Consider the following 53,307-nt stretch of genomic DNA (forward strand, 5'->3'; position numbering starts at 1 on the left):
CCGTCCGCCGAAGGCTCCGGAGCTGCGGGCGCCGTGTGGCGACTTCCACGCCGAGAACGACGGCCGGGCGCCGTGCACCCAGGAAGGCGGCTGGCAGGAACCGGACGCGGAGTTCATGGCCGAACTGCCGCGGGACCAGGAGGAGCTGTACCACCGGCTCCGCGACGACACCGACGGCCGGGGGCCGGACCCGGACCTGGAGATGCTGGTGTACGTCGCCGACCTGCTGCGCAGCGGGCTGGTGCCGGCCGACCTGCGGGCCGCGCTGTACCGCACGCTCGGCCTGGTGCCCGGCCTCGAGGTCACCGAGAAGGTCGCCAACCTGGACGGCCACGAGGGCGTCGCCTACGGGATCAGCGCGGCGGGTGTCCGGCACGACATCATCATCGACCCGGCGACCGGGCGGTTCCTCGGTGAACGGGAGATCACCGAGGAGGGCTACCAGGGCGTGCCGGCCGGGACCGTCGTGTCGTACACCTCGGTGACCACGGCCGTGGTCGAGGACCTGGGGGACGTGCCGGCCGGCTGACGCCTCAGCCCCGCCCGCGCCGTTCGCGTTTGCCGCGGGCGATCTCGGTGGCCAGCGCGTCCAGGTGCGGGGTCCAGAAGCGGCGGAAGTTCGCGAGCCACTGGTCGGCCTCCCGCAGCGGGGCCGGGTCGACGGCGTAGAGCCTGCGGGTGCCCTCGGCCCGGACCCGCGCGAACCCGTGTTCGCGGAGTACCTTGAGGTGCTGGGACACGGCGGGCTGAGTGATCCCGAACTCCTCCCGCACCACCGACGTGACCTCCCCGGCGGCCAGCTCGCCGTCGGCGAGCAGCTCGAGGATGCGGCGGCGGACCGGGTCGCCGAGCACGTCGAAGGCATGCATGACAGCCACGGTAATGACCGGTGCTTTTATAAGTCAAAGGTGAAACATTGCGCGTAGTGGTCCTGTCCGACACCCACGCCCCCCGGCACTGGAAGGCCCTTCCGTCCTCGGTGGCCAGGGTGCTCGACGGCGCGGACACGATCCTGCACGCCGGCGACGTGTGCGTGCCGTTCGTACTCGACGAGCTGGCCGGGTTCGCGCCCGTGCACGTCGTGCTCGGCAACAACGACGGCCGGGACGTCGCCGCCTGGGGCGCGCCGGAGACCCTCGACCTCGACCTGGCCGGGTTGCGGGTGTCGATGATCCACGACAGCGGGCGCAAGGAGGGCCGGGCCGCGCGGCTGCGCCGCCGCTTCCCGGACGCCGACCTGGTCGTGTTCGGCCACTCGCACATCCCGCTCGACGAGACCGGCGCCGGCTTGCGGATCTTCAACCCCGGCTCGCCCACCGACAAACGCCGCCAGCCGCACGGCACCGTCGGTGTGCTGCACATCACCGACGGCACCCTGGTCGACGCGAAGATCGTCAACGTGTCCTGAGCGCCTCTCGAGCCCGGTTCGAGGCCTCCCCGATGTCATGGTCGAGCGGAACACGACCCGAGACGGGAGGGGTGGCATGGCCTCGACGTTCGTCGACGTGCTGGGAGAGCGGGCGGCCGCGTCGGCGGGGCTCGCCTTCGAGTTCGTCGACCGGTCCGGCACCTCGGCCGTCGGCTATTCCGAGCTGGAGAGCAGGGCCCGCACGATCGGCGCGACCCTGGCCGACCGGGGGCTCACCGGCCGCCGCGTCCTGGTCCTGCTCCCGCCCGGCCTGGACTACGTCGCGGTACTGCTCGGCTGCCTGTACGCGGGCGCGGTCGCCGTCCCGCTGGCCCCGCTCCCGGACACCGGCCCGCTGCCCGCCCGGCAGCGCGCCGTACTCGCCGACGCCGCGCCGGACGCCGCGATCGTGCCGCCCGGCGCCGACCCGCGTGCGCTCGGCGACGTCACCGTACTGTCCACTCCGGACCTGTTCGCGTTCCCGGCGAGCGCGTGGCGGCGCCCCGAGGTCGGCCCGGACACCCTCGCGCTGCTGCAGTACCCGTCCGGCCCGGCCGATCCGCACGGCGTGATGGTCTCGCACGCCAACCTGCTCGCGAGCTGCCGCCAGCTCACCCGCCACTTCGGGGCCGACCCCGATGCCGGCGTGGTCAGCTGGCAGCCGCCGTACCAGGACATGGGTCTGCTGGCCGGCGTGCTGCACCCGATCGTCGCCGGCCGCCGGGTCACGCTGCTCGACCCGCGGGAGTTCCGCGCCGACCCGGCGCGCTGGCTGCGCCTGGTGTCCGACCGGCACGCCAGGATCAGCGGCGGCCCGGGTGTCGCCTTCGACCTGTGCGGCGGCCTCGCCGACGAGGAACTGGCCGGCATCGATCTATCCACATGGGACATCGCGTTCACCGACGCCGCGTCGTCCACCATGGACCGGTTCACCGACCGGTTGCGGCGCAACGGGTTCCGCCGCAGCGCGTTCTTCCCGTGCTACTGGCTCGCCGAGGCCACGTCGCTGGTCGCCGGCCGGCGGGCGCCCTCGGTCACGTCGTTCGACGCGGACAGCCTGGCCCCCGGCCGGCTGACCAAGCCGCGGTCGCCCGGCACGCCGGTGCTCGACCGGGGCGGCCCGGCCGACGAGGTGGACGTCGCGATCGTCGACCCGCTGACCGCCACCCGGTGCCCGGACGGCACCGCGGGGGAGATCTGGGTGTCCGGGCCGACGGTGGCGGTCGGCTACCTGGGCAAGCCGGAGGCCAGCGAGCGCACCTTCTGCGCGCGCCTGCGCGGCTCCACCGACAACTACCTGCGCACCGGCGACCTCGGCTTCCTGCACGACGGCGGCCTGCACGTCACGGACCTTGCCGCGTAAAACCAGGTGCTCCCGCGCGGCCGGGGTGAGTATGGTCCGGGCCGTGTCGAGCCCGGAGGCATCCAGGGTGGGGCTGTCGGTCACCCCGTCAGCCCCCTGAACCCAGTTCCGCTGACCGGCGGTGACGAGAAGACCCAGTCGATCTTCCGCACCCCCGGAGTCCTCGCATGCCGTTGTCCCTGTACCTGCTCGCCGTGGCCGTGTTCGCCATGGGCACCTCCGAGTTCATGCTCGCCGGCCTGTTGCCGGACATCGCCGCGAGCCTCGACGTTCCGGTCGGCACGGCCGGCCTGCTGACCTCGGCGTTCGCGGCCGGCATGGCCGCCGGAGCCCCGCTGGTGGCGGCGCTGGCCCGCCGCTGGCCGCGCCGGACCGCACTGGTGGGCTTTCTCGGCGTGTTCCTGGCCGCGCACGTCGCCGGCGCGCTGACCGGCGACTTCGCCGTGCTGTTCGCCACCCGGGTCGTCGCGGCCCTGGCCAACGCCGGGTTCCTGGCCGTCGCCCTCACCGCCGCCGCCGACCTCGTGCCCGCCGACAGGAAGGGACGGGCACTGGCCGTCCTGCTGTCGGGCACCACGGTCGCCACCGTCGTCGGCGTGCCCGGCGGAGCCCTCCTCGGCACGTTGCTCGGCTGGCGCGCCACGTTCTGGGCGGTCGCCCTGCTGTGCCTGCCGGCCGCGCTCGGCGTGCTGCGCGGTGTCCCGGCCGGACCGACCGACACCGGGGGCGGCCGACAGGTGCGCCGGGAGCTGGCGCAACTGCGACGGCCGCGGCTGATCCTGGTGCTGCTGCTCGGCGCACTGGTGAACGCGGCGACGTTCGGCGCGTTCACCTTCCTCGCGCCGGTCGTCACCGACGTCGCCGGGCTCGGTCCACTGTGGATCCCGGTGGTGCTGGTGCTGTTCGGCCTGGGATCCTTCGCCGGGGTCACCGTCGCCGGGCGGCTGTCCGACCGCCGTCCCGGTGTGGTCGTCGCGGTCGGTGGGCCGCTGCTGCTCGCCGGCTGGATCGCGTTCGGCCTCACTGCGGACGCACCGGCTGCGCTGGTGGTGCTGGCGTTCACCCAGGGCGCGCTGTCGTTCGCGGTGGGCAGCACGCTGATCGCGCTGGTGCTGTACGAGGCGGCGGAGGCGCCGACGATGGCCGGCGCGTACGCGACCGCGGCCCTCAACGTGGGCGCGGTCGCCGGCCCGGCCGTCGGTGCCGTCGCGCTTGGCACGGGGCTCGGCGAGCTGGGACCGGTATGGGTCGGCGCGGTCCTCGTCGCGGCCGCGCTCGTGCTCGCGCTGCCGTTCCGACGGGTGTTCGCCTAGAAGTCGAACACCGAACCGGTCGCGGCGATCAGCACGCACGGGTTGCTGAACTCCTGCTGCCAGTCGATCGTCTCGCCGTCCCAGACGCCGTTCGCGCGTGCGGTGACCGGGTTCAGCTCCATGGTGCACATCGTCTGCTGGCCCTCGAGTTCGGCGAAGTCGCCGTTCGCCGCGATCAGCTCGGCGCACGCGGTGTCCGGGTCGGGGTGGGAGCCGCCGGCGGGCTCGCACTGGAGGCGGGCCACGTCGGTGGTGCCGGCCTTCGCGTGGACGACGAGCGTCACCGACGAGGTGCCGGGTTCGGCGGCGGCGGTGGCGGTGGCGGTGGAGAGCAGGGCGGCGGCGGCCAGCAGGACGCCACCGAGCCGAAGGGATGTCATGGTCTCCACAGTGGACGTGCCGGCGCGCGAGCGGCAGAGCGACTGACCGGTAACGCCCGATCGTGTCCGTCACAACCCGTTTGACTACGCAGCGACAGCGGCGTCACCCTGGCGGGTATGGAGATCAGGGCGGCGACGGCCGCGGACTGGGCGCGGATCTGGCCGTTCCTGCGCGAGATCGTCGCCGCGGGCGACACCTACACCTGGCCGACGGACGTCACCGAGGAACGCGCCCGCGAGATGTGGATGTCCACCCCGCCGGCCCGCACCGTGGTCGCGGTCGACGGCGAGGTGGTGCTCGGCACCGCCAAGCTGGGGCCGAACCACCAGGGCCCGGCGGCGCACATCGCGAACGCGAGCTTCATGGTCCACCCGGACCACGGCGGCCGGGGCGTCGGCCGTGCGCTCGGCGAGCACGTGCTGGAGCAGGCGCGGGCCGACGGCTACCGGGCGATGCAGTTCAACGCGGTGGTGGAGACCAACACGCACGCGGTCGCGCTGTGGCGCTCGCTCGGCTTCGAGGTGGTCGCCACCCTGCCGGAGGGCTTCGAACACCCGACGAAGGGCTTCGTCGGCCTGCACATCATGTACCGGCGGCTGTGAGGAACGGCTGGGAGAATGGACGCATGAGGATCGCTGTCGCCGCCGACGAGCGGGTCGGGGTAGCCGAGGCCATCATCGAGGAACTGCGCGCCCGCGGCCACGAGCCGCTCCCGCACGGCGCCCTCGACGACGACGAGCGCGACGACTGGGCCTGGGCCAGCGAGACCGCCGCCCGGGACGTCGCCGAGGGCCGCGCGGACCAGGCGATCGTCGCGTGCTGGACCGGCACCGGCGCGTCCATCGCGGCGAACAAGGTCACCGGCGTGCGCGCCGCCCTGTGCGTGGACGCCGAGACCGCCCGCGGCGCCCGCCGCTGGAACGACGCGAACGTGCTGGCCCTGTCGCTGCGCCTGACCAGCACCCCGCAACTGACCGAGATCCTCGACGCCTGGTTCGCCGGCACCCCCTCCGACGACGCCGCCGACCAGGCCAACATCGCCCACCTGGCCGACATCTAGGTGCCCTTGTCGGTCTCCGGTCGGTCGAGGACGCGGTGCGCGAGCTCGGCCAACGCCGCCTTGACCCGCTCGGCGGTGTGGTGCAGGGCTTCCCGCTGATGGCGGTGCACCTCGGGTGCCACCGGGGCCAGCAACAGCTCCACCATGACCTCCGGCCGTTCGACGTGCGCGTCCCGCAGCAGCGTCAGCACGTGGGTGCGCCAGAACTGGTAGGCCCCGACGTCGAACCGGCGGTGGCCGACCTCCGCGCCCAGGACCAGGTGGCCGTGCTGCTCGAGCAGGTCGACCATCGCCGCGTAGAACGCGGCGAGGCGCTCGGCGGGGGCCGCGCCGGGTCCCAGCGGTGGCGCTCCCGAGATGAGCTCGTCCTGCAGAGCGCGCTCGTGTTCGTCCAGCAGCGCCACCGCGATCGCGGCGCGATCGGGGAAGCGCCGGTACAGCGTCGCCTTGCCGACGCCCGCCTCGGCGGCGATCTGCTCCATCGACACGTTCGCGGCGCCGTGTTCGGCGAACAACGCCGCCGCGGCCGCCAGCACCCGGCGGCGGTTGCGCGCGGCGTCGGCCCGTTCTGCGACCACGAGCCGAGGCTACCGGAACAACCGAGACGACCGTCCGGTTAGAGTGATATGGACGCACCGTCCGTTTCGCCGCAGGAGGCCGACCATGGCACCGCTGAACCTCTTACACCTCGACAGCAGCGCTCGCGCGAACTCGTTCTCCCGGCGTCTCGGCCGCACCTTCGCCGACGCCTGGGCGTCGGCGCACCCGAACGGCCACTACGTCCACCGCGACCTCGCCGCCACCCCGGTGCCGCCGATCGGCCAGGGCTGGACCGAGATCTGCGACGAACTGCTCCGCCGGCGGATCACCGACCCGACGCGCTACCCGGATGCCGTGCGCACCGCCGCGCAGCGGGAGGCCTGGGCGGTCGTACGGCCGTTGCTCGACGAACTGCTGGCCGCCGACGTCGTGCTGATCGGCGCTCCGATGTACAACTTCTCGATCCCGGCGTCGCTGAAGGCGTGGATCGACCAGGTCACCTTTCCCAGGATGTCCCTCGCGCCGCGCACGTTCGTCGTCGCCGGGGCCCGCGGCGGCTCCTATCTGCCCGGTACCCCCAGGTTCCCGTTCGACCACCACGAGAGCTACCTGCGCGACTTCATCGACGGCCACTACGGCGTCGACGACGTGACCTTCGTCAACGCCGAACTGGTCAACGCCCTGGTCGACCCCACGCTCGAACCCCGAACGCGGGAACACGAGGAGTCCGCCGCGACGGCGACCGCGCGCGTACCCGACGTCGTCGCCGACATCACCCGCCGGCGGGCGAGGCCGTGAACTGGCTCGTCCTCATCGCCGCCGGAGTCGTCGAAGTGGGATTCGCGGTCAGCATCAAGCCCACCGAGAACTTCACCCGCCTCCTGCCGACCGTGCTGTGTCTCGGCCTGATGGTCGGCTCCGTCTACCTGCTCTCGCGGGCCATGGACACCATCCCCGTCGGCACCGCCTACGTGGTGTTCACCGGCATCGGTGCCATCGGTGCGGTCACCGTCGGCATCGTGATCGACGACGACCCGGTCACGTTCACCCGGCTCGGCGCGCTCGCCCTGATCGTCGGCGGCATCGCACTCACCCGACTGACCACCACGCCGTGAGGCCGGGGGCTAGTTCTTCGGCATGACCTCGTGCGGGCGGTACGGGGCCTCCAGCCGCGCGCGTTCCTCGGCGGTCAGCGTGAGGTCCGCCGAGGCGACCGCGTCGTCGATGTGGTGGAGCTTGGTCGCGCCGATGATCGGTGCCGCCACCGCCGGGTGTCCGCGCAGCCAGGCCAGCGCGACCCGCGCCGGCGGCACGTCCCGCTCCGCGGCCACCGCGCGCACCGCGTCCACCACGTCGAAGTCGTCCTCGGTGTAGAGCTGGTCGGCGAACGCGTCGTTGCCCGCCCGGGTCGTGTTCCGCACGCCGGCGCGCTCGCGGGTGCCGGCGAGCATCCCGCGCGCCAGCGGGCTCCACGGGACCACCCCGACGCCCTGGTCGACGCACAGCGGCAGCATCTCCCGCTCCTCCTCGCGGTAGAGCAGGTTGTAGTACGGCTGCATCGACACGAACCGCGTCCAGCCGTGCGCGGACGCGGTGTACTGCGCCTTCGAGAACTTCCACGCCGGCATCGTCGACGCGCCGAGGTACCGGACCTTGCCGGCCTTGACCACGTCGTGCAGTGCCTCGAGGGTCTCCTCGATCGGGGTCTCGTCGTCGAACCGGTGGATCTGGTACAGGTCGACGTGGTCGGTGCCGAGCCGGCGCAGCGATCCGTCGATCGCGGACAGCACGTGCTTGCGGGACAGTCCCCGGTCGTTCGGGCCGGGGCCGGTGGGGAAGTACAGCTTCGTCGCCAGGACGTAGTCGTCCCGGTCGGCGAACAGCCGGGAGAGCAGGCTGCCGGTGATCTCCTCGGTCAGGCCGTCGGAGTACATGTCGGCGGTGTCGAAGAAGTTCACCCCGGCGTCCACCGCTCTGGCGACGATCGGTGCCGCGGCCTCCTCGTCCAGGTACCAGGCGCGCCGTTGGGGGTCGCCGTAGCTCATCATCCCGAGGCAGACCGGCGAGACCTTGAGCCCCGACGATCCCAGTCGCACGTAGTCCACGGTTCGGTTTATACCGGTTCGTCAGACCGGCGGCAGCGGGTCGTACTGGATCCCGCGCCGAACGGTCCTGGCCTGATCGGCCCCGCCGAACCGCGCGACGATGTGCAGGGCCATGTCGATCCCGGCGGAGATGCCGGCCGAGGTGATCACGTCGCCGTCGTCGACGAACCGGTCGTCCGGGCGGACCTCGACGGTCGGGTCCAGCTCGGCGAGCTGGTCGACGGTCGACCAGTGCGAGGTCGCCGGCCGCCCGCTGAGCAGCCCGGCGGCCGCGTAGACCAGCGACCCGGTGCAGACGCTGGTCAGCAGCGGGACCGCCGCGCGCCGCTCGCGCACCCAGGCGAGGTGGTCGTCGTCGGTGAGCAGCGGCCGGGTGCCGCGCCCGCCGGGGTGGACCAGGATCTCGCTCGGCGGGGCGTCGGCGAACGAGTGCTGCGCGACGATGTCCATGCCCTTGGCGCAGCGCACCACGCCGCCGTCCCTGGCGAGCGTGTGCACCGCCCACCCGGCGTCGGGAAACCGCTTGCACCAGTAGGCGAGCACCTCCCACGGGCCGACCGCGTCCAGTTCCTCGACGTTCTCGAACAGCAGGATGCCGATGTTCCGCATGCCGGTCATTCTGCTCGGCGGGTCCACTCCGGGTCACGGCCGAGGAAGGCGAGCAGCCGAATCCACACCGGCGCGTCGTCCCGCACCGGTCGCGGGTGGTCGAAGCCGCGGTCCGGTCCGCGCACGCTGTCCGGAAACCGCGAGGTGACGCGCAGCGCGGCGGCCGCGAGGTCGTCGTCGATGGTGACGTCGAGGCCGGCGGCGCGGCCGATGTCCCAGCCGTGCACCAGGACGTCGGCGAAGTGCACGGCGACCGCGCCACGCCAGTCGACGTCGACGCCGGCGAGCGTGAACGTCCGTTCCCGTACGGCGGGATCGGCGAAGAGGTCGTCGACCGCCTGGCCGGTCTCCGCGAAGTCGTGCCCGATGTCCACAGTGGAGTCCTTGTGCGCGCTCACGAAGGCGCGGTTGTTGTCGACCATGTGCTCGACGATCTGCCGGATCGTCCAGCTGTCGCAGGGGGTCGGCGCGTCCAGCAGCGCGTCCGGCACCCGGTCGATGATCGCGCCGGTGGCCGCGCGCGCCCTGCGGTCGAGCTCCATGACATCCATCCGAACCCCTTTGTGAACGATCGTGCTAAATCCTTGTCGGAAACGTAGCGCCCATCCACAGGTGTTGTCCACACTTGTGGAGAAAACAGGCACGGTCGTCTAGTTTGTTGGGGTGGACGGACGGATGTTGCGCGGGGAACGCACCAGGGCGGCGGTGCTCGAGCACGCCATCGGCATCGCGTCGGTCGAGGGGCTGGACGGGTTGTCGATCGGCCGGCTGGCCGCCGAGCTGGAGGTCAGCAAGAGCGGCGTGTTCGCCCGGTTCGGCTCCAAGGAGGAGCTCCAGCTGGCGACGGTCGCCGCCGCGCGCGAGGTGTTCGTCGACGCGGTGGTCCGACCGGCGTTCGAGGCGCCACCGGGCCTGGCCCGCCTGTGGCGCCTGTGCGCCGGCTGGCTCACGTACTCACGCGAACGGATCTTCCCCGGCGGGTGCTTCTTCGCCTCGGCGGCCGCCGAGTACGACGCGCGTCCGGGTCGGATCCGCGACGCCGTGGCCGCCGCGTTGACGGACTGGTCGAGCACGCTGGCCAGGGCCGCCGAGGACGCCCGCCAGCTGGGCCAGCTGGAGTCCACATGCGACATCCGGCAGCTGACCTTCGAGCTGGCGGCCCTGGTCGACGCCGCCAACGCCCGCTCCGTCCTGCACGGCGACGACAGTGCCTACGACCTGGCCAGAACCGGTGTCCGCACCCGGTTGCTGGCACTGGCCACCGACCAGGACGCGCTGCCGGACTAGGACGCGCGCAACGCCTCCGCCATGGCGGCCGTGTCCTGGTACTGGCCACCACGCAGGGCGCCCTGCCCGGCAACTGGCCCCCCGACCTGCGCCGCCGCACCCTCGACGTGGTGTTCGCCGGCCTCCGGCCCTGACGCACGCGACGGTCTTGACCTTGACGTCGGGTCAACCCTCGATCCTTCCGGCGGGAGCCTCCTCGCGGACCGACCGCGATGGCTCCACGAAGGAGGAAGACGATGACGACACCCGCCGGCGCGGCGATTCGCGTGCGGGGGCTGGAGAAGTCCTACGGCAAGCTCGACGTGCTCCGGGGCGTGGACTTCGACGTCGCCCGGGGCAGCGTCTTCGCCCTGCTCGGCTCGAACGGGGCGGGCAAGACCACGACCGTGCGGATCCTCGCCACGCTGCTGAAGGCCGACGCGGGAACGGCAGGCGTCAACGGCTTCGACGTCGCCACGCAGGCCGCGGACGTGCGGGCGTCGATCAGCCTCACCGGGCAGTTCGCGGCCGTCGACGAGATCCTCAGCGGTCGGGAGAACCTCGTGCTGGTGGCCAGGCTGCGGCATCTCACGAACCCGGGCGCGATCGCGGACGAGCTGCTGGAGCGCTTCTCGCTGAGCGACGCGGCCACCCGCCGGGTGTCGACCTACTCGGGCGGGATGCGCCGCCGGCTGGACATCGCGATGAGCCTGATCGGGAACTCGCCGGTGGTATTCCTGGACGAGCCGACCGCCGGGCTCGATCCGGAGGCGCGCATCGAGGTGTGGCAGACGGTCAAGCAGCTCGCCGGGTCCGGCACGACGGTGCTGCTCACCACGCAGTACCTGGACGAGGCCGAGCAGCTGGCCGACCGGATCGCGATCCTGCACCAGGGCCGGATCATCGCGAACGGCACCCTCGCCGAGCTCAAGCGGCTCCTCCCGCCGGCGAAGGTCGAGTACGTCGAGAAGCAGCCGACCCTGGAGGAGGTCTTCCTCGCGGTGATCGGTGACACGAAAGGCGCAGGGGAACGATGACGACGTACGTCTTCGGTGACACCGCCGTCCTCACGGGACGGACCCTGCGCCATGTCACGCGCAGCGTGGACACCATCATCACCACCGCGATCACGCCGATAGCGATGATGCTGATGTTCGTCTACGTGTTCGGCGGCGCGATCGACATCGGGTCGGACGGGTACGTGAGCTACCTGCTGCCCGGCATCCTGCTCATCACGATCGCGTCCGGCACCGCCTACACCGCGCTGCGGCTCTTCACCGACCTGGCGAGCGGGATCTTCGAACGGTTCCAGTCCATGCCGATCGCCCGGTCGGGCGTGCTGTGGGCGCACGTGCTGACCTCGCTGGTCGCCAACCTGGCCTCGCTCGTGCTGGTCGTGGGCGTCGCCCTGCTCATGGGCTTCCGCTCGGGGGCCGGAGCGCTGGCCTGGCTCGCGGTCGCCGGCATCGTGCTCCTGTTCACGCTGGCGTTGACCTGGATCGCCGTGATCGCCGGCCTCTCCGCGAAGACGGCGGAAGGTGGGGGCGCGTTCGCCTACCCGCTCATCTTCCTGCCGTTCGTCAGCTCGGCGTTCGTGCCCACCGAGACCATGCCCGGCCCGATCCGCTGGTTCGCGGAGAACCAGCCGGTGACCTCCATCGTCGACACGATCCGCGGCCTGTTCGCGCAGCAGCCCGTCGGCGACGACATCTGGACCGCCCTTGCCTGGTGCGCCGGCATCCTCGTCGTGGCCTACCTCTTCGCGATGGCCGCCTACCGCAAGAAGATCGCCTGACTGGGGCAGGCTGGGGACCATGCTCACCATCAGCCGGCTCGCGGCGTACGCCGGGGCGACGGTACGGGCGGTACGCCACTACCACAAGATCGGGCTGCTGCCGGAGCCCGAGCGTGACCGGTCCGGATACCGGACCTACGACGCGGCCGCGGTCGTGCGACTGATCCGGATCCGCACCCTGGCCGATGCCGGTGTGCCGCTGGCCAGGGTGCAGGAACTCCTCGACGCCGACCAGGAGGAGTTCGCCGACGGCATCCAGGAGATCGACAAGGACCTGCGCGCCGAGATCCGGCGCCTGCGGGGCACCCGTGAACGGCTCGCCCGGCTCGCCGCCGGGGAACACCTGGCGCTCCCGCGGAGCGTCGTGGACTACCTCGACCGGCTGCGCGAGCTCGGCGTCCGAGAGCGGTACATCGAGCTGGAGCGGGACGCCTGGATCATGGTCGCCGCCCGGATACCGCACGAGATCGACGCCGTCATGGCCGACAAGCACGAGCAACTGGGCGACCCGGACATGACGAGGCTCTACAGCCTGATCAGCGAGGCCGTCGACTGCCCGGCCGACGACCCACGGGTCGTCGAGATCGCCGACACCCTGGAGCGCTTGATGGTCCGCGCGTCGGCGGCCGGCGAGGTGGATGACATCTCGTTCGACAAACCGTTCGCCGACCTGCTGGACGCCCTGGTCGTGTCCACACCGCCCGGCAGGCGGCTCGTGGCGATCCTGGAGGAGCGCGGCTGGAAGGGCTGGACCCGCATCGAACGCGTGCCCGCCGACAGAATCGGCACCGGGCCGGACTGATCCGCTCCGGCCGCGTCAGTTCTCGGGGCCGTTGACCAGGCGGTAGCCGGTCACGATCTCCGGATAGATGCGGATCGTCCCGACGTCCCTGGCGTTGATCAGGGGCGTCAGGCGGTTCTCGTAGGCGGTGAGTTCGTCCTGGTCCAGGACGCGGCGGGCGACGCCGGTGACGGTGACGCTCCAGCCGGTCCTGGCGTGCACGTCGATGTCGTCGGACTGGTAGGCGACCACGGAACCGGCGCACTCGGCGCCGACGTGGGTCCGCACCACCACCATGCCGTTGTCGACCAGGTGGCTCGCCGGCACGATCGCCGGCAGCGCGCGCACCGTGTACACGATCCGGCCGATCGGCACCTGGTCGAGCAGGCGCAGGGACTCCGGACGCGTCAGCTCCGCCAGCCGGCGTGGCTCGCCGCGCAACCGGTCACCTCCCTCGCCCCACCCCGCCTCCGAGCGAGGAGCATTCGGGAGGCATGTCCACGACGCCAGGGCCCAAGGACCCTGATCGAACGTCACCCGGCTGGGTGAATACCGGTTACCGCGAACCGTTCCACATCCGCGACATGTCCGCCAGTCGCGGCGACGACGGTCAGCGTGGTGTTGCTCGCATCCCGGATCGGCACGGTGGTCGACCAGGGCGTGTTCTGCCCGCCCGCCGGCAGGCAGCACGACTCGCCGACCGGCTTCGGGCGGTCGGGGTCACGCACCTGCACCCGGATGCTCTCGTCCACGCCGGTGATGCGGCCGCTGACCGTCATCGGGGAGTCCACCCGCGCGCCGGGCTCGGGCGCGGTGATCGTGAGCGTGTCGTCGACCGTGCCGACGACCTCCCACGGGGCCTTCGGCCCGTCGCCGTACCGGACCAGGCGGAGCGTGGCCGCGGGTGCCGGCTCGGGCAGGTCGCCCTGGTAGCCGACGGTGACCGTGGCCTCGGTGGCGCCGATCTCGCTGTCGATCACCTTGTCCACCCCGGTGAAGCCGAGGTAGCCGGTGGTGAACGCGAGCGCGGTGGCCTCCGCGTCGGCGTGCCACGGCGAATGGCCGGCGCCTGGCCGCCACTGCCGGGCCTCCGCCAACGTGCTGAACGGCCACAGCGGTGACCTGCCGGCGAGCGGGTCCCCGGCGGCCGTCGAGGGCGGCGCGGGCTCGGTGGTCGTGAGTTCGGATGTCTGGTCGGATGTCTGGTCGGATGTCGTCGTGGGCGCACTCGTCGGGCCGGCCATCGAGGACGTCGGCACGGTCTCCGCGCCGCATCCCGCCAGCAGGCCGACCGCCAGGATCGCGGTCACCATGTGCGCCGGACGCCTGTCGATACCCATGTAAGCCAAGACGGTCCACATCCCCGAACGGTTGCTTTCGCCCCAGGATGACCGGTTCAGGTCGGCTCCGCAGCGCACCGGGGGGAACACGGTGCGTAGTGAGGTAACGCCGCGTGCACGGACACCGATAGCCGATGTGCCGAATTCGGGCGACGTGCGTGCCATGTCGCCTTTCCCCTGGACAGTCGGGGTTGCCATGCCAGACGCGCAGGCGGGCGTGCCGCCGGAGGGCCTCCTGGACGGGCTGCTCGGTGACCTGCGCGGCCGGCTGGCCGACATCGTCCGCACCCGCGACCGGCTGCAGGGCCTGCTCGACGCGGTGGTCGCGGTCGGCGCGGGTCTCGAGCTCGAGGGCACCCTCAACCGGATCGTGCAGACCGCGGTGGAGCTGGTCGACGCCCGCTACGGCGCGCTGGGCGTGCTGAGCCAGGACAAGCAGGAGCGGCTGTCCGAGTTCGTCACCATCGGCGTCGACGACGACACCAAGGCGACCATGGGCGACCTGCCGGAGGGCCGGGGGCTGCTCGGCCTGCTGATCGAGCACCCGCACCCGATCCGCGTCGGCGACCTCACCGAGCACCCGGCGTCGGTCGGCTTCCCGCCCAACCACCCACCGATGCGCAGCTTCCTCGGCGCGCCGATCCTGGTGCGGGACGAGGTCTTCGGCAACCTCTACCTGACCGAGAAGCGCGGTGCGGCCGAGTTCACCGCCGACGACGAGGTCGTGCTGCAGGGTCTGGCCGCGGCGGCCGGCGTCGCGGTGGAGAACGCGCGGCTGTTCGAGCAGTCCCGGATGCGGGAGCGGTGGCTGGAGGCCGCCGGCGAGGTCAACGCCGCGCTGCTCGGCGGCGCGTCCAACCAGGACGCGCTCGCGTTGATCGCGTCCCGGGCGCGCGAGCTGTCCCGGTCGGACTGCGCGCTGATCCTGCTCGCCGACCCGCCGGACCACGTCGTGGTGCGGGCCGGCGCGGAGGAGCGCGGCGAGCGGCTGGTCGGGATGCGGGTGCCGGCGGACACGCGGCTGGTCGAGGCGATGTTCCACGGGACGGGCCCGGCGCTGATCCCGGACGTGTCGGCGCTGCTGCCCGACGGCTGGAGCGCGGCGGGCGGCGACTTCGGCCCGGCGGTCGCGGTGCCGCTCGGCGCGTCGAACGTGGCCGGCGGCGTGCTGCTGGCGTTGCGGGACAAGGGCGAGGCGCGGTACCGGCGGGACCAGGTGCCGCTGCTCGCGTCGTTCGCCGACCAGGCCGCGGTGGCGATGGCGCTGGCCGAGCAGCACCGGGCCCAGCGGATGCTCGACGTGCTGGCCGACCGCGACCGGATCGCCGGTGACCTGCACGACCACGTCATCCAGCGGCTGTTCGCGACCGGGATGAGCCTGCAGGGCACGGTGCCCCGGATCACCGACGACCAGGTGCGGCAGCGGGTCAGCCGCGCGGTGGAGCAACTGGACGAGACGGTCCGCGAGATCCGTACATCGATCTTCGACCTGCAGACCTCGGGCCTCGACGGGTCGGCGAGCCTGCGCCGCCGGATGCTCGACATCGTCGACGAGCTGAGCGGCGACTCGGAGGTGACGCGGTCGGTCCGGATCTCCGGCGCCGTGGACACCCTGGTCCCGGAGGAACTGGCCGTGCACGCCACCGCAGTGCTGCGCGAGGCGTTCAGCAACGCCGTCCGCCACTCCCACGCCGGCACCATCGTGGTCACCGTCGAGGCGGGCACCGACCTGGTCATCGACGTCGTCGACGACGGCGTCGGCTTCCCCCCGGGCGTCGCCCGCAGCGGCCTGCTCGGCATCGAACGCCGCGCCACCCGCTGGAACGGCACCCTCAACGTCACCCCCGGCCCAGAAGGCGGCACCCGCCTCACCTGGCGCGCCCCCCTCCCCACCCCCTGACCGAACGGGAACGTACGACTCGCCGAACGGGAACGTACGACTCGCGAAGGCCGCGAGTCGTACGTTCCGGGTGTGCGAGTCGTACGTTCGGGGCGGGTGGGGGTCAGGGGGTGGGGGGTTTGCGGGGGTTGCGGGACTTGAGTTCGGCGGCGAGGACGGCGGCCTGGGTGCGGCGTTGCATGCCGAGTTTGGCGAGCAGGTGGGAGACGTAGTTCTTGACGGTCTTCTCGGCGAGGTGCAGGCGTTCGGCGATCTGGCGGTTGGTCATGCCCTCGCCGATCAGGTCGAACACCGCGCGTTCCTGGTCGGTCAGGCTCGCCAGCGGGCCGTCGGCGTCGTCGCGGCGGAGGCGTTTCATCAGGGCGTCGGTGGTCGCGGGGTCGAGCAGTGAGCCGCCCGCGCCGACCGTGCGCACCGCGCTCGTCAGGTCGTGGCCGAGAACCTGCTTGAGCACGAAACCGGACGCGCCGGCCATGATGGCGTTGAACAACGCCTCGTCGTCGGAGAACGAGGTGAAGATCAGGCAGCGCAGCTCCGGCAGCCGAGATCGCAGCTCCCGGCACAGCTCAACCCCGTTGCGCCCGTCGTCGGCCTCGCCGAGGCGGACGTCGAGGACGGCGACGTCGACCGCCGCCGACGGGATGCGGTCGACGGCCTCGTCGTAGCTGGACGCCTCACCGACGATCTCCAGCTCGGGGTCGTCCTCGAAGAGGTCGGCGATGCCACGCCGGACGATCTCGTGGTCGTCAACCAGGAAGATCCTGTAGGTCACCCGGCTATATACCATATTCGAACAAATGATCACAACCCTGATGTCATCGTTGTCACAGCAATCTCCGCGAATCCCCAGGTGACCGGGGGGCCGTCACGCGCTCGGGCTGAGCCGCGGAAAATTCTCTGTTACGTTCTGTTGGTATGTCCGGAAAGCACGCAAACCGTGCCAAGGGCGACAAGCGAGGGGCGGCGGATCAGGTGATCGACGAACCGTCTGTTTCGGACGGAGCGGAGATCTGGCGGATCGCGCGCGATTCCGGAAAGCTTGATCTGAACTCCTCTTACGCTTACCTCATGTGGTGTCATGATTTCGCCGACACCTCCGCCGTTGCGCGCGTGGACAACGAAGTGGTCGGGTTCGTCATCGGCTACCGCAGACCGGCCAGACCCGACACCGTCGTGGTCTGGCAGATCGCGGTCGACGCCTCCCAGCGCGGGCGGGGTACCGCCGGGGCGCTGCTCGACTCCCTGATGGAGCGCCTGGTCGAACAGGGCGTGCGTCACATGGAGACCACGATCACACCCGACAACGCCGCGTCCAACGCGTTGTTCGCCGCCCTGGCGAAGCGCTGGGACACGACCATGGCCGAGGCCGGGACGTTCGACGCCGGCGACTTCCCCGACGAGCACGAGTCCGAGATCCGGTTCCGGATCGGGCCGTTCGCCGCACCGGGAGTGCGCGCGGCATCGTAGCTCGTATTCATCCACCGTATGCCGAACGAATCGCAACAATCGCGCTACAGCGCGTGGGGCAAACCCCATTTGAGGAGAATCGTGAACGTTTTCGAGACGGTCGAATCGGAAGTGCGGAGTTACTGCCGTAGTTGGCCGGTGGTGTTCGACCGGGCCACCGGGTCGTGGCTGTACGACGAGGACGGCAACGGATACCTGGACTTCTTCGCGGGCGCGGGGGCGCTCAACTACGGGCACAACAACCCGGTGCTCAAGCAGGCCCTGGTCGACTACATCATGCGCGACGGCGTGACCCACTCGCTGGACATGCAGACCGTCGCCAAGCGTGACTTCCTGGAGACCTTCACCGACACGGTGTTGAGCCCGCGCGGCCTGGACTACAAGATCATGTTCCCCGGCCCGGCCGGCGCGAACGCGGTCGAGGCGGCGCTCAAGCTGGCCCGCAAGATCACCGGCCGCGAGTCGATCATCAACTTCACCAACGCCTTCCACGGCATGACGCTGGGCGCGCTGTCGGTCACCGGCAACTCGATGAAGCGCGGCGGCGCCGGCATCCCGCTGGTGCACGCCACCCCGATGCCCTACGACAACTACCTGGACGGCAAGGTCGAGGACTTCCTGTGGTTCGAGCGGCTGCTCGAGGACAGCGGGTCCGGCCTGAACGAGCCGGCCGCGGTCATCGTGGAGACCGTGCAGGGTGAGGGCGGCATCAACGTCGCCCGCGACGAGTGGCTGCGCGGCCTCGCCGAGCTGTGCAAGCGCCACGACATGCTGCTGATCGTCGACGACGTGCAGATGGGCTGCGGCCGCACCGGCCCGTTCTTCAGCTTCGAGTCCGCCGGCATCACCCCGGACATCGTCTGCCTGTCCAAGTCCATCGGCGGCTACGGCCTGCCGCTCGCGGTCACCCTGCTGCGCCCGGAGCTGGACGTCTGGGAGCCGGGCGAGCACAACGGCACCTTCCGCGGCATCAGCCCGGCGTTCGTCGCCTCCACGGAGGCACTGCGCACCTACTGGCGCGACGACAAGCTGGAGAAGAGCACCCTCGCCAAGGGCGAGCAGGTCGGCCGGGTGATGACCGAGCTGGCCGAGGCGCACCCCGGCACCCCGATGCTCGCCAAGGGCCGCGGGCTCGCGCGCGGGCTGTCCTTCGAGAACGGTGAGATCGCCAGCAAGGTCTGCCGCGCCGCGTTCGACCGGAAGCTGCTGATGGAGACCTCCGGTCCGGACGGCGAGGTCGCGAAGGTCATGCCCCCGCTGACCGTCACCGACGAGGAGCTGGCCGACGGGCTCGACCGGCTCACCGCAGCCGTGCGCGCCGTGTGCGCCTGAGGATCGAAGGAGAGTCAACGTGTTCGTCAGCTCGGTGCATGACCTGGACGACACCGATCGCGACATCAAGACGCCGAACTGGCGCAGCAAGCGGGTCGTGCTGGCCAAGGAGGGCGTCGGCTTCTCCGTGCACGAGACCACGCTCTACGCCGGCACGGTGAACGACTTCTGGTACGCCAACCACATCGAGGCGGTGTTCGTCGTCGAGGGCGAGGGCGAACTGCTCGACAAGGAGACCGGCGCCACGCACGAACTGAAGCCGGGAAGCCTCTACCTGCTCGACAAGCACGACCACCACCAGGTGCGCCCGCGCACCGACATGCGGACCGTGTGCGTGTTCAACCCGCCCGTGACCGGGCGCGAGGTGCACGACGAGAACGGCGTCTACCCACTGGTGGTCGAGGAGGCCGCCGGCGAGCCGTCGACCGTGATGGAGGGGAAGAGCGCATGACGCTCACCGACACCGGGACCGCCGATCCCTATCCCACAAGGATGTCCGGCGATCCCGAGTTGCTCGACCGGTACGAGCCGACGGTGTGGACGACCGGGATGGCGGGTCCGATCGACCCGGCCACCCTCGCCGCCCACGACAGCCGCGGCTACTCGATCCACCACGACCTGCTGAGCGCCCCCGAGGTCGCCGCCTTCCGCGACGAGCTCGACCGCCTGCCGTCCACTATGGAGGGTGACCGGCGGGTGATCGTCGAGGACGGCCAGGTGCGCACGATCTTCCAGGTGCACCGGGTCAGCCCGCTGGTCGCCGAGTTGGTGCGGGACCCGCGCGTGCTCGACCGGGCCAGGCAGATCCTCGGCTCCGAGGTGTACGTGCACCAGAGCCGGGCGACCTACCTGCCCGCGTTCGAGGGCCGGGGCAACTACTGGCACTCGGACTTCGAGACCTGGCACGCCGAGGACGGCATGCCGGCCCCGCGCGCGGTCAGCATGTCGGTCGCGCTGACCGACCACCACCCGTTCAACGGCGGGCTGATGATGATGCCGGGCTCGCACCGCACGTTCGTGCCCTGCTCCGGCGGCACGCCCCCGGAGCACTACCGCACGCCGCTGCGCGACCACGAGATCGGGCTGCCGAGCACCGCGCACCTGACCAGCCTGGCCAGTGCGTACGGGATCGAGCAGTACACCGCGCACGCCGGCGCCGCGGTCATGTTCGACGCGAACCTGATGCACGGCTCCGGCAACAACATCACGCCCTTCCCCAAGGCCAACATCTTCCTGGTGTTCAACAGCGTGGAGAACACCCTGCGGGCCCCGACGCGGCCGGTCTTCGTGGCCGACCGCGACTTCACGCCGCTGCACCGCTAGACCCCGCACTAGATCCACAGCACGAGCGAGGCGACCACCGGCGCCGCGTACATCAGTGGGAACGGGACGTGCGCGTACGAGCGCGCCCGCAACACGGTGACGACGGCGCCGGTGAAGTACAGCACCAGCCCGACGGCGGCCGCCACGCCGATGACCGGCACGAACAGGCCGACGACCAGGCCGATGGCGCCGGCCGCCTTGGCGGTGCCGAGCCACGGCCACCACGAGCGCGGCACGCCGTACTCGGCCAGCGGCTCCACCACCCACTTCGCGTGGAGGAAGACCGAGACGGCCGAGAACCCGACCATGGCGGCGCCGACGATGGTGACGATGGTGTACGCGGTGGACATGATGTGCTCCTCATCGGTTCGTTCGATGCCTTCACCGCTACGACCCGCGCCGGGCGGCAAGTGTGACCGGACGCCGAAAACTGGCCTCTGACCTGCGCGTACCGAGTGGTCGTTAGGCCATCCGGATGACGGATCGGCCGGAAACCGCACGTCCGGGAGCCCGAGCCCGTACCTTGTGCTGAGTCGGCCGGGCGGTACAGAGTGGGCCCGGGTGCAACTGTGGGGGTGGTGACCCGTGGCCGACCGTCGGGACAGCTGGGGCACCGGCCCCCGGTTCTGCCTGCTCGGCCCGGTCCAGGTGCTCGTGGGGGAGCACCCGGTGCCGATGGGCGGGCCAGGCATGCGCGGCGTGCTCGCCATGCTGCTGCTCGAGCCCAACCAGGTGGTGCCGCTGGACCGGATGGTCGACGTGCTGTGGGCGCACGAGCCGCCGGCCAGCGCGCGCACCATGGTCCAGGGCTACGTCTCCGGTCTGCGCCAGCGGCTCGCCGCGCTCGACGGCACCGGAGCCGTCCGCATCGCCACCACCCCGCCCGGGTACCGGCTGGTCCTCGACGAGTCGCTGATCGACGTCACCGTCGCGCGGGACCTGCTCGCCCAGTCCCGCGGCACCTCGGCCACCCGGCGCGCGGAGCTGCTCCGCACCGCGCAGGCGCTCTGGCGCGGCCCGGAGCTCGCCGACGTCAGCAACCGGGTCACCGCGCCGGAGCTGACCGAGCTGCGGCTGGCCGTCCTGGAGGCCCGCTTCGACGCCGACCTCCAACTCGGCCGGCACCACGAGATCATCGGCGAGCTGCAACAACTGGTCGACGAACACCCGTACCGCGAACGGCTCGTCGGCCAGCTCATGCTCGCGCTCTACCGCTCGGGCCGCCGGGCCACCGCGCTCGCCGCCTACCAGCGCTTCGCCAAGCGCGCCGCCGGCGAACTCGGCATGGACCCCGGCCCGCTGCTGCGCGGCCTGCACGTCCGGGTGCTGCGCGACGACACCACGCTGCTGGAGCCGTCGCCGGAGCCGGTGGTGGCGCCGAGGGTCGGCGTGCTCGTGCCGGCCCAGCTGCCCAGGACGCCGTCCGGGTTCGCCGGCCGCGAGGACGAGCTGGCCTGGCTGGACCGGCTGCTCCCCGGCGACCGGCCGCGCGAGGGGGCCACCGCGACCGGCGTGCTCGCCGGGGCGGCCGGTGTCGGCAAGACCGCGCTCGCCGTGCACTGGGCGCACCGGGCGGCCGAGCGGTTCCCGGACGGCCAGCTGTTCGCGCATCTGCGCGGCTTCGACCCCCGGCACGCGCCGATGGCGGCGGCCGACGTGCTCACCCGGTTCCTGCTCGCGCTCGGCGTCGGCGGCGAGGACGTGCCGGTCGGGCTGGACGACCGGGCGGCGCTGTACCGCTCGATCCTGGCCGACCGGCGGGTACTGGTGGTCCTCGACGACGCGCGGGATGCCGAGCAGATCGAGCCGCTGCTGCCGCCGGCGTCGTCGTCGCTGGTGCTGGTCACCACCCGGCTGCGGCTGGACGCGCTGGTCGCCAGGACCGGCGCGCGGCTGCGGGTGCTCGGCACGCTCGCGGCGGACGCGGCCGAGCAGGTGTTGGAGCTGATCGCCGGCTCACCGGCCGAGGGCCGGGACCGTGAGCTGCGCCGGCGCCTCGCCCGGCTGTGCGGGCACCTGCCGCTCGCGCTGCGGATCGCCGGCGCGCGGCTGGCCGGCGGTCCACAGTGGTCGGTGGCGGACCTGGTGGCCGAGCTGGCCGACGAACGCGGCCGGTTGTCCGCGCTGGATCTGGACGACCCGGCGACGAGCGTGCGCGCCGCGTTGGACGTGACCTACCGGAGCCTGGCCCAGGAGTTGGCGGACACGGTGTGCCTGCTCGGGTTGTTCCCCGGTCCCCGGCTCGGCCCGTACCCGGTGGCGGCGCTGTGCGGGATCCCGGTCGAGGTCGCGCGCCGGCGGCTGCGCGCGCTGGCCGCCTCGTTCGTGGTGACCGAGGCGAGCCGGGACGTGTTCCTGATGCACGACCTGGTTCGCCTGCACGCCAACGAACTCGCCGCCAAGCTGTCCGAAGAGGACACATCGGTGGCGCGTCGGCGGCTGCTGCGCTACTACCTGGTAGGCGCGGACGCGGCCCGGCGCGGGCTGCGTGACGAGCCGGACGACGAGCCGGCGCTGGCGGAACGGTTCCCGGACACGGTGCGTGTCCCGATCGACACCCAGCGGGATGCCGCGGAGTGGATCGAGCAGGAGTGGACGAACCTGCTGGCGGTGGTGGAGTCCGGCCTGGAGGCGGGCCAGGACGAGGAGATCGTGCAGCTGGCGCGGATGGCGAGCGAGTTCGCCGAGGGCACCCGCACGCTGGGGCCGCTGGTGCTCAGCCGGTCGGTGCGGCTCGTCGTTTAGCGAACAGTTAGCCGTTCGCCGCCGGTAGGTGAAAGGCTCTCGCCGCGGTACTCGTTGTCCCGGAGCCAGATCGTCGAGTGCCGGGGCGGCACTGCCAACGTGGGGGTGTGCTGCCCGAGCGAACCGGCCGGCACCGTGGGGGACGTGTGCCGGCCGGTTCTCGCTGTGTCCGTCGCGTTGTTCCTCAGGCGGTCGCCTGGTGGTCGTGCGTGATCGGCCGGAGCTCCGGGCGCTTGGGCACCAGCCCGTCGCCCATCGACTCGCCGCGCAGCTGCCGCCGCACCCACGGCAGCAGATGCGTGCGGGTCCAGACGAGATCCGCCTGGCGCGACCGGATCCACGGCGTCGGCTCGGTCGGCGGCCACGGCTCGCGCCAGTCCTCGCCGACCGGGACGCCGAGCACCTCGGCCGTGCGCAACGCGATCCGCCGGTGTCCCTCCGGCGAGAAGTGCAGCCGGTCGTCGCTCCACGCGCGCACGTCGGCGAGCACCGGCATCGCCCACAGGTCCACGACCCGGGCGCCTTGCCGGTCGGCGATCGCGCGCAGGTGCGCGTTGTAGATCGCCACCTTCCCGCGCACCCGCCGCACCACCGGCTGGTTGCGCGGATCCGGCCCGGTGAACACGACCACCTCGCAGCCGGCCGCGCGCAGGGCGGCCACCGCCGCCTCGAACTCGTTCGCGAGCTCGTCCACGTCACTGCCCGGCACGATCAGGTCGTTGCCGCCCGCGCACATCGTGACCAGGTCCGGGCGCACCTGCTCGACGACGGGCACCTGCTCGTCGATGATCTCCCGCAACAGCTTCCCCCGGAGCGCGAGATTCGCGTACCGGAAATCGGGGTCGCGCGCGGCGAGCGTCTCGGCGAGCCGGTCGGCCCATCCGATGTAGCCGCCGTCCGGACCCTCGTCACTCAACCCCTCGGTAAAACTGTCCCCGATGGCCACCCAGCTGGTCACCCCTGGCACGGTCCCTCCCCTCCCTGCGAGCCTGCCCCTTTCCCTAAACCCCCAGGATGCCGTGTCATTCCCACCCGGCGCCACCGCCTTTCAGCGGTGCTCGACTTCGCTATCATGCGGAGCGTCATCAGTTGACCACCGAGGGGATTTCCTCGTGTACATCGACCCGAACGCCGCGCCCCCGGAGGAGCAGACCACCCGCCCCAGCGACGCGAGTCTGGGCGGGGTCGTCGGAGCCGGCATGCGCGATCTGATCAAGGCCGTGACCATCGGCAACCTGCGGGTCGACCCGGTCACCGGCGCCGCCACGATCGACGCGATCCGCTCGGTGCGCGACCAGGTCGACATCCTGCGCCGGCTCGCCCAGGCCGACGGAAACGGTCTCGGCGGCGGCTACGCCCGGCAGGTCGAGGCGTTCAACAAGGAGTGGGCGCTCGAGGGAACCGAGGTCCTGGACCGGTTCAGCGAACAGTTGGACCGGCTCGGTGAGGCCGTGGCGCAGAGCATGTCCACCTACCTGGCGGCCGACGAGAGCGGGGCGGCGCACGTCGCGTCGGTGCGGCCCGACTCCGCTGAGTGACCCCACATTGCGCCCGAATTGGGGATTTGTTGACGCCGGGACACCCGCGAGGATGAACGGATGACCGGTCACGGTGAGCGGCGGGTACCGACGGCGGCGGTGCACCCGGCCGCGTTCGACCACGAACAGCTCAAACAGTGGACCGACCAGGCCGAGCCCGGTGCCGCCCAGGGCGTCGCGGACCACTGGGCCAGCACGGGCGCCGCGCTGGTCGAGGCGGGCGACGCGCTCGGGCGCGCGTGTGCCACGTCCGAGTCGGGCTGGACCGGCGAGGCGGCCGAGGCGATGCGCGCCCGGCTGAACGAGATCGCCGCGTGGAGCCGTACCACCGGCGCTCGGATCACCGAGGCGAGCCAGGCGGTCGCCCGACAGGGGGAGGCCGCCGAGACCGCGCGCCGGGCGATGCCCGAGCCGGTTCCGTACGACCCGGCCGGCATGATCCGGGAGGCGAGCGGCGGCGGGCTGCTGGGCCTGGCCGCGTTGCCCCAGCGGCTGTTCGCCCAGAAGCAGCGGCACGACGCCGCGCACGCGGAGGCCGTCCGGGTGGTGACCGAACGGGACAACGCCATGCACTCGGCCGCCGGGACGGTCGCCGTGTTCGAACTCCCGCCCACGCTCGACGGCTCGGCCGTGCGGGTGTCCCGCGCGACCCCGCCACCCGCGCCGGCGCCGGTGCGGGTGGCCATTCCCGCGCAGCCCGGCGGCCCGGTCGCCGACGCGCCGACCGGGTTCCTGCGGACCGTCGACGGCGTCTTCGACGATGTCTTCGACGACTCCGGCGACGCGGTGCGCACCGCACCCGCGGTCCTCGGCGGGCCGGACGAGGGATGAACGTCGAGCTGTCGCTCGCCGCGCTAGACACGCTCTGGGAGGATCACGGCCTCGGCCGGGTGCCGTTCCCGCTCGAGGTGACCGTGCACGGCGACACGGCCGACGCGCGCGCCGGCATCAAGGCGGCCGTCTACGACGACCTCGCGGGCCGCGGCCTGTCGACCGGCGATCTGGCCGACGCCCTGCGCCTGCTGGCCGAACCGGCGGCGGCCCTCGACCTGGTGGCGCTGCTGGACCTGTCCGACGACGTGCCGGTCCGGGCGGTGGGCGCGTTGCGGGGCCGGCACGGGCTGCTCGCCGTGCAGGGCGCCAGAACGGTGTGCCTGCGCGGAACGCGGGACACGGAGCTGGCGGAGGTGCTCGTCGGTCTGCTGCCGCGCACGCCGGCGGGTCCTGGCTCCTCGATCACCCAGCCGGTGGCGGCGCTCCGAGTGGGCGGCCACGCCCGCGCCCGCCCGGGTGGTGTCCTGCGCACGGTGACGCCCCGGGCGGCGGCGGACAGCAAGCTCCGCGCGATCGCGGCGATCATGGAGCGCCCGGTGCTGCGGGCCGGGCAGCTCGGCGTGACCCTGGTCGACGAGTCGGGTCGCCGCGACCGCGCCCCCGGCATCACCTGGTTCGACACCGACGACGGCCGCTACGCCACCACCACGACCCCCGGCCAGGACGGCGAGGACTGGGTGACGGTGTGGCCGGCCGACAACGCGCGGCTGGCCCACCGCCTCACCGAAGCCGTCACCGGCGGTTCACCGCCATCACCGGCGAGCGTGTCTACGCCGATCAGGCCGAGCTGACCAGGGTTCAGGCGAGTTCCAGGCCGCCGCGGGCCAGGGCGATGGCCTTGGGGGTGATCGACGGGTCGAGCGCGCCGTCCGGGTCGGCCAGCATCACCGAGGACACCAGGGTGCGGCCGTCGGCCGTGCGGGCCAGGTAGTTGACCGTGAGCACTCCTGGCTCCGAACCGCCCTTGAACCAGACGGTCGGGAACTCGTCGCGGTCCAGGCCGATCTGACCGTCCGAAATGGACATCGCGGTCGCCACGGCCGGGTCGTCGAGCGACCGCAGGCCGGCGAGGATCCGGCACATGTCCGTCGGCGACCCGAACCACTCGATCGAACCGATGTCGCGCGGCTCGGTCCACGGCACGATCCGCTCGCGCGGCACCTCGTTCAGCACCGGCAGCAGTGCGGCGCGCAGGCCGCGCGGGAACGACAGGTACGTGTCGGCCAGGGCCGGGTAGCGGAAACCCTTGAGCGTGAACAGTTCCCGGGTCGTGAGCAGCGGCTTGTTCCGATCGCGGTCGTTCCCGTGGGCGGTCATCTCACGCAGCACCGCGCGGCGCCCGAGGAAGTGCACGAGGTGGTCGGTCGCCGTGTTGTCGCTGATCGAGATCATCAGGTTCGCGTGCTCGCGCAACGTCACCGGCGTTCCGGCCGGCCGGTCCTGCAGTACCCCGCTCGGCAGGCTCTTCCATTCGTCGCGGATCGGCAGGTTCTGATCCCAGCTCGCCCGGCCGTCGGCCACGGCCCGGCCGAGCGCGGACAGCACGTACAGCTTGAACGCGGACCCGAGCGGACGCGCGCGGTTCCCGTCGACCTCGTGGATCGGTCGGCACCCGTCGTCGACCGAGGAGGTGGTGAACGACACCTGAGGCGCGAGTGTCCGCAGTCGACTGTCCAGTTCGGACCAGGACTGCGGACTCGGCACGTGCGGTGTGAGCTGCAACGTCGACACCAGACCGGCGTCGTCGACCGCGAGCACGACCAGGAAGTCCGACAGCACCGCCTGCAGCGACGCCGGGGACGAGTCCACGATCCGGTCCAGGGTCAACGGTCCGAGCCCGGTCAGCGTCTCGTTGAACGCCGCCGGCCCACCGATCGCGGCCAGGAACTCGGCCGACAGGTGTGCTCGCTGCTCCGCCTCGGAGACCGGTGCGCGCGCCGACGCGTCGACGAACCACGCCAGCTGTTCCTCGGCGGTGGCCGGCGGGCTCGCCACCGCCGGTGCGCTCGGCACCACCAGGGCGACGAGCACGAGGACTGTCGTTACCAGACGGCGCATGCCGCTCCTTCTCGGTCAGGTCGGCAGCAAGTACAGCCCGCCGACGGATCCGTCCCGGTGGAAGCTGACCCGCCCGAGCACCTCGCCGGCCTCGCAGTGCAGCGTCACGTTGACCACCGTCAACTCGCCGGCGAGGACCGTGTAGGGCTCACCCATCCGCTCGAACCGCCCGATCGTGCCGACGACCGTCGCCCAGACGGTGGCGACCTGCTCGGCCGGGATCTCCGCGCGCATCCGCTCGTCGAAGTCCCGCCGCACGGCCGTCCAGTCGCCCGCCACCAGGTCGCCGAGCAGCGCGATCGCGCGCTCCGCGGCGTCGGGGAGTGCGTCAGCTCCCGGGTGAGGGACGACCGGCCGCCCGAACCGCTGGAACGCCGCCTGGCGGGAGATGCCGAGTGCTTCCCCGACCTCCTGCCAGGTGTGGCCAGCGGCGCGCGCTCGCTCGACCGACCGCCGCAACACCTCCTCGGCGCGACGGGCGTGGTCGCGGGCCCGCGCCACCTCGTCCAGCGGTGGGCCGCCGCCTCCCTCGTTGTCAACGTATCCTTGACGTGCTTCGGTCGTCAACCCTGCTTTGACGCGCGCCCGCCTGCCCGCGCTCCGACAGGTCGCGTCGCAATACCGACGTCGCCGCCCTTTTCCGTGCTGCAGCGGCAGTGCGCGCCCGCACGCCAGGCAGGTGCTCGGCTGGTCTACGTTGGCCATACACTTTTCCGTGTCGATTCCGTGTCCGCACGCAATTCTAAAACGTGCTGTCAGCACGGTGTGCGCACCGGGTGCCAGAACGGATGAGGCACGCTGTACCTCGTGACGGAGCGGCCGACCGACCAACTGGGGCTGCGCGAACTGCTCGGTGGACGCCGCGGCGCGATCGACGCGAGCATCCCACCGGCGGTGTTCGTGGTCGCCTGGCTGTTGTCGGACCGTTCGATCGCCTGGGCCGCCCTCACCGCGATCACCACCGGCGCGGTACTGGGAGCGGTGCGCCTGGCCAGGGGCGGCCGGGTCACGGCGGTACTGGCGAGCGTGGCCGCGGTGGCGGGAGCGGCGCTGCTCGCGCTGTACACGGGTCGGGCGCAGGACTTCTTCCTGGTGCAGGTGCTGGCGAACGTGGCGAGCGCCCTGGCGTGGGCGGTGAGCATCCTGATCCGCTGGCCGCTGCTGGGCGTCGTGGTCGGCACGCTGCTCGGTCAGCGAACCAGGTGGCGTCGCGACCCGGACCTGCTACGCGCGTACGCCCGCGCGAGCTGGGTGTGGGTGTTCGGGCAGTACACGCTGCGGGTGCTGGTGTTCGGTGCGCTGTGGTGGTCGGGCTGGGTGGTGGCGCTCGGCGTGGCCAGACTCGCCCTCAGCTGGCCCCTGGTAGCCCTGACGGTGGCGACGAGCGCGGTGGTGCTGCGCCGAACCCTGCCGTCGGATCACCCGGGACTCCGTCACCCGCGCACCCCGGAGACCCCGGCTCCCGGTCGCCGCCCCGAGGCCGCCGATCGAGAAGCCCCACCTCACCCCACCGACGACTGACGAGGAACCTCGTTCCGTCAAGGTCAGGTGTGGGGGCGTGGTGCGGTTGGGCCGGTGACCGAGAGGGCGGCCAGCCACGCGGCACCCAGCGCGCCGTCCGGGGCGAACAGGACCGGGGCCTCGGTCAGGGATGCCAACCTCGCCCGCAGCGCGGCCCCGACCGGGCTCTCGGGGCCGATCACGGAGCCGGCCAGGACGATGGGGGTGTCCTCGTCGGGTTGGCGGGCCGTTTGCGCGATCGCGGCCAGGTGTTCGGCGGCGCGGGTGACGATGTCGGCGGCGGCGGGGTCGGTCGCGGCGAGGGCGCTGACCGTGGACGCGAAGCGGGCCAGGCGGATCGGCGGCTCGGCGTTCGCGGCGGTGATCAGGTGGTTCACCGTCTTCGTGTCCACATCGGACAACGTCGGCAGGGCCTCGGTCAGGACGGCTCGGGCCAGGGGGCCCGGGGGTTCGGCCAGTTGGAGCGTGCGCAGCGTGACGCGGACGGCCTCGCGGCCGATCCAGTACGCGGAGCCCTCGTCGCCGAGGAGCCAGCCCCAGCCGTCGATCCAGGACGCCTTGCGGTGGTCGACGATCCGCGCCGCGACGGCGCCGGTGCCGCCGATGACCACGGTGCCGGTCGGTTCGGACGTCGCCGACGCGAAGGCCACCTCGGCGTCGCTCACCACGGTGACCGGGCCGGTGACCCCGACCTGGTCGAGGGCGGTCTCGAAGGCCGCCACGACCGCGGGGTCGGTGAACTTGCTCTCGCCGGCCATGCCGAGAACGCACGCCCGCACCCGGGGCGCGCCGGCGAGCGCGTCGCGGACGGCCTCGGCCACGCGTTTCGCGGCCAGGTCGGTGGGGTGGGAGTTGGGGTTGCCGCCGCCGGCCGTGCCGCGGCCGTGCACGGTGCCGTCGGGGCGGACGGCCAGTGCTCGGGTGGACGTGCCGCCTACGTCGACGCCGACATCCACGCTGTGCTCGGTCAACGGTGTCCCTCCACGGTCGCCAGGCCGGGGCCGGGTTCGAACCTCACCCGGTCGGCGGTCAGCTCGACTCCGCAGCGTGCGCAGTTCACCGCCGCCTCGGTGGGGTGGTCGCAGTCGAGGTGGTGCAGCAGGGCCGGCGGGCCGGCGCCACCATCGAGCCACGTGTCACCCCAACGGATGATCGCGGCGAGTGCGGGGAAGAAGTCGCGGCCCATCTCGGTCAGCGGGTACTCGTAGCGCGCCGGCCGGTCCTGGTAGCGGACGCGTGCGAGCAGGCCGGCGCCGGTCAGCCGGTCGAGCCGCTCGGTCAGCGTGTTGCGTGCGATCCCGAGCGCCGCCTGGAACTGGTCGAACCGGCGCACTCCGTGGAACGCCTCGCGCAGCACCAGCAGGGTCCACTGGTCGCCGAGCAGGTCCATCGTTCTGGCGATGGAACACGGCCAGCGGGCGAACGAGGTCCTTCGCACCCCGGGGAGTGTAGGCCGCGCGAACGCGGACCGTAATGCGCCGAACGCATGCATTACCTCGTTCGGGTCACCTTGCTGAGTCCGCGTGGCTGGTCCGGGTCGCCGCCCCGGGCGAGCGCCAGGCCGAGCGCGAGCCGCTGCAGCGGCAGGATCTCCAGGATCGGGGCGACCTCCTCGGCCGTCGCCGGCAGCTCGATGCGGTGGTCGGCCGGCACGTCGCCGGCGGCGGAGCCGACCGCGAGCACGTCGGCGCCCCGGTCGCGCACCGCGGCGAGCACGTCGTGCATCGCCTCCCCGCCGCGGCCCCGGCTGGTCACCGCCACCACGCCGGTCGACGAGTCGATCGCGGCGACCGGGCCGTGCAGCAGGTCCGCGCCGCTGTACGAACGGGCGCCGAGGTAGCTGGTCTCCGCCAGCTTGAGCGCGGCCTCGGCGGCGGTGGCCGAGGAGTAGCCGCGCCCGGTGGTGACCACGCGCTCCACCGAGCGGTACCGCTCCACCGCGGCCGCGACGCCGTCGGCCGAGTCCGCAAGCGTTTGCGCGGCCAGTTCCCCGAGGCCGGCGACCGACTCGCCCGAGCCGCCGCGCGCGGCGTCGACCAGCAGGTACAGCGTCAGCAGGGTGGCCGAGTAGGTCTTGGTAGCCGCGACCGCCAGCTCCTCGCCCGCGCCGATGTGCACCGAGTGCTCGGCGACCGCGGACAGCGGCGAGTCGGGCGTGTTCGTCACCGCGATGGTCAGCGCGCCCCGGCCGCGGGCGGCCTTCGTCGCCTCCACCAGATCGGGTGAACCGCCGCTCTGGCTGACGGTGACGTGCAGCACGCCCTCCAGATCCGGCTCGGCGCCGTAGAGCGTCGTCGTGGACGGCGAGACCAGGCCAGCTGGAAGATTGAGAAGTACCTCGATCAGGTACTTCGCGTACAACGCCGCGTGATCACTCGAACCGCGGGCGGCGAGCAGTGCGAACCGCGGCCGGCGGGCCGCGGCGAGCGCGGCGACCTCGGCCAGCTCCGCTCGTCGTGCCAGCACCGCGTCGAACACCGACGGCTGCTCGGCGATCTCCGCCGACATCCGCGCACCGGCCTCGGACATGCATCCTCCCCGTCCACGATCCCGCTCACGATCGTCCAAGTAGGTCTAGACCAATCATGGTATCGCTGTAGGGTGGTCCGACGCGAGGGGAGTAACGGATGTCCCACATCCGGCGGGTGTGCCTGCGCCGTCGGGGGAGGGGGAGGCATCCTGTAACCGGGACCGTCGTCTGGAGGAGCCATGCTGGAAACGTCGGCAGCGCAGGAGCAGCCCGACACCGCCGCTCGCGCGTTGCGGGAGCCCAAGTACTGGGGGCTCAAGCGGCACCTGCTCGAGCTGCTCAGGTCGCTGCCGCCCGGCTCGCCGATCCCGACCGAGCGCTCGCTGGCCGCCGAGTTCGACGTCTCCCGCACCACGGTCCGCCAGGCGCTCGCCGACCTGACCGTCGAGGGCAGGCTGCTTCGCGTGCAGGGCAAGGGCACGTTCGCGGCGGAACCCAAGGTGGCGCAACGGCTCCAGCTGTCGTCGTACACAGAGGACATGCGCGCGCAGGGCCGCGAGCCGTCCTCCCGGCTGCTCGACATGTCCGAGATCCCGGCCGAGAGCGAGCTGCCGGGCCTGCTCGGCGTGCGCGCCGGGGCGAAGGTGCTGCGCCTGCAACGGCTCCGCCTGGCCGACGGCGAGCCGATGGCGATCGAGACCACGCACCTGCCGCTCGGCCGGTTCCGCGGCCTGCGCAAGTACGTCGCCGCGGGCGGCTCGCTCTACCAGGTGCTCAAGGAGCGCTACGACGTCGAGATGGGCCACGCGGAGGAGACGATCGAGACCGCGCTCGCCGGCCCGCACGAGGCGGAACTGCTGGGCGCGGACGTCGGGATGCCGATGCTGCTGCTGTCCCGGCACGTCTACGACACGACCGAACGGCCGGTGGAGTGGGTCCGTTCGGTGTACCGGGGCGACCGCTACAAGTTCGTCGCCGAGCTGAACAAGCCGTCGTGACGTCCCCGGCCGGGGACCAGGTCCGCTGGGGCAGCCCGGCGGCGCGCGGTGTGTTGACCGCGACGATCCTCGGCTCGGGCATGGCGTTCCTGGACGGCACCGTGGTCAACATCGCGCTGCCGAGGATCGGTGCCGAGTTCGACGCGTCGGTGTCCGGTCTGCAGTGGATCGTCGACGGGTACCTGTTGTCGCTGGCCGCGCTGATCCTGGTCGCGGGCTCGCTCGGCGACCGGTTCGGCCGCCGCCGGGTCTACCTGGTCGGCGTGGTGTGGTTCGGCGCGGCGTCGGTGCTGTGCGGCGTCGCGGCGAACACCGGAATGCTCGTGCTGGCCCGCGTCCTCCAGGGCGTCGGCGGCGCGCTGCTGACACCGGGCGCGCTCGCGATCATCCAGTCGGCGTTCGTGCGCGGTGACCGGGCGCGGGCGATCGGCGCGTGGTCGGGGCTGGGTGGGATCGCCAGCGCACTCGGCCCGCTGGTGGGTGGCCTGCTGGTGCAGGCGTGGTCGTGGCGGCTGGCGTTCCTGGTCAACGTGCCGCTCGCGGTGCTGTGCGTGTGGTTCACCAGGCGGTACGTTCCGGAGTCGTGCGACCGGACGGCCGGCGGTCGACCGGACGTGATCGGCTCGGTACTCGGCGCGCTCGGCCTGGCGGGGTTGACGGCGGCGCTGGTCGAAGGCCCACCGCGCGGTTGGGGTGACCCGCTGGTGGCCGCGTCGCTGGTGGTCGGCGTCGCCGCCCTGGCGGCGTTCGTGGTGGCGCAGCGCCGGCAGCGGGATCCGCTGGTGCCGCCGGGCCTGTTCGCCGACCGGACGTTCGTGCTGGCGAACGCGCTGACGTTCGTGGTCTACGCGGCCCTTGGCGGCGTGATGATGCTGTTCGTCCTGCAGCTGCAGACGTCCCTGTCCTATTCGCCGACCGCGGCGGGCATGGCCGCCCTGCCGATGTCGCTGCTGATGCTGCTGTTCTCGGCGCGCTCGGGCAAGGCCGCCCAGCGGTTCGGCCCGCGCTGGTTCCTGGTGGTCGGCCCGATGGTGCTGGCCGCCGGGATGGCGCTGCTGACGTTGGTCACCCCCGGGGCGTCGTACTGGCTGGTGGTCCTGCCCGCGATGGTGGTCTTCGGCCTGGGCCTGGTGACCGTGGTGGCCCCGGTCACCGCGACCGTCCTCGCGGCGGCCGACGACCGCCACGCCGGCGTGGCGTCCGGCGTCAACAACGCGATCGCTCGAACCGGTGGCCTCCTGGCGGTGGCCGTACTACCCGCGGCGGTGGGCCTGAGCGGCGAGGCGTACGTGGACCCGACGGCCCTGACGTCGAGCTGGCAGTCGGCGATGTGGCTGTGCGCGGGGCTGGCGGTGGTGGGTGGCCTGCTCGCACTCGGGGTGCGCAACGACGTGTTGACCCCGGTGGTCGAGGAGGGACCGGCCGAGGCCCCGCGACCGGGCGAGTGCGTCCAGTGCGGCATCGTCGACCCACCGACACACGTCGTACCACCCCGCGAAACCCGAGCCGACCCAGCGGCCTGAGTTGTCCACAACCCAGCCCAGTGGCTTACGGGGTGGGGTGGGTCAGGAGTTCGGCCAGGAGGGATTGGTCGAGGTTGCCGCCGGAGACGATGGCCACGGTGCGGCCTTGGGGTAGGTCCGCGGTTCGGTTGAGGTAGGCCGCGGTCGTCACGGCGCCGCTGGGTTCGGCTACCAGGCGGGCGCGGGTGGCCAGGGTGACCACGGCCGCGCGGATCTCCTCCTCCGACACGGTCACGATCGTGTCCACGCGTTCCCTCAGGTGGGCGAACGTCAGGTCCGACGGGGCCGCCCGCAGGCCGTCGGCGATGGTGCGGGCTCGGTCCTCGTCGGTCCACCGGACCCGGTGGCCGGCCGCCAGGCTCTCGGCGGCATCGCCGGCCAACGCCGGTTCCACGCCGATCACGGCCGCCTTCGGGCACAACGCCTTGATCGCGGTCGCCACGCCGGAGGCGAGGCCACCGCCGCTGACGGGGACCAGAACCGCTTCGACATCCGGCAGGTCGGCGGCGATCTCCAGGCCGATCGTGCCCTGACCGGCGATCACGTCCGGGTGGTCGAACGGCGGGATCAGCGTCGCGCCACGCTCCGCTACCAGCCGTTCGGCGACGATCTCCCGGTCGGTGATCGGCACCACGACCACCTCGGCGCCGTGGGCCCGGGTCGCCTCGATCTTCGTCGTCGGGGTGTTCTCGGGGACGACGATCGTGGCGCGGAGGCCGAAGCGCTTCGCCACGTAGGCGACCGCCTGCGCATGGTTACCGCTCGAGTACGCGACGACGCCGTTCGCCCTGGCGGACGCCGGGATCCGGGCGATCGCGTTGGCCGCGCCGCGGATCTTGAACGCGCCGATCGGCTGCAGGTTCTCCGGTTTGAGCCACAGCGGACGGGCCGGGTCCGCCCAGTCGCACCGCAGCAGCGGGGTCCGCACGGCTGCGGCGTCCTTGATTCGCTCGGCGGCGGCGTGCACGTCCTCGACGCTGATCAGGTTCACGCCTACGAGTATGCACTGTCCACAATGGACTATGATGCTGCTCACCTTCGCCCAACCGCGGGAGCACCACCGCCGTCGCTCTCGTTGGAATCGATGCAGTCGCGGGCGAGAACGGGATCATGAGCAAGAAGCAGGACACCGAGAGCATCCGGGTCAGCCAGGTCGTGGCCGCCGCGCTGGCCGCGGTCACGGCCGCGTTGCTCGGCTCGACCATGGGTGTCGCGGGCACCGTGGTCGGCGCGGGCGTCGCGAGCGTCGTCAGCACCGTCGGGGGTGCCCTCTACCTGCGGTCCATCCAGCGCACCGGCGAAAGCGTGCGCAACGTCCGCGACCGCGTCGTCACCCGCGCCGGATCGACGACGGTCACCGTCACCGAGGAGAAACCGGACGAGACGCCCGGCGAAGCCGGTGAGGAAGACGGCGAGGACGGCGACCAGGAGCGGCCGCCGCGGGCCGGGCGGATCAGTTGGCCGGCCGTGATCGTCGGCAGCGCGCTCGCGTTCGTGCTCGGCATGGCGGTGATCACCGGCGTCGAATGGCTGCGCGGCGAACCGCTGTCCGGCGGCGACGGCACGACGGTCGAGGGGATCGTCCGGCCGCACCACGGCGACCGCGGCACCGACGTGCGCGACGAGCCGGCGCCGGCACCGTCGTCGCCGGGTCAGCGGCCGACGGCCCCCGCCGAGACCGACGTGTCGACCGTCACCGTCACCACGGCACCCCCGCCGACCAGCGAGGACCAGGAGCCGAGCGTTCCGCCGAGCGGACCGGACGCCACGACGACGACGCCGCCGACCACGACGACCGACGCCGAGCCGACCGGTTCGGCCTCGCCGCCGCCGGCCAGCGATGACTAACTGTTCGTAGCCGAGACGTCGCCCAATGGCAACTGTTGTCCCCCAATGGGCGCTACCCGAATGCGCGTTCAGTAAATAGCTTCGTGAACGTCATCTGACCGGATGGCGAATTTGATCCCTCTTGTTGCCCGAGACGGATCACCCCTTTCCGTTCTCGGGTCCCCCTGCTACCCAAGACGAGGGAGAACATCGATGAAACGCACAATCGCGAGACTGGTGGGCGGCGCGCTGCTGGCAGCCGGCGTGGCGCTCACCCTGACCGCACCGGCCAACGCGGCGGACGCCGCGGTGGACGTCGCTGCGCCGAGCGCGGCGCAGCTCTCCGCGGCCCAGGCCAAGCTGGACAGCGCGGCCTCGTCCCGGCCGAGCAACGTGACCGGCTGGTACGTCGACCAGTCGTCGAAGTCGCTCGTCGTCGAGGTGCACGGCGCCGACGCGGGCGTGGCGAAGTGGGCCGCGAAGCACGGCGCCACCGACATCCAGGTCCGGAAGGTCGCCCAGGCGCCCCAGCCGTACTGGAGCCTGATCGGCGGCCAGGCGATCACGACGACCAGCGGTTCCCGGTGCTCACTGGGCTTCAACGCCCGGATCGGCAGCTCGCGCTACGTGATCACCGCCGGCCACTGCACCGACCTCGGTGGCACGTGGTCAGGCACCGGCGGCACGATCGGCGGCGTCGCCGCGTCGTCGTTCCCGGGGGACGACTACGGCGTCATCGCCGTGCAGTCGTCCTCGGCGCAGTCGACCCCGCTGGTCGACCGGTACAGCTCCGGCGGCGACGTGACGGTCACCGGTGCCGCGAACGCGTCCACCGGCATGGCGGTGTGCCGCTCCGGCTCGACGACCGGCTGGTACTGCGGCAGCGTCACGGGCACGAACACGACCGTGTGCTACCAGCAGGGCTGCATCTACCAGATGATCCGCACGAACGTGTGCGCCGAGCCGGGCGACTCCGGCGGCTCGCTGGTGACCCGGCCGAGCGGCTCGACCGTGCGCGCGCTGGGCATGACCTCCGGCGGCTCCGGCAACTGCCGCACCGGCGGCACGACGTACTACCAGCCGGTGACCGAGGTCCTGAACCGGTACGGGATGACCCTGTACACGGGCTGACGTGACCCCGCGGCGGACGGGCCGACCCTGCCGGCCCGTCCGCCGCTCTCGCCCAGCGGTGGCCGACCTGTGTGACGGCGTTGGACGGTCGACGTGGCCGTCAGGGCGCGGCGCCGGGTACGGCCTTCTCCAGGATCCGGCGGAACGTGGGGCACTCCGGGTGACTCGGTGCCGGGCAGGCCGCGGCGTGGCGCAGACCGTCGCGCATGGCGGTCAGTTTGGTGATCGTCGCGTCCAGTTCGTCCGCTTTCGCGGTGAGCGCGGCCCGGTCGATGCGTGGCCGGCCGTCCGGCGCGAACATGAGGGCGATCTCGTCGAGCGTGAAGCCGGCGGACCGGCCGACCAGGATCAGCGCCAGCCGTTCCAGCACGGTCGCGTCGAACTGGCGCCGGATGCCGCGCCGGCCGGCCGACGCGATCAGGCCCTTCTCCTCGTAGTACCGCAGCGTCGAGGCCGGCACGCCGGAGCGGCGGGCGACCTCCGCGATGTCCAGGTTCGTCATGCTTGACCTCAAGTCGACTTCAAGTGACACGGTAGGGCGGCCCGTTCACCGGAGGCAAGGGAGACGACCGTGGAGATCACGCAGGCGACGTTGTGGAACGGCGGTGCCGGGAACGCCTGGGTCGAGCAGCGCGAACTGCTCGACGCGCTGTTCCGGCCCTTCGCGGACCTGCTGGTCGAGGCCGCCGCCGACGAGCGACCGAACGCGGTGCTCGACGTCGGCTGCGGTACGGGCGGCGTGACCCGGGCGATCGCCGGGGCGCTCGGGTCACGGTGTGTCGGCGTCGACCTGTCGGAGCCGATGATCGAGGTGGCGCGGCGGAGGCGGAGCGGGCGGGTGTCCCGGCGCGCTTCGTCCGCGCCGACGCGCAGCGGCACGCGTTCGAGCCGGGAGCGTTCGACCTGGTCGTGTCGCGCTTCGGCGTGATGTTCTTCGACGATCCGGTGCGGGCGTTCGCGAACCTGCGGGGCGCGGCCCGGGCGGGTGCCGGGCTTCGGTGCGTGGTGTGGCGGAGTCCGGCGGAGAACCCGTTCATGACCACGGCGGAACGGGCCGCGGCGCCGTTGCTGCCGGAGTCGCCGGTCAGGGACCCGGACGCGCCCGGGCAGTTCGCGTTCGCGGACGTGGACCGGGTGCGTGGCGTGCTCGAGCGGGCCGGGTGGACGGGGATCGGCTTCCGTCGGGTGGACGCGCCGTGCGTGCTACCCGAGCGGGAGCTGGTCCCGTACCTGACCCGGCTCGGTCCGGTCGGCCGGGTGCTGCCGGACGTGGACGAGCGTCTTCGCGCCCGGATCGTGGACACGGTCCGCGCCGCGTTCGACCCGTTCGTGCACGGGCCGGAGGTTCGCTTCACGGCCGCGTGCTGGCTGGTGACCGCCCACCGCGACTAGCGGGGGCGCAGGGCCGCCGACAGGCGGGTGGCGGCGGCTCGGGGGTCGGGGGCTTCGGTGATGGCGCGGACCACGACCACGCGGGTGGCGCCCGCCGCCAGGACCTCCGGGAGCCGCGCCTCGTCGATGCCGCCGATCGCGAACCAGGGACGTGCCGGGGCGGCGGCCGCGGTGGCGCGGACCAGGGGGAGGCCCGGCGCGGAGCGGCCCGGTTTGGTGGGGGTCGGCCAGCAGGGGCCGGTGCAGAAGTAGTCGACACCCGGTTCGGCGGCCGCGGCGGTGGCCTGGGCGACGTCGTGGGTGGAGCGGCCGATCACGATCTCCGCACCCAGGATGCGTCTGGCGACGGGGACCGGCAGGTCGTCCTGGCCGAGGTGGAGGATGTCGGCGCCGGCGGCCAGGGCGATGTCGGCGCGGTCGTTCACCGACAGGAGGGCGTCGTGTTCGGCGCAGACCTCGGCGAGGGTGCGCAACGCGGCCAGTTCCTCGGCCGCCTCCAGCGGGGCGCCGGCGCGTTTGTCCCTCAGCTGGATCACGTCGACACCACCGGCCAGGGCCTCGCCGGCGAACTCCGCGAGGTCCGGGCGGGTACCGGTGCACAGGTACAGGCGCGCGTCCGCCAGACGGCGGCGGATCTGGTCTCCGTCAAGTCCGGGCACGCCACCACGCTATCCCGTGCGCTACGGTGGAGGTTGGTCCGCACGGGAGTCCGGAGGCACCGGGCTGAGAGGGGATCCGCCGATCCCGACCGTCGAACCTGATCCGGATCATGCCGGCGCAGGGAGCGTGTTGTGAGCCACAGAAGGAAGATTCTTGTCGTCGGGGGCGGGGTCGTCGGGCTGAGCGTGGCGTGGCGGCTCGCGACCCGGCACGACGTGACGGTCGTCGACCCGGCCCCGCCTGGTGACGCTTCCTGGGCGGCGGGCGGGATGCTCGCGCCGGTCACGGAGTCCTGGCCGGGTGAGGAGGACCTGCTCGACCTGGGCAGCGAGTCGCTCGAACGGTGGCCCGCGTTCGCGGACGAACTCGGGGTCGAGCTGTTGCGGGCGGGCACCATCTCGGCCGCGTTCGACGCCGCCGACGCGGGCCAGCAGGACGTACTCGCCGAGCACCTCGCGTCGCGGGGTCGAGCCGTCGAGCGGCTGAGCGGGCGCGAGCTGCGGGCCAGGGAACCGGCGATCGGTCCTCGGGTCCGCAGTGGACTGGTGGTGCCGGGCGACCTCGCCGTGGACAACCGGGAGCTGTTGCGGCGGCTGATGGGCGCCGCGACGGACGCCGGCGTGACCTTCGACCGGCGGGCGGCGGCGGCGGTCGAGCCGGGCGCGGTGCGGTTGCGGGACGGCGATGTGCTCGACTGCGACACGGTGGTGATCGCGGCCGGGGCCTGGTCCGCCGCCCTGCATCCGGCGTTGACGGGGCTGGTGCGGCCGGTCAAGGGGGAGATCCTGCGGCTGCGGGCCCGACCCGGCGCGCTGCCGCTGCGGCACACCGTGCGCGCGCTGGTCGAGTCCCGGCCGGTCTACCTGGTACCGCGCGCGGGCGACGAGCTGGTGCTCGGCGCCACCCAGTACGAGGCGGGCTTCGACGACGAGGTCACCGTCGGCGGCGTGCGGGACCTGCTCGCCGACGCCGAGCGCGTACTGCCGGGCATCGCCGAGTACGGGCTGACCGAGTGCGTGGCCGGGCTGCGGGCCGGCAGCCGGGACAACCTTCCGCTGCTCGGGTGGCTCGAGCCCGGTGTCCTGGTCGCGACCGGGCACCACCGCAACGGGCTGCTGCTCGCCCCGATCACGGCGGACGCGGTGCGCGCGATCGTCGACGGCGACCAACCGCCGACGACGACCCTGGCCGCCGACCCAGCCCGGCACGTTCCGACGAAGAGGTGAAGCGAATGCACGTATCGGTCAACGGGGAGACCCGGGAGCTGGCCGACGGGGCCACGGTCGCCGACCTCCTGGCCGCGCTCGGCATGCCGGCCGCGGGGATCGCGGTCGCGGTGGACGGCGAGGTGGTGACCCGCGCCTGGCACGCGCGCACGGTGCTGCCGGACGGCGCGCGGGTCGAGGTGCTCACCGCTGTGCAGGGAGGGTGACGATGGACGACCCACTGGTCATCGCGGGCCGGGAGTACTCGTCGCGGCTGATCACCGGTACCGGCGGCGCGTCGAACCTGGCGATCCTGGAGCGCGCGCTGGTCGCGTCCGGCACCGAGCTGACGACGGTGTCCATCCGGCGGGTGGACGCCGAGGGCGGCACCGGGGTGCTGGAGCTGCTCGCGCGGCTGGGGATCGACCCGCTGCCGAACACCGCGGGCTGCCGCACGGCCGCCGAGGCGGTGCTGACCGCGCGGCTCGCCCGGGAGGCGCTCGGCACGGACTGGGTGAAGCTGGAGGTCGTCGCCGACGACCGGACGCTGCTGCCCGACCCGGTCGAGCTGCTCGACGCGGCCCGCACGCTGGTCGACGACGGGTTCACCGTGCTGCCGTACACCAACGACGACCCGGTACTGGCGCTGCGGCTGGAGGAAGCCGGGTGCGCGGCGGTGATGCCGTTGGGCTCGCCGATCGGTACCGGGCTCGGCATCCGCAACCCGCACAACATCGAGCTGATCGTGGCGCGGGCCGGGGTGCCGGTGATCCTGGACGCCGGCATCGGCACCGCGTCGGACGCGGCGCTGGCGATGGAGCTGGGCTGCGCGGCGGTGCTGCTGGCGACGTCGGTGACCCGCGCGACCGACCCGGAGCGGATGGCCGCCGCGATGCGCCACGCGGTCACCGGCGGCCGCCTGGCCCGTGCCGCCGGCCGGGTGCCCCAGCGCTTCTGGGCACAGGCGTCCAGCCCGCCACGGTGATGCCCCGAAGGGCGTTCAGCTGAGGTCGGCGAGCACCGCGTTCCAGTCGTCGCGCTTGGACATGGCGCGGGAGACCGGGACCTTCTTGGTGCGGCCGTCGGGGGTGACGTGCGCGATCCGGTCGACGTCGACGATCAGGCGGGTGCCCTCGGAGCCGCCGAAGCGGCGGGTCGCGGGCCCGAGCAGGGCCTTGACCGCGATCGTGCGCGTGCCGGCGTCGTACAGGAAGTACGGGCGGGCGAACTGGAGGATCCCCAGCAACACCAGCAGCGGGCCGATGAACACCAGCGGCGAGAAGTCACCGAGCAGGGTCACCCAGAGGCCGAGGACGAAGCAACCCGCGCCGACCACCAGCGTCGTCACGGCCCAGACCGGGTTGTAGGACACCCTCATCGAAACTCTCCTCTCCGCCGACGGGTCACACGGTAGTGCTCCCGCTCGACCGCTCCGCCCGCAGCTCCGCGACCTCGGCCCGCAGCGCGCGCAGCTCCTCCAGGATCAGCGCGTCCGACGCCGCCTGGTCGGCCGCGTGCCGGTCCTCCGCCTCCACCAGATCGTCGGTGACCTGCTTCTCCATCCCGCTGACGATCACCGCGATGAACAGGTTCAACACCGCGAAGCTCGACACCAGGATGTAGATCACGAAGAAGATCCAGGCCAGCGGCGCCTGCGCCATCACCTCGCGGGCGATGTCCGGCCACGCCTCCCCGGTCATCGTCTGGAACAGGGTGAACAGCGTCGTGCCCAGCTCACCGAAGTACTCCGGGGCGATGTGGCCGAACAGCTTCGTCGCCATCACCGCGGCCACGTAGATGATCAGGCCGAGCAGCGCGCCGATCGACGCCATCCCGGGCACCGCCGCGAGCAGGCCGGACACCACCCGGCGCATCGCCGGCACGGCCGAGATCAGCCGCAGCACCCGCAGCACGCGCAACGCCCGCAGCACCGAGAACGGCCCGCTCGCCGGCAGCAGCGAGATGCCGACGATGAGGAAGTCGAACACGTTCCACGGGTCCCGGAAGAACCGCCAGCCGTACGCGTACAGCCGGCACGCCAGCTCCACCACGAAGATCCCCAGCACGATCCGGTCCAGGACGTGCAGCAGGCCGCCGACCGCTCCCATCACCGTGCTCGACGTCTCCAGGCCGAGGGTCACGGCGTTCAGCACGATCACCCAGATGACGACCTGCTGGAACCGCCTGTGCTCGACCAGTGCCCGCGCCAGCTCCCGCGACTTCCCCATGCGGGCAGCCTAAGGCCGACGGCTACCGCTCCGGCTCGATCGGAGGCAGACGCCACAGCGGCGACACCGGCCCGACACCGGAGCCCAGCGGGTAGGAGTGCGCGACCGAGCGGGTCACGAACGCCTTGCCGAACCGGACCGCGGCCGGCACGTCCAGGCCGCGGGCGAGCGCCGAGCTGATCGACGACGCCATCGTGTCGCCGCCGCCGTGGGTGTGCCGGGTGTCGATCCGGGCGGCCGGCAGCTCAAGGAACGTCTCGCCGTCGTAGAGCAGGTCGACGCACTCCGGGTCGTCGTACAGGTGCCCGCCCTTGACCAAGGTCCATTGTGGACCGAGTGCGTGCAGGGCGCGGGCCGCATCGCGGGCCTCGTCCCGGCTCCGCACGGTGATCCCGGTGAGCAGCCGGACCTCGTCCAGGTTCGGCGTGACCAGCGTGGCCCTCGGGAACAGCTCGCCGCGCAGCGCGTCCATCGCGTCGTCGCGCAGCAGCGGGTTGCCGTGCATGGACGCGGCCACCGGGTCGACGACGAACGGGATGTCGCCGTCGCGTCCGATGTGGACCTTGTCGCACGCCTTCGCCACCGCGGCGATGACCTCCGCGGTGGCCAGCATGCCGGTCTTGGCCGCCTGCACGCCGATGTCCTCGACGACGGTCTCGATCTGCGCGGCGACGACGTCGGGCGGGATCACCGAGACCCCGCTGACGCCGAGCGAGTTCTGCACGGTGACCGCGGTGATCGCGGTCGTCCCGTGCACCCCGCAGGCGAACAGCGTGCGCAGGTCGGCCTGGATGCCGGCGCCGCCGCCGGAGTCGGAGCCGGCGATGGTCAGCACCCGGGGCGGGGTCTCGGTCACGGCTCGGTCACCGGCAGGTAGACGCGGTCGCCGTGGTCGTGGAACCGCTCGGACATCTCCTCCATGCCGGCCTCGATCGCGGCCACAGTGGACAGTCCGTGCTCCTCGGCGTACTTCCGCACGTCCTGGGTGATCCGCATGGAGCAGAACTTCGGCCCGCACATCGAGCAGAAGTGCGCGGTCTTCGCCGGTTCGGCGGGCAGCGTCTCGTCGTGGAAGGAACGCGCGGTGTCCGGGTCGAGCGACAGGTTGAACTGGTCGGTCCAGCGGAACTCGAACCGCGCCCGCGAGAGCGCGTCGTCCCACTCCTGCGCGCGCGGGTGACCCTTGGCCAGGTCGGCCGAGTGCGCGGCGATCTTGTAGGTGATCACGCCGGTCTTCACGTCGTCCCGGTTCGGCAGCCCGAGGTGCTCCTTGGGGGTGACGTAGCAGAGCATCGCGGTGCCCGCCCAGCCGATCTGGGCGGCGCCGATCGCCGAGGTGATGTGGTCGTAGGCCGGCGCGATGTCCGTCGCGAGTGGACCGAGGGTGTAGAACGGCGCCTCGCCGCAGAGCTCCTCCTCGAGCCGGACGTTCTCCGCGATCTTGTGCATCGGCACGTGGCCGGGGCCCTCGATCATCACCTGCACGTCGTGCTCGCGGGCGATGTGGGTCAGCTCGCCGAGCGTGCGCAGCTCGGCGAACTGGGCCTCGTCGTTGGCGTCGGCGATGCTGCCCGGCCGCAGCCCGTCGCCGAGGGAGAAGGTGACGTCGTAGGCGCGCAGGATCTCGCACAGCTCGACGAAGTGCTCGTACAGGAAGGACTCCCGGTGGTGCGCGAGGCACCAGGCGGCCATGATCGAGCCGCCGCGGGAGACGATCCCGGTGACCCGGCGGGCGGTCAGCGGCACGTAGCGCAGCAGCACGCCGGCGTGCACGGTCATGTAGTCGACGCCCTGCTCGCACTGTTCGATCACGGTGTCCCGGTAGACCTCCCAGGACAGCTTCGCCGGGTCGCCGTTGACCTTCTCCAGCGCCTGGTAGATCGGCACGGTGCCGATCGGGACCGGCGAGTTGCGCAGGATCCACTCCCGCGTCTCGTGGATCCGCTTGCCGGTGGACAGGTCCATCACGGTGTCCGCGCCCCAGCGGGTGGCCCAGACCAGCTTGTCCACCTCGTCCTCGATGGACGACGAGACGGCCGAGTTGCCGATGTTCGCGTTGACCTTGACCAGGAACTTCTTGCCGATGATCGCGGGTTCGACCTCGGGGTGGTTGCGGTTGACCGGGATCACCGCGCGGCCGATCGCGACCTCCTGGCGCACGAACTCGGGGTCCATCCCCTCGCGCGCGGCGACGAACCGCATCTCCTTGGTGATCACGCCGGCCTTCGCGTAGGCCAGCTGGGTGACGGCGCCGTTGACGGGTTCGAGCGCCCAGTCGGCACGGAGCCGGTCGAGTCCGGTGTGGACGTCGATGGTGGCGTCGGTGTCGGTGTACGGGCCGGAGGTGTCGTAGAGGTCGAGGTGCTCGCCGTTGGTCAGGTTCACCCGCCGGAAGGGCACCCGCAGCCCGTCGACGTCGTGATACGCCTTGGTGGATCCGGTGATCGGCCCGGTGGTGACACTCGGGCGGACGGAACGGTCGTCAAGAGCCGTCATGGAACAAGCCTCCCTACGCCGGCATTACCCGGTCAGGTTCAGGCGGTCGGCAAGGCCGGGTCCGTGTGGACGCCACTTGCCCTCTCAGCCCGCTGTGGCGCGAGCTCCCGCGCGATGTTGAGTTCTCGCCCTCGACCATAGCCAGCGGTTCGGGTCGCTGCCAAGGGTGCGGTGTTCAGGTCTCGGTGGCCAGCCTGATTCCGAGCCCGATCAGGACGGCGCCGGACAGGCGTTCCAGCCAGCGGTGCCGCAGCCAGCCGACCGCCCGGCTCAGCAGGCTGGCGATGATCAGGTACCAGACGGTGTCGACGAGGACCCAGAGCGCGGCCAGCAGGACGAGCTCGTCGCGGCCGGCGCCGAACTGGGGCAGGAACGAGATCGCGAACACGGCGAGCTTCGGGTTGGCGAGGTTCACCAGCAGCCCGGCGCGGAAGCCGCCGCCAGAGGTGGGGGCCGTCGGTTCGCGGGTGCGACCGATGAGCGCCCGGACGCCGAACACCAGGAGCACCCCGACGCCGACGACGCGCAGCACCTGGTAGGCGATCTCGTTCGCCACGAGGAGCACGGATAGGCCGAGCGCGGCCGCCAGCGCCCACAGCGCCACCCCCGTCTGCAGCCCGGCGACGGTCGCGTAGGCGCCGCGCCGGCCCCCGCGCACCGCCTGGCGGACGAGCATGGCGGTGCCGACCCCGGGCACGAGCGCGAGCAGCAGTGAGGCGAGCAGGAAGGCGCCGAGACTCGACCACGTCATCCGCCCATCCTGCGCCGGAACGCGGCCGGACTCGATCGAGTTTCCGTGACCTCGGCGAACCTGCGGTAAGGTGCCCGGCACTGTGCGTGACCAGGGTTGGAGGCTGGGTGAGTTCGGACGGCTTCACAGTGGATCTTGACGCGCTCGGTGCGGCGGGCGCGCGGGCTGGCCGGTTGGCGGACGAGTTGACCGCGTCACCGGCGACCTTCCGGGGGGTCGAGGTGTTCGGGCACCGCCGGTTGAGCGAGGCGGTCACCGAGTTCGCCGAACGGGAGAGACGCGAGCGGGCGCGGCTGGCCGGCGTGGCGGAGTCGCTCCGGCACCGGCTCGTCGAGACGGTCCGGACCTACCGGCGGGCCGACGAGGACGGTGCCGGCCGGTTCGGCGGCATCGCGTGACCCGGAAGACCGTCCGGGACCTGGTGCCGGGCGACCCGGAGCAGATCTGGCTGCTGGCCGACTCGTACAACCGGATGGCGCGCGCCGTCGAGGACGTCGGCCGTGGTTTCCGCTCGCTGGACGTCGGCGGCTGGAACGGACGCGCCGCCGAGGCGTTCCACGCGTGGCTCGAGCGGCAGCCCCGGCGCTTCCAGGACGCGGGCGACGGCTACGGCCGGGTCGCCGCCGCCCTGGACACCTACGCCTCGGTCCTCGCCTGGGCGCAGCGCCAGGCCGGCGAGGTGATCGCCCTCGGCGGCACGGACGAGCCGCCCGCCTCGCCGCGCCGGCCCGCGTCCGTGCTCACCGCGACCCAGCAGGCCGAGCTCACCGGGGTGATCACCGGGCCGGACGAGCCGGAACCGGTCCGGGTCGACCAGCGGGCGCAGGTGCTCAGCACCTACCACCGCGCGCTCGCCATGCTCGACACGGTCGGCGACGAGTCGGCGAGCGAGATCGCCGCCGCCGCCAGGGCGACCGCCGTGCCGGCCCCGACCGCTTCTCCCGCGCCCGCTCCCACCAGCCTCGTGGTGCACCACGTGGTGCCGCCGCCGGCGCCCGGGAACTGGCTAGACCCCGCCGCGCTGCGCGACGACCCGCGGGACTGGGCCGCCGCCATCACGCGGATCCGCAGGCGGCTGCGCTGGGACGGTCTCGACCGCCTGGTCCAGCACGTCTTCGAGGGCCACTACCGGCCGGGCAGGGCGAGCTACACCGGCTACCACCACCGCGAGGGCGGCGTCGACCACGGCGTGCTGCGCGTCGTCGAGATCATCGACGGGCCGGACCGGCACGGTGTCTACACGGCCTTCGTGCGCGGACCCCGGTCGACCGAGACCAAGAAGAGCTCGTTCTTCCCGGACTCCTGGTCCCGCGCCGAGGTCCTGCACGCCGTGCGGACCGCGTTCGTCGGCGCCATGCGGAACGGGCGCTTCGACCCGGTTGGACGCCGCTTCCGCGGGGAATACCGGGGAGTGCGGATCGACGGCTACGTCAAGGAACGCCCGGCCGAACCAGGCCTGTCCGACATCGTCACGGCGTACCCGCGCCGCGCCAGGAACCGCCGGAAGCGCACATGAACCACGCGACGGCCCAGATCCACTTCGCCATCGTCGACGACGAGCTGGCGGTGACCGCGCCACCCGCGCTGGCGCCGCTCGTCGACTTCTTCGAGATCGAGGTCGGCACCAGCGACGCCATGCTGGACGAGGTCGAGCACCACGTCCGACACGACCGCACCTGGCGGTTCACCGGCGACGCCTGCCGGCTGCGGCTCGGCGTCGAGGACGTCGTCGTCGAGCACACCCACACCGGTGCCAGCGCCACCGTCCCGCGCACCGAGTTCCGCGGCCTGCTCGCCGACCTCCGTGCCGTCCTCGCCGTGGACTGAGCTTGTGGACTGAGCCGTGGACTGAGCCGTGGACTGAGCCGTGGACTGAGCCTCAGCCCACGGTGAGCTCGGTCGGGCGGGCGAACACGTCGACCATGGCGCCGTTGCGCAGGACGGTGACGGCGAGGTCGGTGCCGATCACCTCGGCGAAGAGCTGGCGTTGGATGCCCTGGGCGTTGTGCACCTGCTCGCGGGCCACGGTCAGGATCAGGTCGCCCTTGCACAGGCCGGCGCGGTTCGCCGGGCCGCCGGACACGACCTCGATGACCCGCAGGCCCGCCCGCTGGCCGGTGCGTTCGGCGACGTCGTCCGGGAGCGGCGCGGGGACGCCGATCACGCCCAGGTACGCGCGGCGGACCCGGCCCTCGACCATCAGGGTGTCGATGATGCGGCTCGTCGTGCGGTTGATCGGGACGGCGAGGCCGAGGCCGTAGCCCGCGACGGCGGTGTTGATGCCGACGACCCGGCCGGCGGCGTCGGCCAGCGCGCCGCCGGAGTTCCCGGGGTTCAGCGCCGCGTCGGTCTGGATCACGTCCTCGATGACGCGGGCGGCCTGGCCCTGGCGCACCGGGAGCGACCTGCCCAGACCGCTCACCACGCCGGCGGTCACCGAGCCGGACAGGCCCATCGGGCTGCCGACCGCCACCACCAGCTGGCCGACGACGAGCGCGTCCGAGTCGCCCAGCTCGACCGGTGGGGGAGCGGCCGACGCCCGGATCACGGCGAGGTCGGACAGCGGGTCGACGCCCACCACCTCGAAGTCGGACTCCGAGCCGTCGGAGAACGTCGTCGTGCCGTGCCGGTGGCCGTCGATCACGTGTGCGTTGGTCAGCAGGTGGCCGTTCTCGGTGAACGTGACGGCCGAGCCGCTGCCCCGGCGCAGCGTCACGCTGGCGACGTGCGGGGTCAGGGTGCGGGCCACCGCCGTCACCGTGCGCGAGTAGGCGTCCAGGGCCTCGTGATCCGACAACGCCACCACCGCCCGTCTGATTACACCGTTGCACCCACTACAAGTGTGCGTCAGCGGACGGTTGTTCCGTGTTCGCCGAGAGAAGAAACCCGAGAGAAGAACCGCTCAGCGCACTTCCGGCTCGACCTGCGTCGCGGGGTCCCAGGACAGGCCCGGCCCGCCCCAGCCGTTGCGCTTGAGCATCCGCTTGGACTCCCTGGCGTGCCGGCCCACCAGCCTGCTCAGGTACAGCAACCCGTCCAGGTGATCCGTCTCGTGCTGCAGGCACCGCGCGAAGAACCCGGTGCCCTCCACCTCGATCGGCGTGCCGTCGACGTCCTGGCCGGTCACCTTCGCCCACGGCGCCCGCCCGGTCGGGAACGCCTCGCCGGGCACCGACAGGCAGCCCTCGAAGTCGTCGTCCGGGTCCGGCATCGTCTCGGGGCGGTCCGGGATCTCCAGCGACGGGTTGACCACCACACCGCGGTGCCGCACCCCCTCGTCGTCGGGGCAGTCGTAGACGAACACGCGCAGGTCGACACCGATCTGGTTGGCCGCGAGCCCGGCCCCGTGCGCGGCGGCCAGCGTGTCGAACATGTCCTCGACTAGGGTGCGGAGGTTGTCGTCGAACTCCTCGACCCGGCGGACCGGGTTGTGCAGCACCGGGTCGCCGGCGATTCGGATCGGATGAACGGCCATGGGTCCAGACCCTAACGAAGCATCCGTGATGTAATGACAACCGGCGAATCACAGCAGTGTGATTCCACCAGCAGCAGCAGAGCTTCGTGGCGAGGAGCCGGATGAACGCCGCAGAGTTGCCGGACCCCACCGAACCGCCGGTGGCCGCCGTACCACCGGCGCGTGGCTCGGCCGACGACGCTCTGACTCTGCGTGAGCGCGAGATCCTCGCCTTCGAGCGCCAGTGGTGGAAGTACGCCGGCGCCAAGGAACAGGCCATCCGCGAGCTGTTCGACGTCTCCCCGACGCGCTACTACCAGCTGGTGAACCGGCTGATCGACAAGCGCGCGGCCCTGGAGGCCGATCCCATGCTGGTCAAGCGCCTGCGGCGGCTGCGCGGCGGCCGGGAGCGCGTCCGCTCGGCGAGGCGAACCGGCCGATGACCTCCCCCGAGCCGTCCGCGACGCGACCGCTGCGGGTCGCGGGTCTGGCGCTGCTCGGCGTCGCCGCGATCGCGCTGGTGATCGGGCTCGTCTCGATGTTCGGCGGCAACGGCGACGACCAGGCCGACGGCGACAACCAGCAGCCGCCGGCGACGACGTCCGCCGAGCCCACCGGGTCCCTGCCGCCGCCCTCGTCCGGTGCCGGGTCGACCTCGGTCTCGCCGAACCCGACCACCACGACAACGACGACCACCACCACGACGACGCCGGGGACGAACGTTCCGGCGCCGCCCGGCGGGGACGGCAACGGCGAGTCGACCAAGACCGAGCCGGTGCGCGTCTACAACAACAGCACGATCGGCGGCCTTGCGTCGCGGGCCGCGGACGAGCTGCGGGAGTCCGGCTGGGACGTCGCCGAGGTGGGCAACTACCCGAGCGGGGTCATCCCGACCACCACCGTGTACTTCCGGCCGGGCACGGCCGAGGAGGCCCAGGCGGAGCTGCTCGGCGACGAGTTCGGCATGCGGGTCGAGCCGCGCTTCCCCGGAATCGAGGGGTTTGACCCCGGCCTGATCGTCATCGTCACCAACGACTACCAGGGGCCGGGCGGCGACCGCGACCCGACCGAGAAGAACGACAAGTAGTCGTCAGCGGGACGCCGCGTACGCCTCCAGGGTCGCCAGCTGCGCCGGGTCCAGCGACGGCCGGACCGCCTCCCGCGCGGTGGCCAGGTGGGTCGCGGTGACCTCGGTGGCGTCCAGCGACTCCCGCATCGCGGTCAGCGCGGCCTCGCGGACCAGGGCGGCGCAGTCGGCCGCCGAGTAGCCGTCCAGCTCCCCGGCCAGCGCGTCGAGGTCCACGTCCGCCGCCAGCGGCGTGTTCCGCGCCGCCGCCCGGAGGATGTCCCCACGCGCCCCGGCGTCCGGCGGCGGAACGTACACCAGCCGCTCCAGCCGGCCGGGACGCAGCAGCGCCGGATCGATCAGCTCCGGGCGGTTGGTGGCGCCGAGGACCACCACGTCCCGCATCGGCTCCACGCCGTCCAGCTCGGTCAGCAGCGCGGCCACCACCCGGTCCGCCACGCCGGAGTCCGAGGACTGGCCCCGGCGCGGCGCCAGGGCGTCCACCTCGTCCAGGAACACCATCGCCGGCGCCGCCTCCGCGGCCCGGCGGAACAGCTCGCGCACCGCGCGTTCCGACTCGCCGACCCACTTGTCCATCAGCTCGGCGCCCTTGACCGACAGCACGTTCAGCTTCCCGGTGCCGGCCAGCGCCCGCACCAGGAACGTCTTGCCGCAGCCCGGCGGCCCGTACAGCAGCATCCCCCTCGGCGGCGCCACCCCGAGCCGCGCGAACGAGTCCGGGTAGCGCAGCGGCCACAGGATCGCCTCGGTCAGCGACTGCTTGACCTCCGCCATGTCGCCGACCGCGTCCAGGGTCAGGCCACCGGTCTGCAGGGTGTCCGAGGTGGACATCGAGGTCGGCCGGACCGTCTCCGACGCGCCGAGCAGGTCCTCGGCCGTGATCGTCGGCGCCTCGGCGTCCTTGTCCCGCAGCGCGGCCCGCACGGCGGCCTCGCGGCGCAGCGCCACCAGGTCGGCCGCGACGAACCCTGGGGTCCGTTCTGCCACCTCGCCGAAGTCCACACCGGACTCGACCGGGAGGTCGCGGAGCAGCACCCGCAGCAGGTCGGTGCGGGTCTTGGCGTCCGGCAGCGGCAGGCTCAGCGAACGGTCCAGCAGGTCGACGCCGCGCACCCGGGGGTCGACCGCCTCCGGGTGCGCCGTGGTCGCCACGATCGCGCGGCCCGGGGTGCGGATGGCGGCCCGCAGGGTGTCGATCACGACCGTCGACAGCGGGGGCGGGTTGCTCGCCGGGAGCAGGGCGTCGAGGTCGGTCAGCAGCAGCACCGACGGCGTGTCGCCGGCCCGGATCGCCTCGGACAGCCGCGCGGACGCCGCGTTCGGCTCCAAGGCGGCCAGGGTCGGCGCGGCCAGCTCGGTCACCGACGCGCCGGCCGCCTTCGCCACCGAGCGGACCACGGTCGCCTTGCCGACCCCCTCTGGGCCGGTGAGCAGGGCACCCAGCTGGGCGGCGGCGCCGAGCCTGGTCAGCAGCTCCGGCCGGTTGAACGCCAGCTCGAACCACTCCGCCAGCCGGTCGGCGACCTCGCGGGCGCCGACCAGGTCGGTCACCGGCGGAGGCGCCTCGACCACCGGCTCCGGGACGTCGACGGCGACCGGTTCGGGCGCCGGGGTGGTGACCGTGCCGCCGGGCCCGGCCAGCTGCGCGGTGGGGGCGGCCTCACCGGTGCGGGCGCCGTCCCGCCAGCCGACGACGGTCGACGGGTGCACCGCGACCGGGCCGTCCGGCTCGGCGGCGGTCACGGTCAGTAGCTCGTTGGTCCAGGTGGTGCCGATGGCCCGCGACAGCCTGCCGCGCACGGCGGACAGGTCCGAGCCGGGCGGCGGCGCCAGGTCCTGCGGCAGCAGGGACACCGCGTCACCGACGGTCAGGATCTTGCCGATCAGCGCCAGCCGCACGGTCTCCGGCGTCAGCGACAGCGACGCCAGCCGGGAGCCGGACACGGTCAGCGAGCGGGCCGGCCGGACCTCGGCGGGTGCCACGACGACCTCGGCGCCCTCGGTGACCCCGAGGTTCGACATGGTCACGTCGTCCAGCAGCACCACGCCGGGCGGGCCGTCGCCGGTGGCGGCCAGCGCCGCGCTCACCCGCGCTCCGGTCAGCCGCACCCCGTCCCACGGCTCGACGCCCAGCGCGTCCAGCACCTCCGGGTGCAGGCGCACCACGCCGCGGCGGGTGTCGACGGCCGACGGCGTGAGCCGGACGGTGAGCGTGATCTGCGGCATGAGGCGAGACTACTGGTCACCGCCGCGCGGCCGGCTCTGGTCACGGTTCTGGTTTCGGCGCAGTCCGGTCCGTCGCCAGCCGCGTCCGCGCACCGAGCGGCGCACCCGGGTGGAGTCGGTCGGCAGCACCAGCGTGGCCCGGCGACCGTCGTCCTGGCCGTTGCCGTTGCGGCGGCCCGGCCACACCGCGCGCTTGGCCGCGCCGGCGACCTTGCGGATCGGCGGGCGCAGGCCCAGCCGCCTGCCGTGCGCGCGGCGGATGGCGCGGCGCTCACGCGGCGGCACGTCCCAGGCCTCCGGGTGGTTGGCCAGCCAGTGGTTGCGGCGCACCGCGTACGGCACGTGCAGCAGGTAGACCACCAGGAACGCGGCCAGCGCGAGCATCGGGTACGTGATCACCGCGGCGGCCAGCAGGCCGACCAGCACCAGCAGCGGCGCGACCAGCCGGGCCGGCACCCGGAACGTCTTCAGCGACAGCGTCGGGATCCGGCTGATCAGCAGCGCCGCGACGGCGACCGTCCACACCATCACCACCGGCCCGGACGACCACCAGCCGTCCCGGCCGACCTGGATGGTCAGGATCAGCGGCAGCAGCGCGAGCAGCCCGCCGGCCGGCGCCGGCACGCCGACGAAGAACTCCTTGGCGTACGGCGGCTGCTCGGTGTCGTCGAGCAGCGTGTTGAACCGGGCCAGCCGCAGGATGATGCACACCGCGAACACGAGCGCGACCACCCAGCCGAGGCGGTTGCCGTCGAACTTCCAGATGTAGAGCACCAGCGCGGGCGCGACGCCGAAGGAGATCGCGTCGGCCAGCGAGTCCAGCTCGGCGCCCATCTTGCTGGTGGCGTCCAGCAGCCGCGCGATCCGGCCGTCGAGGCTGTCCAGCACCGCCGCCACCGCGATCGAGGCGATCGCCGCCGGCAGGTTGCCGCCGAGGGTGAACTGGACGGCCGACAGCCCGGCGCACACGGCCAGCACCGTGATGGCGTTCGGCAGCAACCGAACGCCGGACGACCGGGAGACCACTCAGCCCTCCGGCAGCTCGGCGAGCACCGTCTCGCCGCCGATGGTGCGCTGGCCCGCCTCGACCAGCACCCGCGACGACGGCGGCACGTAGAGGTCGACCCGCGACCCGAACCGGATCAAACCGTAGGTGTCGCCGGCCCGAACCTTCTCGCCC

The 53,307-nt window shown here is 72.5% G+C and carries 65 protein-coding genes and 2 riboswitches (2 of these 67 only partly in view); of the genes, 36 read left to right on the plus strand and 29 right to left on the minus strand.

Translation table 11 applies throughout. The features are described from left to right. Window positions 1-529: the final stretch of a CU044_5270 family protein gene (locus JT362_RS05625; protein ID WP_260189931.1), read on the plus strand. 560 nt of this gene lie to the left of the window's left edge; the window shows 529 of its 1,089 coding nt (coding positions 561-1,089); the start codon falls outside the window, past its left edge; its stop codon occupies window positions 527-529. Window positions 530-533: 4 nt separating this feature from the next. Here the strand turns inward: JT362_RS05625 and JT362_RS05630 are convergent, their stop codons facing one another. After that, the gene (locus JT362_RS05630) at window positions 534-869 is read right to left on the minus strand and encodes an ArsR/SmtB family transcription factor (RefSeq protein ID WP_260189932.1); all 336 of its coding nucleotides are present in this window, start codon (window positions 867-869) and stop codon (window positions 534-536) included. Window positions 870-925: 56 nt separating this feature from the next. Here JT362_RS05630 and JT362_RS05635 point away from each other — a divergent pair, with 56 nt between their 5' ends. The 3 genes from JT362_RS05635 to JT362_RS05645 all read left to right on the plus strand — a co-directional run bounded on the left by JT362_RS05635 (window position 926) and on the right by JT362_RS05645 (window position 4,084). Further along, complete coding sequence (locus tag JT362_RS05635) at window positions 926-1,408, plus strand: metallophosphoesterase family protein (RefSeq protein WP_260190395.1); 483 nt, start codon at window positions 926-928, stop codon at window positions 1,406-1,408. 76 nt (window positions 1,409-1,484) lie between these two features. Then, window positions 1,485-2,771, plus strand: coding sequence for an AMP-binding protein (locus JT362_RS05640; RefSeq protein ID WP_260189933.1), 1,287 nt, complete (start codon window positions 1,485-1,487; stop codon window positions 2,769-2,771). A gap of 167 nt (window positions 2,772-2,938) precedes the next feature. Beyond that, on the plus strand, window positions 2,939-4,084 hold the full coding sequence (locus JT362_RS05645) for a Cmx/CmrA family chloramphenicol efflux MFS transporter (protein WP_260189934.1): 1,146 nt from the start codon (window positions 2,939-2,941) through the stop codon (window positions 4,082-4,084). Here the strand turns inward: JT362_RS05645 and JT362_RS05650 are convergent. Continuing rightward, window positions 4,081-4,464 (minus strand): SSI family serine proteinase inhibitor, encoded by a 384-nt coding sequence (locus JT362_RS05650; protein ID WP_260189935.1) that lies wholly within the window; start codon window positions 4,462-4,464, stop codon window positions 4,081-4,083. The genes JT362_RS05645 and JT362_RS05650 overlap by 4 nt on opposite strands. Window positions 4,465-4,581: 117 nt before the next feature. Between JT362_RS05650 and JT362_RS05655 the strand changes: the two genes are divergently transcribed. Together JT362_RS05655 and JT362_RS05660 are read left to right on the plus strand one after the other, a co-directional pair. Then, window positions 4,582-5,067: a GNAT family N-acetyltransferase gene (locus tag JT362_RS05655; RefSeq protein ID WP_260189936.1), complete on the plus strand. Its 486-nt coding sequence runs from the start codon at window positions 4,582-4,584 to the stop codon at window positions 5,065-5,067. A gap of 23 nt (window positions 5,068-5,090) precedes the next feature. Then, window positions 5,091-5,525 carry an RpiB/LacA/LacB family sugar-phosphate isomerase gene (locus JT362_RS05660; RefSeq protein WP_260189937.1) on the plus strand — a complete coding sequence of 145 codons (435 nt, stop codon included), beginning with the start codon at window positions 5,091-5,093 and terminating at the stop codon, window positions 5,523-5,525. Here JT362_RS05660 and JT362_RS05665 read toward each other — a convergent pair. Next, window positions 5,522-6,103: a TetR/AcrR family transcriptional regulator gene (locus JT362_RS05665; RefSeq protein WP_260189938.1), complete on the minus strand. Its 582-nt coding sequence runs from the start codon at window positions 6,101-6,103 to the stop codon at window positions 5,522-5,524. The genes JT362_RS05660 and JT362_RS05665 overlap by 4 nt on opposite strands. Before the next feature lie 85 nt (window positions 6,104-6,188). Between JT362_RS05665 and JT362_RS05670 the strand changes: the two genes are divergently transcribed. Next, a complete protein-coding gene (locus JT362_RS05670) occupies window positions 6,189-6,863 on the plus strand; it encodes an FMN-dependent NADH-azoreductase (RefSeq protein WP_260189939.1) in 675 nt (224 codons plus the stop codon). Then, entirely contained in the window at window positions 6,860-7,180 is a 321-nt protein-coding gene (locus tag JT362_RS05675) for a DMT family transporter (RefSeq protein WP_260189940.1), read from the plus strand. The genes JT362_RS05670 and JT362_RS05675 overlap by 4 nt, the downstream gene beginning before the upstream one ends. A gap of 9 nt (window positions 7,181-7,189) precedes the next feature. Here the strand turns inward: JT362_RS05675 and JT362_RS05680 are convergent, their stop codons facing one another. From JT362_RS05680 to JT362_RS05690, 3 genes are read right to left on the minus strand one after another with little or no spacing between them, the layout of a single operon-like run. Next, window positions 7,190-8,170, minus strand: coding sequence for an aldo/keto reductase (locus JT362_RS05680; protein WP_260189941.1), 981 nt, complete (start codon window positions 8,168-8,170; stop codon window positions 7,190-7,192). Window positions 8,171-8,191: 21 nt separating this feature from the next. Continuing rightward, window positions 8,192-8,779 (minus strand): DJ-1/PfpI family protein, encoded by a 588-nt coding sequence (locus tag JT362_RS05685; protein WP_260189942.1) that lies wholly within the window; start codon window positions 8,777-8,779, stop codon window positions 8,192-8,194. A gap of 5 nt (window positions 8,780-8,784) precedes the next feature. After that, on the minus strand, window positions 8,785-9,330 hold the full coding sequence (locus JT362_RS05690; RefSeq protein ID WP_260189943.1) for a TIGR03086 family metal-binding protein: 546 nt from the start codon (window positions 9,328-9,330) through the stop codon (window positions 8,785-8,787). 124 nt (window positions 9,331-9,454) lie between these two features. Between JT362_RS05690 and JT362_RS05695 the strand changes: the two genes are divergently transcribed. The 4 genes from JT362_RS05695 (at window position 9,455) to JT362_RS05710 (ending at window position 12,642) form a co-directional block, all read left to right on the plus strand. Then, window positions 9,455-10,066, plus strand: coding sequence for a TetR/AcrR family transcriptional regulator (locus JT362_RS05695; RefSeq protein ID WP_260189944.1), 612 nt, complete (start codon window positions 9,455-9,457; stop codon window positions 10,064-10,066). A gap of 236 nt (window positions 10,067-10,302) precedes the next feature. Next, window positions 10,303-11,082 (plus strand): ABC transporter ATP-binding protein, encoded by a 780-nt coding sequence (locus tag JT362_RS05700; protein ID WP_260189945.1) that lies wholly within the window; start codon window positions 10,303-10,305, stop codon window positions 11,080-11,082. Then, window positions 11,079-11,840 (plus strand): ABC transporter permease, encoded by a 762-nt coding sequence (locus JT362_RS05705; RefSeq protein WP_260189946.1) that lies wholly within the window; start codon window positions 11,079-11,081, stop codon window positions 11,838-11,840. Before JT362_RS05700 ends, JT362_RS05705 begins: the two co-directional genes overlap by 4 nt. Before the next feature lie 19 nt (window positions 11,841-11,859). Further along, on the plus strand, window positions 11,860-12,642 hold the full coding sequence (locus JT362_RS05710; RefSeq protein WP_260189947.1) for a MerR family transcriptional regulator: 783 nt from the start codon (window positions 11,860-11,862) through the stop codon (window positions 12,640-12,642). Window positions 12,643-12,657: 15 nt separating this feature from the next. On the opposite strand, the gene JT362_RS05715 is transcribed toward JT362_RS05710, so the two are convergent. Both JT362_RS05715 and JT362_RS05720 read right to left on the minus strand, forming a co-directional pair. Beyond that, window positions 12,658-13,062 (minus strand): pyridoxamine 5'-phosphate oxidase family protein, encoded by a 405-nt coding sequence (locus JT362_RS05715; protein ID WP_260189948.1) that lies wholly within the window; start codon window positions 13,060-13,062, stop codon window positions 12,658-12,660. A gap of 92 nt (window positions 13,063-13,154) precedes the next feature. Continuing rightward, window positions 13,155-13,961, minus strand: a complete 807-nt coding sequence (locus tag JT362_RS05720; RefSeq protein ID WP_260189949.1) for a Gmad2 immunoglobulin-like domain-containing protein — start codon at window positions 13,959-13,961, stop codon at window positions 13,155-13,157. 196 nt (window positions 13,962-14,157) lie between these two features. Between JT362_RS05720 and JT362_RS05725 the strand changes: the two genes are divergently transcribed. Then, window positions 14,158-15,861, plus strand: a complete 1,704-nt coding sequence (locus JT362_RS05725; protein ID WP_260189950.1) for a sensor histidine kinase — start codon at window positions 14,158-14,160, stop codon at window positions 15,859-15,861. Between the two features lie 103 nt (window positions 15,862-15,964). Here the strand turns inward: JT362_RS05725 and JT362_RS05730 are convergent, their stop codons facing one another. Beyond that, window positions 15,965-16,633 carry a response regulator gene (locus JT362_RS05730; protein ID WP_260189951.1) on the minus strand — a complete coding sequence of 223 codons (669 nt, stop codon included), beginning with the start codon at window positions 16,631-16,633 and terminating at the stop codon, window positions 15,965-15,967. Window positions 16,634-16,776: 143 nt separating this feature from the next. On the opposite strand from JT362_RS05730, the gene ectA reads away from it, so the two are divergent. From ectA to thpD, 4 genes are all read left to right on the plus strand, one after another. Further along, window positions 16,777-17,328, plus strand: a complete 552-nt coding sequence (gene ectA / locus JT362_RS05735) for a diaminobutyrate acetyltransferase (protein ID WP_260189952.1) — start codon at window positions 16,777-16,779, stop codon at window positions 17,326-17,328. A gap of 81 nt (window positions 17,329-17,409) precedes the next feature. Next, window positions 17,410-18,660, plus strand: a complete 1,251-nt coding sequence (gene ectB / locus JT362_RS05740; RefSeq protein WP_260189953.1) for a diaminobutyrate--2-oxoglutarate transaminase — start codon at window positions 17,410-17,412, stop codon at window positions 18,658-18,660. A 19-nt stretch (window positions 18,661-18,679) separates the two neighbouring features. Continuing rightward, window positions 18,680-19,111, plus strand: coding sequence for an ectoine synthase (locus JT362_RS05745; RefSeq protein ID WP_260189954.1), 432 nt, complete (start codon window positions 18,680-18,682; stop codon window positions 19,109-19,111). Continuing rightward, window positions 19,108-19,983 carry an ectoine hydroxylase gene (gene thpD, locus JT362_RS05750; RefSeq protein WP_260189955.1) on the plus strand — a complete coding sequence of 292 codons (876 nt, stop codon included), beginning with the start codon at window positions 19,108-19,110 and terminating at the stop codon, window positions 19,981-19,983. The genes JT362_RS05745 and thpD overlap by 4 nt, the downstream gene beginning before the upstream one ends. An 8-nt stretch (window positions 19,984-19,991) precedes the next feature. On the opposite strand, the gene JT362_RS05755 is transcribed toward thpD, so the two are convergent. Continuing rightward, window positions 19,992-20,333 (minus strand): DoxX family protein, encoded by a 342-nt coding sequence (locus tag JT362_RS05755; protein WP_260189956.1) that lies wholly within the window; start codon window positions 20,331-20,333, stop codon window positions 19,992-19,994. 235 nt (window positions 20,334-20,568) lie between these two features. On the opposite strand from JT362_RS05755, the gene JT362_RS05760 reads away from it, so the two are divergent. Next, entirely contained in the window at window positions 20,569-22,728 is a 2,160-nt protein-coding gene (locus tag JT362_RS05760; protein ID WP_260189957.1) for an AfsR/SARP family transcriptional regulator, read from the plus strand. A 184-nt stretch (window positions 22,729-22,912) separates the two neighbouring features. Here JT362_RS05760 and JT362_RS05765 read toward each other — a convergent pair whose 3' ends face one another. Next, entirely contained in the window at window positions 22,913-23,695 is a 783-nt protein-coding gene (locus JT362_RS05765; RefSeq protein ID WP_260189958.1) for an SGNH/GDSL hydrolase family protein, read from the minus strand. 145 nt (window positions 23,696-23,840) lie between these two features. On the opposite strand from JT362_RS05765, the gene JT362_RS05770 reads away from it, so the two are divergent. From JT362_RS05770 to JT362_RS05780, 3 genes are read left to right on the plus strand one after another with little or no spacing between them, the layout of a single operon-like run. Continuing rightward, window positions 23,841-24,266, plus strand: coding sequence for a hypothetical protein (locus JT362_RS05770; protein ID WP_260189959.1), 426 nt, complete (start codon window positions 23,841-23,843; stop codon window positions 24,264-24,266). Between the two features lie 60 nt (window positions 24,267-24,326). Next, window positions 24,327-25,097, plus strand: coding sequence for a hypothetical protein (locus JT362_RS05775; protein ID WP_260189960.1), 771 nt, complete (start codon window positions 24,327-24,329; stop codon window positions 25,095-25,097). Continuing rightward, window positions 25,094-25,891: an ESX secretion-associated protein EspG gene (locus tag JT362_RS05780; protein WP_260189961.1), complete on the plus strand. Its 798-nt coding sequence runs from the start codon at window positions 25,094-25,096 to the stop codon at window positions 25,889-25,891. Before JT362_RS05775 ends, JT362_RS05780 begins: the two co-directional genes overlap by 4 nt. Window positions 25,892-25,898: 7 nt before the next feature. On the opposite strand, the gene JT362_RS05785 is transcribed toward JT362_RS05780, so the two are convergent. Both JT362_RS05785 and JT362_RS05790 read right to left on the minus strand, forming a co-directional pair. After that, entirely contained in the window at window positions 25,899-27,158 is a 1,260-nt protein-coding gene (locus tag JT362_RS05785; RefSeq protein ID WP_260189962.1) for a serine hydrolase, read from the minus strand. Window positions 27,159-27,173: 15 nt separating this feature from the next. Beyond that, complete coding sequence (locus tag JT362_RS05790; protein ID WP_260189963.1) at window positions 27,174-27,659, minus strand: DUF3887 domain-containing protein; 486 nt, start codon at window positions 27,657-27,659, stop codon at window positions 27,174-27,176. Between the two features lie 306 nt (window positions 27,660-27,965). On the opposite strand from JT362_RS05790, the gene JT362_RS05795 reads away from it, so the two are divergent. Then, window positions 27,966-28,679 (plus strand): DUF3159 domain-containing protein, encoded by a 714-nt coding sequence (locus tag JT362_RS05795; protein WP_260189964.1) that lies wholly within the window; start codon window positions 27,966-27,968, stop codon window positions 28,677-28,679. Window positions 28,680-28,702: 23 nt separating this feature from the next. Here JT362_RS05795 and JT362_RS05800 read toward each other — a convergent pair whose 3' ends face one another. The 3 genes from JT362_RS05800 to JT362_RS05810 are packed head-to-tail and all read right to left on the minus strand — an operon-like array spanning window position 28,703 to window position 31,208. Further along, entirely contained in the window at window positions 28,703-29,650 is a 948-nt protein-coding gene (locus JT362_RS05800; RefSeq protein ID WP_260189965.1) for an N-acetylglucosamine kinase, read from the minus strand. Beyond that, window positions 29,647-30,117, minus strand: a complete 471-nt coding sequence (locus tag JT362_RS05805; RefSeq protein ID WP_260189966.1) for a winged helix-turn-helix transcriptional regulator — start codon at window positions 30,115-30,117, stop codon at window positions 29,647-29,649. Before JT362_RS05805 ends, JT362_RS05800 begins: the two co-directional genes overlap by 4 nt. Window positions 30,118-30,170: 53 nt before the next feature. Beyond that, window positions 30,171-31,208, minus strand: coding sequence for an SIS domain-containing protein (locus JT362_RS05810; protein WP_260189967.1), 1,038 nt, complete (start codon window positions 31,206-31,208; stop codon window positions 30,171-30,173). 180 nt (window positions 31,209-31,388) lie between these two features. On the opposite strand from JT362_RS05810, the gene JT362_RS05815 reads away from it, so the two are divergent. Beyond that, the gene (locus JT362_RS05815) at window positions 31,389-32,147 is read left to right on the plus strand and encodes a GntR family transcriptional regulator (protein WP_260189968.1); all 759 of its coding nucleotides are present in this window, start codon (window positions 31,389-31,391) and stop codon (window positions 32,145-32,147) included. Then, entirely contained in the window at window positions 32,144-33,670 is a 1,527-nt protein-coding gene (locus JT362_RS05820; protein ID WP_260189969.1) for an MFS transporter, read from the plus strand. The genes JT362_RS05815 and JT362_RS05820 overlap by 4 nt, the downstream gene beginning before the upstream one ends. A 25-nt stretch (window positions 33,671-33,695) precedes the next feature. Here JT362_RS05820 and JT362_RS05825 read toward each other — a convergent pair whose 3' ends face one another. Continuing rightward, complete coding sequence (locus JT362_RS05825; protein ID WP_260189970.1) at window positions 33,696-34,661, minus strand: threonine ammonia-lyase; 966 nt, start codon at window positions 34,659-34,661, stop codon at window positions 33,696-33,698. A 119-nt stretch (window positions 34,662-34,780) separates the two neighbouring features. Here JT362_RS05825 and JT362_RS05830 point away from each other — a divergent pair, with 119 nt between their 5' ends. Then, window positions 34,781-35,518, plus strand: a complete 738-nt coding sequence (locus tag JT362_RS05830; RefSeq protein WP_260189971.1) for a hypothetical protein — start codon at window positions 34,781-34,783, stop codon at window positions 35,516-35,518. Window positions 35,519-35,710: 192 nt separating this feature from the next. After that, the gene (locus JT362_RS05835) at window positions 35,711-36,628 is read left to right on the plus strand and encodes a S1 family peptidase (RefSeq protein WP_260189972.1); all 918 of its coding nucleotides are present in this window, start codon (window positions 35,711-35,713) and stop codon (window positions 36,626-36,628) included. Between the two features lie 100 nt (window positions 36,629-36,728). Here JT362_RS05835 and JT362_RS05840 read toward each other — a convergent pair whose 3' ends face one another. Continuing rightward, the gene (locus JT362_RS05840) at window positions 36,729-37,130 is read right to left on the minus strand and encodes a helix-turn-helix domain-containing protein (RefSeq protein WP_260189973.1); all 402 of its coding nucleotides are present in this window, start codon (window positions 37,128-37,130) and stop codon (window positions 36,729-36,731) included. Between the two features lie 69 nt (window positions 37,131-37,199). Here JT362_RS05840 and JT362_RS05845 point away from each other — a divergent pair, with 69 nt between their 5' ends. Both JT362_RS05845 and JT362_RS05850 read left to right on the plus strand, forming a co-directional pair. Further along, window positions 37,200-37,556, plus strand: a complete 357-nt coding sequence (locus tag JT362_RS05845; protein ID WP_260189974.1) for a class I SAM-dependent methyltransferase — start codon at window positions 37,200-37,202, stop codon at window positions 37,554-37,556. Then, on the plus strand, window positions 37,538-38,020 hold the full coding sequence (locus JT362_RS05850) for a hypothetical protein (protein WP_260189975.1): 483 nt from the start codon (window positions 37,538-37,540) through the stop codon (window positions 38,018-38,020). Before JT362_RS05845 ends, JT362_RS05850 begins: the two co-directional genes overlap by 19 nt. Here the strand turns inward: JT362_RS05850 and thiE are convergent. Then, window positions 38,017-38,679 (minus strand): thiamine phosphate synthase, encoded by a 663-nt coding sequence (gene thiE / locus JT362_RS05855; protein ID WP_260189976.1) that lies wholly within the window; start codon window positions 38,677-38,679, stop codon window positions 38,017-38,019. The genes JT362_RS05850 and thiE overlap by 4 nt on opposite strands. Before the next feature lie 32 nt (window positions 38,680-38,711). After that, window positions 38,712-38,821: riboswitch (TPP riboswitch) on the plus strand. Between thiE and thiO the strand changes: the two genes are divergently transcribed. From thiO to JT362_RS05870, 3 genes are all read left to right on the plus strand, one after another. After that, on the plus strand, window positions 38,812-39,906 hold the full coding sequence (gene thiO / locus JT362_RS05860) for a glycine oxidase ThiO (protein WP_260189977.1): 1,095 nt from the start codon (window positions 38,812-38,814) through the stop codon (window positions 39,904-39,906). Its footprint overlaps the riboswitch before it by 10 nt. A gap of 5 nt (window positions 39,907-39,911) precedes the next feature. After that, window positions 39,912-40,112 (plus strand): sulfur carrier protein ThiS, encoded by a 201-nt coding sequence (gene thiS, locus JT362_RS05865; protein WP_260189978.1) that lies wholly within the window; start codon window positions 39,912-39,914, stop codon window positions 40,110-40,112. 2 nt (window positions 40,113-40,114) lie between these two features. Beyond that, a complete protein-coding gene (locus tag JT362_RS05870) occupies window positions 40,115-40,870 on the plus strand; it encodes a thiazole synthase (protein ID WP_260189979.1) in 756 nt (251 codons plus the stop codon). Between the two features lie 15 nt (window positions 40,871-40,885). Here JT362_RS05870 and JT362_RS05875 read toward each other — a convergent pair whose 3' ends face one another. The 5 genes from JT362_RS05875 to JT362_RS05895 form a co-directional block, all read right to left on the minus strand. Next, window positions 40,886-41,263, minus strand: coding sequence for a hypothetical protein (locus tag JT362_RS05875; RefSeq protein ID WP_260189980.1), 378 nt, complete (start codon window positions 41,261-41,263; stop codon window positions 40,886-40,888). 25 nt (window positions 41,264-41,288) lie between these two features. Next, entirely contained in the window at window positions 41,289-42,113 is an 825-nt protein-coding gene (locus tag JT362_RS05880; RefSeq protein ID WP_260189981.1) for an ion transporter, read from the minus strand. Window positions 42,114-42,135: 22 nt separating this feature from the next. Beyond that, window positions 42,136-42,969 (minus strand): bifunctional hydroxymethylpyrimidine kinase/phosphomethylpyrimidine kinase, encoded by an 834-nt coding sequence (gene thiD, locus JT362_RS05885; RefSeq protein ID WP_260189982.1) that lies wholly within the window; start codon window positions 42,967-42,969, stop codon window positions 42,136-42,138. Continuing rightward, window positions 42,966-44,609, minus strand: coding sequence for a phosphomethylpyrimidine synthase ThiC (thiC, locus tag JT362_RS05890; RefSeq protein WP_260189983.1), 1,644 nt, complete (start codon window positions 44,607-44,609; stop codon window positions 42,966-42,968). Before thiC ends, thiD begins: the two co-directional genes overlap by 4 nt. Beyond that, window positions 44,603-44,730: riboswitch (TPP riboswitch) on the minus strand. (Overlaps the previous gene by 7 nt.) 54 nt (window positions 44,731-44,784) lie before the next feature. Next, a complete protein-coding gene (locus JT362_RS05895) occupies window positions 44,785-45,360 on the minus strand; it encodes a LysE family translocator (RefSeq protein WP_260189984.1) in 576 nt (191 codons plus the stop codon). 86 nt (window positions 45,361-45,446) lie between these two features. Here JT362_RS05895 and JT362_RS05900 point away from each other — a divergent pair, with 86 nt between their 5' ends. The 3 genes from JT362_RS05900 to JT362_RS05910 are packed head-to-tail and all read left to right on the plus strand — an operon-like array spanning window position 45,447 to window position 47,187. Further along, window positions 45,447-45,758 carry a type VII secretion target gene (locus JT362_RS05900; RefSeq protein ID WP_260189985.1) on the plus strand — a complete coding sequence of 104 codons (312 nt, stop codon included), beginning with the start codon at window positions 45,447-45,449 and terminating at the stop codon, window positions 45,756-45,758. Further along, window positions 45,755-46,876, plus strand: a complete 1,122-nt coding sequence (locus tag JT362_RS05905; RefSeq protein ID WP_260189986.1) for a putative T7SS-secreted protein — start codon at window positions 45,755-45,757, stop codon at window positions 46,874-46,876. The genes JT362_RS05900 and JT362_RS05905 overlap by 4 nt, the downstream gene beginning before the upstream one ends. Next, window positions 46,873-47,187 carry a hypothetical protein gene (locus tag JT362_RS05910; RefSeq protein ID WP_260189987.1) on the plus strand — a complete coding sequence of 105 codons (315 nt, stop codon included), beginning with the start codon at window positions 46,873-46,875 and terminating at the stop codon, window positions 47,185-47,187. The genes JT362_RS05905 and JT362_RS05910 overlap by 4 nt, the downstream gene beginning before the upstream one ends. A gap of 52 nt (window positions 47,188-47,239) precedes the next feature. Here the strand turns inward: JT362_RS05910 and JT362_RS05915 are convergent, their stop codons facing one another. Then, a complete protein-coding gene (locus tag JT362_RS05915) occupies window positions 47,240-48,157 on the minus strand; it encodes a S1C family serine protease (RefSeq protein ID WP_260189988.1) in 918 nt (305 codons plus the stop codon). A gap of 105 nt (window positions 48,158-48,262) precedes the next feature. Next, complete coding sequence (locus tag JT362_RS05920) at window positions 48,263-48,835, minus strand: peptide deformylase (RefSeq protein WP_260189989.1); 573 nt, start codon at window positions 48,833-48,835, stop codon at window positions 48,263-48,265. Between the two features lie 101 nt (window positions 48,836-48,936). Between JT362_RS05920 and JT362_RS05925 the strand changes: the two genes are divergently transcribed. Together JT362_RS05925 and JT362_RS05930 are read left to right on the plus strand one after the other, a co-directional pair. Beyond that, entirely contained in the window at window positions 48,937-49,257 is a 321-nt protein-coding gene (locus tag JT362_RS05925; protein WP_260189990.1) for a DUF3263 domain-containing protein, read from the plus strand. Next, window positions 49,254-49,901 carry a LytR C-terminal domain-containing protein gene (locus JT362_RS05930; protein WP_260189991.1) on the plus strand — a complete coding sequence of 216 codons (648 nt, stop codon included), beginning with the start codon at window positions 49,254-49,256 and terminating at the stop codon, window positions 49,899-49,901. The genes JT362_RS05925 and JT362_RS05930 overlap by 4 nt, the downstream gene beginning before the upstream one ends. 3 nt (window positions 49,902-49,904) lie before the next feature. Here the strand turns inward: JT362_RS05930 and JT362_RS05935 are convergent, their stop codons facing one another. The 3 genes in view from JT362_RS05935 to JT362_RS05945 are tightly spaced (at most 9 nt apart) and all read right to left on the minus strand, a layout consistent with a single transcriptional unit that may run on beyond the window. Next, complete coding sequence (locus JT362_RS05935) at window positions 49,905-52,127, minus strand: AAA family ATPase (RefSeq protein WP_260189992.1); 2,223 nt, start codon at window positions 52,125-52,127, stop codon at window positions 49,905-49,907. A 9-nt stretch (window positions 52,128-52,136) separates the two neighbouring features. Next, entirely contained in the window at window positions 52,137-53,153 is a 1,017-nt protein-coding gene (gene pssA / locus JT362_RS05940) for a CDP-diacylglycerol--serine O-phosphatidyltransferase (protein WP_260189993.1), read from the minus strand. Then, window positions 53,154-53,307: the end of a phosphatidylserine decarboxylase gene (locus JT362_RS05945; RefSeq protein ID WP_260189994.1), read on the minus strand. Its footprint extends 572 nt past the window's final position; the window shows 154 of its 726 coding nt (coding positions 573-726); the start codon falls outside the window, past its right edge — the gene reads right to left on this strand; the stop codon is at window positions 53,154-53,156.

Source organism: Actinophytocola gossypii (assembly GCF_025165815.1).
In the GTDB taxonomy this organism is placed as follows: Bacteria; Actinomycetota; Actinomycetes; order Mycobacteriales; family Pseudonocardiaceae; genus Actinophytocola; species Actinophytocola gossypii.

Bases quoted from the DNA above. Each gene is read 5' to 3' on its own strand.
- JT362_RS05630 (WP_260189932.1), bottom strand. From the start codon at position 869: ATGCATGCCTTCGACGTGCTCGGCGACCCGGTCCGCCGCCGCATCCTC.
- JT362_RS05640 (WP_260189933.1), top strand. From the start codon at position 1,485: ATGGCCTCGACGTTCGTCGACGTGCTGGGAGAGCGGGCGGCCGCGTCG.
- JT362_RS05645 (WP_260189934.1), top strand. From the start codon at position 2,939: ATGCCGTTGTCCCTGTACCTGCTCGCCGTGGCCGTGTTCGCCATGGGC.
- JT362_RS05650 (WP_260189935.1), bottom strand. From the start codon at position 4,464: ATGACATCCCTTCGGCTCGGTGGCGTCCTGCTGGCCGCCGCCGCCCTG.
- JT362_RS05655 (WP_260189936.1), top strand. From the start codon at position 4,582: ATGGAGATCAGGGCGGCGACGGCCGCGGACTGGGCGCGGATCTGGCCG.
- JT362_RS05660 (WP_260189937.1), top strand. From the start codon at position 5,091: ATGAGGATCGCTGTCGCCGCCGACGAGCGGGTCGGGGTAGCCGAGGCC.
- JT362_RS05670 (WP_260189939.1), top strand. From the start codon at position 6,189: ATGGCACCGCTGAACCTCTTACACCTCGACAGCAGCGCTCGCGCGAAC.
- JT362_RS05685 (WP_260189942.1), bottom strand. From the start codon at position 8,779: ATGCGGAACATCGGCATCCTGCTGTTCGAGAACGTCGAGGAACTGGAC.
- JT362_RS05690 (WP_260189943.1), bottom strand. From the start codon at position 9,330: ATGGATGTCATGGAGCTCGACCGCAGGGCGCGCGCGGCCACCGGCGCG.
- JT362_RS05695 (WP_260189944.1), top strand. From the start codon at position 9,455: ATGTTGCGCGGGGAACGCACCAGGGCGGCGGTGCTCGAGCACGCCATC.
- JT362_RS05700 (WP_260189945.1), top strand. From the start codon at position 10,303: ATGACGACACCCGCCGGCGCGGCGATTCGCGTGCGGGGGCTGGAGAAG.
- JT362_RS05705 (WP_260189946.1), top strand. From the start codon at position 11,079: ATGACGACGTACGTCTTCGGTGACACCGCCGTCCTCACGGGACGGACC.
- JT362_RS05710 (WP_260189947.1), top strand. From the start codon at position 11,860: ATGCTCACCATCAGCCGGCTCGCGGCGTACGCCGGGGCGACGGTACGG.
- JT362_RS05720 (WP_260189949.1), bottom strand. From the start codon at position 13,961: ATGGGTATCGACAGGCGTCCGGCGCACATGGTGACCGCGATCCTGGCG.
- JT362_RS05725 (WP_260189950.1), top strand. From the start codon at position 14,158: ATGCCAGACGCGCAGGCGGGCGTGCCGCCGGAGGGCCTCCTGGACGGG.
- ectA (WP_260189952.1), top strand. From the start codon at position 16,777: ATGTCCGGAAAGCACGCAAACCGTGCCAAGGGCGACAAGCGAGGGGCG.
- thpD (WP_260189955.1), top strand. From the start codon at position 19,108: ATGACGCTCACCGACACCGGGACCGCCGATCCCTATCCCACAAGGATG.
- JT362_RS05755 (WP_260189956.1), bottom strand. From the start codon at position 20,333: ATGTCCACCGCGTACACCATCGTCACCATCGTCGGCGCCGCCATGGTC.
- JT362_RS05775 (WP_260189960.1), top strand. From the start codon at position 24,327: ATGACCGGTCACGGTGAGCGGCGGGTACCGACGGCGGCGGTGCACCCG.
- JT362_RS05780 (WP_260189961.1), top strand. From the start codon at position 25,094: ATGAACGTCGAGCTGTCGCTCGCCGCGCTAGACACGCTCTGGGAGGAT.
- JT362_RS05785 (WP_260189962.1), bottom strand. From the start codon at position 27,158: ATGCGCCGTCTGGTAACGACAGTCCTCGTGCTCGTCGCCCTGGTGGTG.
- JT362_RS05810 (WP_260189967.1), bottom strand. From the start codon at position 31,208: ATGTCCGAGGCCGGTGCGCGGATGTCGGCGGAGATCGCCGAGCAGCCG.
- JT362_RS05815 (WP_260189968.1), top strand. From the start codon at position 31,389: ATGCTGGAAACGTCGGCAGCGCAGGAGCAGCCCGACACCGCCGCTCGC.
- JT362_RS05830 (WP_260189971.1), top strand. From the start codon at position 34,781: ATGAGCAAGAAGCAGGACACCGAGAGCATCCGGGTCAGCCAGGTCGTG.
- JT362_RS05835 (WP_260189972.1), top strand. From the start codon at position 35,711: ATGAAACGCACAATCGCGAGACTGGTGGGCGGCGCGCTGCTGGCAGCC.
- JT362_RS05840 (WP_260189973.1), bottom strand. From the start codon at position 37,130: ATGACGAACCTGGACATCGCGGAGGTCGCCCGCCGCTCCGGCGTGCCG.
- thiS (WP_260189978.1), top strand. From the start codon at position 39,912: ATGCACGTATCGGTCAACGGGGAGACCCGGGAGCTGGCCGACGGGGCC.
- JT362_RS05870 (WP_260189979.1), top strand. From the start codon at position 40,115: ATGGACGACCCACTGGTCATCGCGGGCCGGGAGTACTCGTCGCGGCTG.
- JT362_RS05875 (WP_260189980.1), bottom strand. From the start codon at position 41,263: ATGAGGGTGTCCTACAACCCGGTCTGGGCCGTGACGACGCTGGTGGTC.
- JT362_RS05880 (WP_260189981.1), bottom strand. From the start codon at position 42,113: ATGGGGAAGTCGCGGGAGCTGGCGCGGGCACTGGTCGAGCACAGGCGG.
- thiC (WP_260189983.1), bottom strand. From the start codon at position 44,609: ATGACGGCTCTTGACGACCGTTCCGTCCGCCCGAGTGTCACCACCGGG.
- JT362_RS05895 (WP_260189984.1), bottom strand. From the start codon at position 45,360: ATGACGTGGTCGAGTCTCGGCGCCTTCCTGCTCGCCTCACTGCTGCTC.
- JT362_RS05910 (WP_260189987.1), top strand. From the start codon at position 46,873: ATGAACCACGCGACGGCCCAGATCCACTTCGCCATCGTCGACGACGAG.
- JT362_RS05920 (WP_260189989.1), bottom strand. From the start codon at position 48,835: ATGGCCGTTCATCCGATCCGAATCGCCGGCGACCCGGTGCTGCACAAC.
- JT362_RS05925 (WP_260189990.1), top strand. From the start codon at position 48,937: ATGAACGCCGCAGAGTTGCCGGACCCCACCGAACCGCCGGTGGCCGCC.
- JT362_RS05930 (WP_260189991.1), top strand. From the start codon at position 49,254: ATGACCTCCCCCGAGCCGTCCGCGACGCGACCGCTGCGGGTCGCGGGT.
- JT362_RS05935 (WP_260189992.1), bottom strand. From the start codon at position 52,127: ATGCCGCAGATCACGCTCACCGTCCGGCTCACGCCGTCGGCCGTCGAC.